Origin of the sequence: Microcoleus sp. CAWBG640 (genome assembly GCF_020883015.1) — a bacterium.
Classification (GTDB): domain Bacteria; phylum Cyanobacteriota; class Cyanobacteriia; order Cyanobacteriales; family Microcoleaceae; genus Microcoleus; species Microcoleus anatoxicus.
In genome coordinates, this window is sequence record NZ_JAHRFC010000002.1 from 57,672 (window position 1) to 115,342 (window position 57,671).

Below are 57,671 nucleotides of genomic sequence, written 5' to 3' on the forward strand. Positions count from 1 at the left end.
CTGCGGTAAGTATGATTCTTGAATGGATAGATACATTCAAAGAAGAAGAGTCAAGAAAACGTTTATCAGACAGTGGTATTTGGGAAGTGGATCTAATGACTGGAAAAGAGTTTGAGAATTTTCTAGCTATCCATTTTAGAAACTTTGGTTATAGTGTCACTTTAACTCAACACAGTCAAGATTATGGTGCTGATTTAATTTTGTATAAAGATGGGTCAAAAACCGTAGTGCAAGCAAAAAGAAGTAAAAATCCAGTAGGGATTAAAGCAGTTCAAGAAGTAGCAGGAGCCGTCAGACATTACAAGGCAAATAAAGCCAGAGTCATCACCAACAACAGATTTACAAAAAACGCTTACAACCTTGCTAAATCTAACAACGTAGAGTTATGGGATCGCAAAAAACTAATCGAGTTTATCCTGATAGCTAAGAATTCAGGAGTTATGCACTCCGACTAAAGAAACCGGGTTTTTACCGAATCTGCTGGCTGCAACCTGTGTATTTTGGTGAAAAACCCGGTTTCTCAACCCCCATGTGTAAGTCTTAGACTAAGCTAAATTATATATAAAAATCAATCATGCTACAAATTTCTAATACTGTGTTTATTCCCGATCGCGAAATTGAGATTAGTCCAATTCGCTCTCAAGGCGCAGGCGGCCAAAACGTAAATAAGGTGGCGAGTGCAATTCACCTGCGCTTTGATATCCCAGCATCGTCATTACCCGATCGCTACAAAGAGCGACTATTACAAATCAGCGACAACCGCATTACCTCTGAAGGTGTGATTGTGATTAAAGCACAGGAACACCGCAGCCAAGAACAAAACAAGGAAGAAGCCTTAAAACGACTGCAAGAATTGATTAAAAGTGCGATCGTCATACCCAAAAGGCGCAAACCCAGCAAAGCAACTCGTAGTTCCCAACGCAAGCGTCTCGACAGCAAAACCAAGCGAGGGGAGATTAAAGCAATGAGAGGGAAAGTCACGGATTGAGCGATAATATCAAATTTTAATTATCATATAATTGTAGGTAAGTATTGTTAGTTTGAGGAAAGAGCAATGACAACTACTGCAAGTAACGAGCCGACGCTAGCTGACGTTATTGAAAAGCTAGACAAGTTATTAACAGTCAGCGGAAATAAGCCGATCGCCCAAACTCACCAAACCCAACAAACCTACCAAACTCTAGCATATTCAGCGATCGCCTCACACTATACCAATTTCCCACACACCGCATCACCCGATCGGACAAAATTAAATAGCCCGATCGCAGATTGCAGAAACTGCATTCACCAAGGCACACTTTACTTATCGGTCATCGGTCGGTTATTTTTACTACAAACCCCACGGCTGGTGTGGGAGACTCCTCCGTCACACCAGCCAGGTTTTTTTATATTAGTTGTTAGTTGTTAGTTGTTATTGGTTATTTGTTATTGGTTATTTGCTATGTTATGATACAATTATCCCACAATATATTACATTTAGTCAACCAAACCATTAAGAACTACCCGTGAGCAATCCACCAAAAATTCTCGCATTTGCCGGAAGTACCCGGACAGCATCTTATAACAAAATGCTGGTCAAAGTAGCAGCGACTGGGGCTAGAAACGCAGGGGCAGAAGTCACCTATATAGATTTGCGAGATTTCCCAATGCCCCTATTTGATGAAGACTTAGAAGCAGCAGAAGGACTTCCTGACAATGTTCTGAAATTCAAAGAATTGATGATAGCACATCAAGGACTTTTGATTGCTTCCCCAGAATACAACAGTTCCATTACCGCAGTGCTCAAAAATGCGATCGATTGGGCATCTCGCCCGCAACCCTCAGAAGCAGGGCTGGCTGCTTTCAACAATAAAGTAGCAGCCATTATGAGCGCTTCTCCCGGAGGTTTAGGAGGTATGCGGGGATTGGCTAATTTGCGATCGCTTTTGGAGAATATTAACGTCATGGTGATTCCCGATCAAAAAGCAATTCCCCAAGCTTTTCAAGCATTTAATCCTGATGGTACCCTGAAAGATGCCAAACAACAGGAAGCCGTACAACATCTGGGTGGTAAACTTGCTGGAATATTGGGAAAACTCAGCGCCTAAAAGAGTATTTAATTTCCCAATTTTTTCTGCTTCCAAGCCTCCACAAACGGCAAAAATATCGACACCAACTCCTGCCGATTCATCACCAAAGTCGGATAAGAAACCCTAGCGTAATTTTTCCCCACTTCCAGGGGGAAAATTGCCTGGGAATCCAGCGGTAGCCAAACCGCACCCGCAGCTTTCACAATTACCCAACTCCCAGCAATATCCCAAATTTTGGGAGTAGCTTCCACACCTCCCAAAACCGCACCCGAAGCCACAGTCAAAAAATTATAAGTAGCCATTCCCAACATCCGTACTTTGCTGGGAAGATGAGGCCCAATTCCCACACTACGGGAACACAAATTAAACAAATGATTACCACTCATTTTATCCGCAGTGGGACGAATGGGCTTCCCATTTAAAAAAGCACCTTGTGGGATATCTGTCAAGAGATTTTTTTCGACAAAATCTCCGGCAAAAAAACCATGAAAAGTTTGACTCAATGGTGGCAAATGTACGCAGCCAAAAACCGGAGTTCCGCGATACAATAAACCCAGAGAAATCCCCCAAATTGGAATTCCCCTAGCAAAATTAGTGGTAGCATCTACAGGGTCAACAATCCAACACCATTCAGTATCAGGGAAAACGTGTTCTCCCTCCTCGCTCAAGATACCATGACTGGGAAAAGTAGAGGCGATCGCGCTTCTAATCTCCGCATCCGCCCAATTATCAGATTGCGTCACCAAACTCCCGTCGTCCTTCTCATCGGCTTGCGTCGTACCAAAATCTTGTAACAACTGCTGTCCAACGCGATCGACAGTATCTTGTGCAAAACTTAAAATAGAATCCCAAAAATCTTTCATTGCTTATTGGTTATTTGCGGTGCCCTGAGCGTAGTCGAAGGGTTATTGGTGATTTGTTATTGGTTATGGGTTATTTGTTACTACAGCCAACAGCCAACAGCCAACAGCCAAACCTTAGTCTAGTTCATTTTCGAGAATAGTGGCGATCGCACTTTTAGCATTATCCTGAAACTCCTGCACATCAACCCTTCCCAACAGCCAAACAGCCACCACCATACCCAGCGCCGGCACCATAAACACCAACCCATAAGCCAGCATCGGCACCCCAAACAAACTCCTGCCAAAATCCAAAATAGCACCACCGCTAACCGTCGCTACACCCCGCGCCATAGCCTGAGACAAACCCCAAGCCCCAATAAAAGTCCCCGCAGTTTCCGCCGCAGTCAAATCCAACATCAAACTCAAAGCCCCCGTCGTCGTAATACCCGAAGCCAGCCCAAACAACATTAAAGCCAACTTAAACAAAATCGGATTACCAGTAAATCCCGATAAAATAATTAAACCAAAACAAACCGCCACCGCCAAACAGCCCAACCTAATCGTATTTTGCTTACCAATTCGCGGCACAATCAAAAAACCCGTGGCGCTTAAACCAAACAGCACACCAGTACCATAAATAGCATTCAACCGCGTAGTTTCCGAAATCGGCATCTTAAAAATTTCCCCGCCATAAGGTTCCAAAACCGCATCCTGCATAAACAAACAAATTGTCATAATCAGCAGGAAAGTAAAAAATAAACCCGTTTGGCGACTAGCAGTCAAAATCCGCAACGCACTTCCCAGAGTAATCTTATCTTCTCGATTAACTGCCGACGATCGCAATCCATAGCGCGAATACTTTTTCTCAACCCCAAAAGTAGAAACCCCCACCAAAAACAAAACCAGCGCCGGCACCTTCACAAACAAACCATTAATCGAAGCCTGCAAAACCTCCCGTGGGACATCCCCATCAATTTGTTTAAGCAAACCGCTGCTAACAATCGCCCCAATAATAATACCAACCATCAACATCGACCACACAACACCAACCAACTTGGATCTATCTTCCTCATCCGAAACATCCACCAACAAAGCAGCAAAAGGAGTCGAACTCGAACAAATCGCAATACCATAAACTGCAAAAATCAAACCCAACAAACCCACCCAACCATAGGTAGGAGTAGTCCATCCCACAGCCTGCAAACTATCGCCTAAGCGCCACATCACCTGCACCGCCAAAAAAGCCGAAATCACAAACAAAAACCCACCCAGCCACACATAACCAGTGCGGTGATGGCCAAACAAAGGCTTAGCATCAGACATTTGTCCAAACCACACCCTAGCCGGGGCGACAAACTGGTGCATAGCCAGAGTAGTAGCCACCACAGTAGCCGGAATCGCCAACTCCTTAATCATCACCCGATTGAGCACCCCCAGGGTCAAAATCGACATCATACCCAACCCCATCTGAAACAAGCCCAGGCGGAACATAGTCAGCAGGTTAACCCTTTTGAACCCAACAGTGGCAGAATCTGTTAATCTTGAATCTGGTAAACCGTCGATCGACATAACTATTCAAATAAATACAACATTTGGATTTATCGTACCTGAGATATCGCAACTCGTCCCCATTCTTTCCCAGGCTAGAAGCTGAAATCGGATTATTCGTATAAATTCATATAAAAATAAAGAGAATCAATAACTGTGGATTTACCAACCGTGACAACCATTACCCTAGGACAAAACGGCCCCGCCGTCATTCCCCTCTGCGTCGGAACTTGGGCTTGGGGGGATAAGCTATTTTGGAATTATGGCAGCAACTACGGCCCGGCAGAAGTAGAAGCAGCATTCAAAACATCCCTAGATGCCGGAGTCAACTTTTTCGACACCGCCGAAGTTTACGGTAACGGCTTGTCTGAAGAATTACTAGGGCAGTTTATCAAAAAAACCAGCCAACCAGTACAAGTAGCCACAAAATTCGGTCCCGTACCTTGGCGCATCACCGGAAAATCAGTTTCCGAAGCCTTGAGTGCTAGCTTAAAACGCTTGCAAGTAGAACAAATAGCCCTCTACCAAGTACACTGGCCATTCTCATTTTTACTGAGTCAAGAAACCCTAATGAACGCCTTAGCGGATGAAGTGAAAAAAGGCAGAATCCAAGCAGTCGGAGTCAGTAACTACACCGTAGAACAGATGCGCGAAGCCCACAAAATATTAGCAAATAGAGGCGTTCCTTTAGCCACAAATCAAGTCCGTTACTCCTTGCTATCGCGACAAGTAGAAAAACAAGGAATTGTCAGCGCAGCCCGCGAATTAGGAGTCACAATTTTAGCTTATAGCCCCTTAGCCCAAGGATTGCTCACAGGCAAATATAGTGCAGAAGAACAACCTACAGGTGCTCGTAAATTTGACTCGCGCTTCAGCAAAACAGGCCTCAAAAATATCGAATTAGTCATGTCCACTCTGCGGAAAATGGGCAAAAAGCGCGATCGCACCCCAGCCCAAGTAGCCCTCAACTGGCTAATCGCTCAAAAGGGAGTCATCCCCATTCCCGGCGCAAAAACAGCAAAACAAGCCGCAGAAAATGCCGGTGCATTAGGCTGGACTTTGAGCCAAGATGAAGTCAACCAACTAGAATTAATGACTCGTCCTTGGCAAGAATCAATCAGTTGATTTTTGACTGATGACGGTTAACTGTTCACTGTAGGTTCGGTTTGAATTCCCTCTACCTAACCTACAGTTCATGGCAGCATCCCGATTTGGTAAGGGCGAAGCATTCCGGCTATAAATCTCTGGTTATCACTAATAAATTTTCTGCCGTCAGGCTTCGCCCCTAGGAATATATTTGAAAAACACAGATGCACCCCAGTTCATTTTTTTGACTCTTCCTTCTTACGCTGATATAAAATCCTCTATTCATCGTCCTGTATTAAACTCTCTCTTCTCTTCCTTCGCGTCCTTAGCGCCTTCGCGGTTAAATCATTCCAATACAACCGGAATTGATATCACTCATGACTGCTGACTACAGATTTATTTTTTATGAAAAAACCGTTAAAATTTAAATTACTGGCGATCGCACTATTGCTATGCTTATCACATACATTAACGGCTTGTAGTTTCCTCAAAAAACCCTTTGAACTGCCCCCATCGGCCACAAAAGAACCCTGGCCAGTTCAAACAGGCCTCCGAGTCAACATCCTTCGCGACAACATACCCATTGTTAACCGCATAGTTTTAGTACCAGACGAAGCCACATTCTTAGCAGCCATCCAAAAATGGAACCTCAAAGGACATTGGCCAATTCTGATCGAAGATAACAAATATACGCCCATGTTTCTCCATCGCTTCCAAGCCGATGAAATAGTCCGTTTACCCAGCATCAAACAGCAACTGCCAAAAACTCAAAAACTTCAACAATTGATGCTGAAAGCATCAGCAGCAGCCTGGAATTGCACAGATTCTCAAACTTTAAAAGCGAAATGGATGGAGTTGGGCTGGGAACCGCCAGGAGTAGTAATCACATCTGAAAACGATCCAGCAAGGACAGCAGCAGTCGCCTTAGCCGCCGCCCGCGGTCAACCTTTAGTATTTTTAGAAGGTAACTTCGGAAAGCCTAATGATACTCTCAATCAGCAACAGTGGCAAACTCTGCAAACCGCAGTTACCACAGCAGTCGAATCTACTGGATATGTTTATGCTCAACTCGGCGATGCGATCGACACTTTGACCATGGTACGCCAATTAGCAGTCAAATATCAATCCCCAGACCAACCAGACGAACAATTAGCCGTTACTGACGGTTTGGGGCGTCACCCCAACGGCGATCGCTGGGCTGTCGCCGGCTGGATTTACGGTGCCTCAGTGCGATCGATTTATCAAGTCATGTGTTCCATATTTCTCGATGCTCAAACAGCTATGCTTTATGATAGTTACCCCCAGGAAGGAAGTTGGGCAAAATATGAAATGAACTCAGCAGCTAGCGGATTAAAAACACTAGATTTGGAAGTAGAATTAGTGGAAAAACCCGAATCTAGCCTCAACACATGGCGAACTTTAGCATCAAAACCCTGGGAATTTGACTTGATTTTGATGAATTCCAAAGGCTATCCAAATTCATTCCAAGTTGGCAACGGCGATGCTTTAGTAAAAGACATCCCACAACTCAAATTTCCCGCAGTGGTGCACATGATACATAGTTGGTCTGCCGCAGCACCAGATGATAAAAACACCGTTGCTGGACGGTGGTTAGAAAATGGCGCTTATACCTATGTTGGTAGTGTTAATGAACCTTTGTTATCGGCATTTATTCCGCCGAAATTAATCGTAGACCGACTTTTGCGATCGGCTCCATTTTTAATCGCAGCGCGGCAACTACAATCTGCTCCCTGGAAAATTACAACTATGGGAGATCCCCTAATGTCGATCGGCAAACCGAAACCAAGAATTCCGCCTACTCAACAACCAATCTAAACAACACTCTAAATGCGTAAATATACTCAAGCCACCTTCTTGCCCAATTCCTGAAAGATTAAATGTAGTGAGGCATACAATCTCCCACTCAAATTAGGAGCTACTCTGTTAAGTGCCTTTCCCACCAAGTCACCACCACAAAAAATCCTCTTTAAAATCACTCTTAATTTAGTTGTCAATTCCCCTAAAATCACTCAAAATTAAAATAAGAAATAAAATGTAATATTTATCTAAATTCTTACAGAAGAATTAATCCCTAAATGAGACTCCTCCATCCTGTAGACTTGGAGCCGCCCGGCCCAACCGCACAAACTCCCGATGCTTCCCTGCTGAGCCCGATATTCAACCGCTTGCACCCCAGTCCCGAAACCCTCTTGCTCATCCTCTCCCTAGTCATCGGGGGAGTCACTGGTGCAGGTGTCATCACTTTTCACTATCTCATCCATCTGATCCACACCCTGATGCTGGAAGACTTCATGGGGGTAATTTCCTCTTCAGGGCCTTGGACACTAGCCTGCATTCCCACCCTTGGCGGAGTCGTCATCGGCTTAATGCGCTGGCGGTTTCGGGATTTTGGCCCCAATATGTCTTCCCTCATCGCAGCCACTCGCGGGTTGCAAGAACTATCCCCCCTCAAACCCATCACTAAAATGGTGGCCGCCTCCGTTTCCCTAGGCACCGGCGCTTCCCTGGGCCCAGAAGCCCCCAGCGTCGAAATCGGCGCCAACTTTGGAATGCTGCTGGCTCAAGTTTTGCAACTTTCCCCAGAAAGGCAGCGCTTGCTCCTGGGTGCTGGTGCCGCCGCCGGTTTATCTGCCGGTTTCAACGCTCCCATCGCTGGAGTATTCTTTGCCCTAGAAGTCGTCCTCGGCAGCACTTTCGCCACATCCTCAGTCAGTGTTGTTTTGCTAGCTGCGGTAGTTTCGGCGCTTTTAGCTCAAATTTGTTTGGGCGCTCAGCCTGCTTTTGCTTTGCCTGTCTATGATGTGCGTAGTCCCTTAGAATTGCCTTTTTATATGGGATTAGGGGTTTTGGCTAGTGGTGTCTCCCTAGCCTACACCGAGGCCATTCAATTGGCAGAACGTTGTTTTCACGGAAAAGTCCTGGGATTTGGTTGGCTGGGACGAGTGCCGAGGCCGATTCACCCAATTATCGGTGGTGCTTGCGTTGGTTTAGTAGCTTTGGTGTTACCTCAAGTTTTGGGGGTTGGTTACGAAACTGTTCAAGCCATGCTTCAAGATGTTGAGTTTTCTTTGCCTTTGTTGCTGCTGTTGTTGTTTGTGAAACTCGCGCTGACAGCAATTAGCCTGGGTAGCGGTTTGGTTGGTGGCATTTTTGCTCCGGCGATGTTTTTGGGTGCTTCCCTGGGTTCGGCCTATGGCATCTTTTTGACGATGGTGCCTGCCTTGGCCGATCGCGTTGCTGGACCTCCTGCCTATGCCATGGTGGGAATGGCTGCGGTGCTCGCCGGTAGTGCTAGAGCGCCTTTGACAGCCATTCTGTTGATGTTTGAATTGACTAGAGATTACCGGATTGTTTTGCCTTTGATGGCGGCAGTCGGATTGAGTGTTTGGCTGGTGGAGTGTGTTAATCGTCGATCGCAAGCCCACAGCCTCAACCTTCAGCAAATGGGCGTAGATGTTGCCGTGAATACACCGATTAAGGCAAGGGAACAGTTGCAGGATTGGGAAGATGCACTGGGCGATCGCATTGTCACCGAACTGATTTCTTGCCAAATTCCGATCGATGAGGAACACCACAGTGATGAGCCTGTGTTGGCCATGGCTAATGCACATTTGCCGGAAAATATCAAGCTATCACCTGAAACAAAATCAGCAGTTTGACAGAGATAAAATACTAATGTTACCTCTACCACCTAATTCAAACTATGATATTTATCAACCCAAAAACCGATTACGCCTTCAAAAAAATATTCGGTTCCTCCGAAAGCAAAGACATTCTGATTAGCTTTCTCAACGCCTTGATTTATGAAGGAAATTCCACCATTCAAGACTTAGAAATAATCAATCCAAATCTGCCCCCAAAAGTAGAAGGATTAAAAGATAGTTATCTGGATGTCAAAGCCAAGCTCAATAATGGCACTTTAGTAATTATTGAAATGCAAGTGCTCAACGTCCAGTCTTTTGGGAAGCGGGTTTTTTACAATGCAGCTAAGACTTATGCTTTCCAATTACAAGCAGCCCAAGGGTATCGACTGTTGAAGCCAGTGATTGCTTTAACAATTACTGACTTTGAAATGTTTCCTGAGAGTGAGGATTTTAGTTCTAGATTTGTGTTAAAAGAAGTAAATAAAAACTTTACTTATCCCGAAAACGACCTAGATTTAGTGTTTGTAGAGTTGCCGAAATTTACTAAAGAAGAAGGTCAACTGGAAACTCTGGCAGATAAATGGATTTATTTCATGAAAAATGCGAGAAGTTTGACATCAGTCCCAGAAACAATGGATAGTATACCGGAAATACATCAAGCTTTTGATATTGCAAATCAAGCCCGGTTGAGCCGCGAGGAATTGGAAGATTTGGACAGAAGAGAACAGTTTATTTATGACCAACAGGGGGCGATTATTAAAGCTGTTCAGGAAGGCATAGAACAAGGCATAGAACAAGGGATGCGAGAAAAGGCGATCGCGATCGCCCAACAGTTACTTTCACGGCTAGACGATCGAACCATCAGCCAAACTACAGGGCTTAGCGTTGAGGATGTACGCAATTTGCGATCGGGCGATTCCTAGCCCTTCCTGCCAGGATAAACTGATTTAATTATTAACCTACTACATTCCAATTATGATATTTATCAACCCAAAAACCGATTACGCTTTCAAAAAAATATTCGGTTCATCAGAAAGCAAAGATATTCTAATCAGCTTTCTCAACGCCTTGATTTATGAAGGAAATTCCACCATTCAAGACTTAGAAATAATCAACCCAAATCTGCCCCCAAAAGTAGAAGGATTAAAAGATAGTTATCTGGATGTCAAAGCCAAGCTCAATAATGGCACTTTAGTAATTATTGAAATGCAAGTGCTCAACGTCCAGTCTTTTGGGAAGCGGGTTTTTTACAATGCAGCTAAGACTTATGCTTTCCAATTACAAGCAGCCCAAGGTTATCGACTGTTGAAGCCAGTGATTGCTTTGACCATTACAGATTTTGCCATGTTTCCTAACAGCGAAGAATTGATTTCGAGATTTGTGTACAAAGAGGTAGATAAAAATTTTACTTATCCCGAAAACGACCTGGATTTAGTGTTTGTAGAGTTACCGAAATTTACTAAACAAGAAGACCAACTGGAAACTCTGGCAGATAAATGGATTTATTTCATGAAAAATGCGAGAAGTTTGACATCAGTCCCAGAAACAATGGATAGTATACCGGAAATACATCAAGCTTTTGATATTGCAAATCAAGCCAGATTAAGCCGCGAGGAATTGGAAGATTTGGACAGAAGAGAACAGTTTATTTATGACCAACAGGGGGCGATTATTAAAGCTGTTCAGGAAGGCATCGAACAAGGCATAGAACAAGGCAAGCGAGAAGAGAAGTTGGCGATCGCCAGACAATTACTTTCACAGCTAGATAATGCCACGATTAGCCAAGTTACCGGGCTTAGCGTGGAGGATATAGGGAATTTGCGGGGCGATTCATAGTTTAAAGTAATTGGGCAGAGCAACTGAAATATGCACAAAATATCCCCAGTGTGGAGTTTACCCGATCGCTCCGTGAGTCAGAAATATCAAACCCACCATCAACCCCTCGACATCACAAACAGTGGCGCAACCCTCAACTCTGGGCTAAAATAATCAAAAATTATCAACCACAAGCCCAGAGGCGCTCTCGGTGACTCCGAACGAGGCAAAAGCCAACAGCACAAGTCAGAAAATACCAGGAAAAGCCCCCTTGGGTTCTAGTTACTACGGCTTATTAGGGCTGCATCCTTCCGCATCCGCCATCGAAATTCGGCGATCGTACCGGGAACTGAGTAAACTCTACCATCCCGATACCACCGACTTGCCACCCACAGTCGCTACCGCCAAATTTCAGCAGCTTAACAACGCCTACGCCACCCTCAGCAACCCAGAACGCCGCCTCGCCTACGACCTCAAAATCGGCTATTCTCGCATGAACGTGATTCAGCAGCCCCCTGGCTTCGATACTCCCGTTTCCCAATCGCGGGCAAAAAATTTCAACTCGACTTACCTCGATCCCACGGATAGGCCCCTTTCTCCTGGAGAAATATTTGCCCTGTTTATCCTGGGGGCTACTTTAATCGGATGTTTGATGCTGGCGATCGCAATCGGGCTAATTCGTGGTAATTGACAACTAAAAGTTCTAAATTAAAAATTAACCACTGTTTTCCCAATTCCCTCCCTCATTCCCCCCTTGGGGCCAGGGCGGTTGCCCAATTCCCCATTCCCCATTCCCCATTCCCAATTCCCAATTCCCCATTCCCAATTCCCCATTCCCCATTCCCCATTCCCAATTCCCCATTCCCCATTCCCCATTCCTTATGACTCTTCCTTCGGCTGACACCCCTTTGTACAACCATCCACTCCCAGAAATCGAGCAGTGGCTAAAAAGCCGCGGCTGCGAGCAAAACCTGCGGGAGCTCCACTGCTGGAACATCGATCGACCTGCATGGAAAGCAGAACTCGCCCTGGAAATTGACCAACTCACCATCCGCTACATCAATGCCGGAAACGACGGCCAAGATATTCAGCGCTTCTTCAAATATTCCCTCTCGCGTCAGGACATTGAAGCAGCTGTTTTTTCTGGGCCCTGATTTGATTTTAGATTTTAGATTTTGGATTGAAGAATAGATTTTAAGGTGGGAAATACAGACAAAAATCTGCATTTATGCTGCATTTATTCTGTACATTCACCTTTCCAATAATGCTTGTGGAACAGGCATCTTGCCTGTTCAAAACTAGCTTTTTTGGAGATAGCTAATCAATCAATTAATCTAAAATCCAAAATCTAAAATCCAAAATCGTTAGACTTTCCCAAATCGGCGGCTGCGTTTCTGATAAGTAGACAAAGCGCGGTGAAACTCCGATCGATCAAAATCAGGCCATAGCGTCTCAGTAATATAAATTTCCGAATACGCCATTTGCCACAACAGAAAATTGCTCAATCGCATTTCCCCACTCGTCCGAATCAACAAATCCGGGTCGCAAACATCCGCAGTATACAGATAGCGTTTAAATAAAACCTCATCAATGTCAGAAGGCTGCAACTTACCCTCCTGCACCTGAGTCGCGATCGCCCTACAGGCCTGCACAATCTCTTGACGCCCCCCGTAATTCGTCGCCACCGTAAACCGAATTCCCTGATTATGTTGAGTTGCAGCCACCGAACGCTCAATTTCCGCCTGCAAAGACATGGGCAAAGCCTGCAAATTCCCCATAAATTGGATTTGCACGTCCTCGTCCACCATTTCCCGCAATTCTTGTCGCAACTTTCCCTCAAACAGACTCATTAAAAAATCCACCTCCCCGGCCGGCCGACCCCAATTTTCCGTGGAAAAAGCATAGGCCGTCAAAGCTGGAATTCCCCAATCTTTGCAACAGCGCAGCAATTCCTTAAGCACGCTAGCCCCTCGACGGTGGCCCGCAATCCTCGGCAACCCCTTATTCTTTGCCCAGCGACCGTTCCCGTCCATAATCACCGCTATGTGCTTAGGCAGCCGTTCTTGTTCCAGATCCTCCGGCAGTTCTTGCAAGCAAATTCCTTGACTCATTTTTTCTCCCGATTAGCCGATGACGAACGGCGCAGTATCTGCTTTAAAAGTGTCCATCCCTTCAATCCTATCTGGCGTCCGAGATGACCGATCGGAATTGGGGTGACAGTTCTTTCTCCCTCCGACGGAAACAACTTCGCCTCCAGCAACTCTTTCAATTTGTTGCTTGTCAAAGGTCGATTTAGAGTTCCCATAAAGGCTAAAGAAATAGAACCCGTTTCCTCAGACACCACCACGCACACGCAAGCTTGCACCCGTTCGGTGATTCCCATTGCCGCCCGGTGGCGGGTTCCCAACTGTCGCGACGCGCTGCGATCGGATAGGGGCAAAATTACCCCAGCCGACACGATCCGCGAAGCTCTAATCAAAACAGCCCCATCGTGGAGCAAAGTTTGTGGTTGAAAAATAGTCTGCAACAATTCCTTAGATACTTCAGCATTCAGCTTCACTCCCGGAACTGAAAAATCCCGATCGTCGATCGGAGCATCTGTTTCTACAATTAGTAAAGCGCCCGTGCGGTTTTGCGAAAGTTCTTTTACTGCGTCCACAATTTCATCTATTACGCTATCCGGTTCAGGAGTAGGTCGGCGATCGCGTCCAAACAATTGTCTAATTTCCCCCCGACCCAATTGTTCCAGAAATCGGCGAAATTCTGACTGCAATATTACCGCCATTGCCACAGCCGAACCTGTCACCAAGCTGTTGAGGGCAACGTGCAACAGTCTCAATCCAGCCCAGTTGCTCACCGCCGCCGCCAGCATCAAAATAATAAATCCCCGTACCATCCACAGCGTCCGGCGCTCCCCAACAATGACGAGCACCAAATACGCAAGAGCAAATACCAATCCAATATCGATCGCCTGAATCAATAAGGACTGAATAAGGCCAAAGTCATAGCCAGATTGTTGATTGTTCATGGTTCATCGAACCTTACCGCCTGTGAACCGCGAACTATGATGCACTCGAACCCGTGAACCATGAACAGTTGTTATTCCAATCGCGTGACTGAACAAGCAAAAAATCAAAATTTAAAAGACGATAGTCAAAAATTCCTTTTTAATTATCTTTCTTTTTACTTTTTACTTTTTACTTTTTACTTTTTAACACCGAGTCTTTCAGGAAGACGGTCAAACCTTAGCAAATCCTCGTCAGTTTCCCGCTGTACGATCGTGTTAACTTCCCCATTGTTCACCAAAACCGCCGCCGGTCTGGGGACTCGGTTGTAATTAGAAGCCATGCTGTAATTGTATGCTCCTGTAGCCGTGACCACAAGGATATCTCCGGGCTGACACTTTGGCAATTTAGCATCTTTAATCACAATATCGCCTGATTCGCAGTGTTTGCCAGCAACTGTCACTGTTTCCGTTAAGGGAGCAGACATTTTGTTGGCTGCGAGGACTCGATAAACTGATTGGTAGGTAATTGGACGTGGATTGTCCGACATACCGCCATCCACTGATAAATACGTCCGCACTCCCGGAATGACTTTTTCAGAGCCCACGGTATAAGCTGTGACGCAGGCTGTACCTACGAGCGATCGCCCTGGTTCGCAAAGCAATTTAGGTAATGGCAAGTGGTGTCGATCGCAGGCTGCTACCACTGCGGAGCAAATTGTCTGTGCCCAATCTTGAATGCTAGGAGGATCGTCCGTTTCAGTATAGCGAATGCCCAACCCGCCGCCAATATTAATTTCTGTCGCTGGCAAATCATAACTACGTGCTTTTGTCAAGGCCTCAATTATGACTTCGGCTAAATCATGATGAGGTTGCACTTCAAAAATCTGAGAGCCGATGTGAGCGTGTAGTCCCACGCACGATAACGACGGCTGCTCGCTGATAAATTTAAAAACTTCACCCAGAGAGTTGGGATCGAAGCCAAATTTACTGTCGATTTGACCAGTTTTAATGTAATCGTGAGTGTGACACTCAATTCCTGGGGTAAACCTAACCATAACTCGTGTCGGCTCACCTGCTTTGTGAGAGACACCCAATTTTCCCAACTCTGCTAGAGTCTTTAAATCCCACCAATTGTCTGCGACGATGGTGCAGCCACTGGTGACAGCTAGTTCGATTTCCGTGCGGGATTTATTATTCCCGTGAAAGTAGATTTTGTCGGGATTCACACCAGCTTGTAGTGCTGTCTTAATTTCTCCAGAAGATACCACATCTATGCCTAAACCTTCCGAAGCCGCGATCGCGCAAACTGCCAAACAACTCCAAGCTTTAGAAGCATAGAGCACTTGAGAAGAACCCGCATAGAATTTTTCAAAAGCCTGTTTGTACTGGCGGCTGGTCGCCCGCAGCGTTTCTTCATCTAAGATGTACAGTGGCGAGCCAAATTGCTCCACCAAAGCTGTCACCTCACAGCCTCCTATTTCTAAACGATCGCGAATGTTAACACTGGCTGTCAGTGGTAACAGTTCTTGATTGGGCGATCGACTTTCCCTGGGTTGTTGAGACTCGGACAGATACTGGAGTCCAGATTCTACCCCGATCGATTGAGTTAATACCATCGCGCCATAACTATCTTTACAGTCTTTCCCAGTGTACAATTGACCGCAAGCAATTGGGTCATCAGCGCCCAGATTAATGCTTTTGAGTAATTCTAAAATCTAAAATCCCCTGTGCGTTTTCTCGAAATTAAACCTCTGACCCCAGAACACCTGCCTAGTGCCGTAGAACTCGATCGCCTCTGTTTTGGAGGAATTTGGGCGATCGAAGGCTACAGGCGCGAGTTAGAGAGTCCTAATAGCGATTTATTAGGTTTATGGACCTGGGATGGGGCGGGCACGGGGACACCGCCCCTACAAAACCGGGCGGGCACGGGGACACCGCCCCTACAAAACCGGGCGGGCACGGGGACACCGCCCCTACAGGTTCCCCCAACTCTCATCGGTATCGGTTGTTTGTGGGCAATTTTAGAGGAAGCTCACATTATCATGTTGGCAATTCATCCTCAGTTTCAACGTCAGGGCTTGGGACAAGCTCTGCTTTTGGCTTTACTAAAATCGGCTTGTGACAGACAATTAGAACGGGCAACTTTAGAAGTGCGGGAATCGAATTTAGCCGCAGTTTCCCTGTACAAAAAGTTTGGTTTTAAAGAGGCTGGACGGCGGAAACGATACTACGAAGACACTGGAGAAGATGCTCTGGTAATGTGGCGCAGCGGTCTGGAAAAACCGGAATTTCAGCAATATTTGGCGGTTGAGAAAGTGCAGATGTGCGATCGACTGAATCAGAAAAAATGGCATTGGGCGATCGATAATTTTGAGTTATAGATGCGGGTGAGTGAAATAAATTGTGCCTCTAATTAATAATTTTTGTAAAAAAAAGACACCGCCCAGATTTGGTAGAGGCGGGTTTAGGAGATAATTGTAAATTTACAGCAAATTTCAGATCGATCGAGTACACCCCAGAAACCCGGTTTCGCATACCCACAAACTTGAAAATCCCTGTATAACTGAGCACTGTCAAAGACCATGTTGTCATGATATAGTGCCACATATCTTTAAATAATCTGAATTGAAGTTGTGAAACTTCAAGCTGAGAAAAGAATCTAAATCCTGTTTAAGGCTAAAGTGAATCATGAATACTAGGAACTTAGATGACCAGGTAGAAGAAAGTACCGAAAAAGGAGCGATCGCAGCAGCCGATACATTCCCGGATGCAGCCACAGAAACTTCTGCGAATTCACAAACAGAATTCAATGCAGAAGAACTAGGACGTGTTTACTTCATTCGTCACGGTGAAAGTACCAGTAACGAACGCAACATTTTTGCGGGAGTTCTGGATGTTGACCTCACCTCCTTTGGCCGGTTGCAGGCACGCCGTGCCGGTGTTGACCTCAAGAAAAAAGGTACAAAGTTTGATGCAGTATATGTCTCCCACATGAGACGGGCGCGGCAAACCTGTGAAATCGCCCTTGCTGAAAGTCAAGCCCTAAAGTCGCCCGATATCCCTGTTCAAATCGACCATCGAATTAGCGAAAAATCCTTTGGCATTTTTGCGGGTCGCAACCTAAATCTGCTGCGTCTAGCCCTGGGCTACGAAGGCTTCGAGGAAATGTTGCACTCACACAACGAAGCACCCCCAGCAGGCGAAAAGATTTCCCAAGTTTACTTTCGCGCTGCCCGTTTCTACGAAGACAAAATTGTACCGCACTTGGAACGGGGAGAAACTGTTCTCGTAGTGTGCCACCAATATGTATTGGAGCCTCTAGCACTTTATTTAAGTGGCTTACCACCGACAGCTTATAAACACCTGAAACTACCCAATGGTAAAGCTCTCAGTGGTGTGGAACTCGTCAAGTTTCGCGACAAGGAATCGGGTGGGACAGCAGCCCTGCGAAAAGAACTCAACGATCTTTCAATTATGTGGGCTATTTTGATCTATGCCACCGCCTTCTTGCTGGGAAGTTTGGTAGGGGCAATCACCGCCGCAGCAGGAGGGATTCCGTCAGCGCTATTTCGAGCAATAATTGTTGCGTGTCTGGCTGCCTCAACGTTTTATACCTACCTAGACATTGACTTTGCAGCGAGTAAACGTAAAGTAACTTCAACTGTGAAGTATCTAGTTTACGGGTGGATGGCAGTGCGATGGATAATTGGGCTGTTATTAATATTTTCGGGATTTTTGTATCAAAGCGAAGCCGATTTGTACAAAGTTTTGTGGGTGCTGTTTTGGATGGTTCCGCCAGCCTTGACTTCCCCAGTTTTATCCGTGCTTTGGGGCGGTAATCTTTATCCCTCAGCCCTGTTGTCAAGAACGCTATCAATCGTTGCGCCTCTGGCGCTGCTAGCGACATTAAAGGTTGCTAATTTACCCATTAATGTTGACAGCCTGATCTTTTTCGGTATCATTCTAATTTTAGGTCTGGCAATACCGGGTGCGATCGCCCAATTTTGGCGCGACAAATCTCCAGTAGAATCAAACCACCACAGTAAAAACTGGAAATTTATCGGTGTGCTGGCTGTTGCATTCATGGCCTTGGCAACCGGGTTTCAGTTTACTCCGGCAACATTCCTCAGCGATATATTTTCCTCAACAGATACAGCGCGATCCCTAGCTTGTCTGCAACAACTGGCAATTGCAACTTTGGTCTTTGTCTCGATGCGCGTAGCAGCTACATTAACCTCAGTATTGACAAAAGGCAAGCTAAGTAAGGCAGAATCTCAGGATGCTTATATCCTACTTGTGAACCCAAACTTTTTCCTTTGGGCCGCTCTTTTCATCGGAGTTAGTGCAACTACTTCGGATGTGAAATATGCAGTTTTTTGGGCATCGCTGGGCTTTTTCTGCATCCCACTCATCGAACAGATCCTGTTTATGACTTCCTTCAGCAATGACATACTCAGAGAAACACTGCGTTCTTCGAGAGTGGCAACAGAAGATGTTAAAAAGCTGTTCCTGCAATTGGATACGGATGGAAGTAAGTCGCTCGATCGAACTGAGATTATGGAGTTGTTAGGGCTAATCGAAGATATGACCACAGGCGAACGCAGCTCTGAAGAAGTTAGAAGCTACGTCACTGATTATCTTTTCAACATTCTTGACAGCGATAAAAATGGCACTGTCGATTTAGCAGAGTTAGAAGAGTATGTATCAACCTATGGGTTGGTTGCCAACCTGAACGTCGTCTCTGCTGCTGCATCACCAGTTGGAGCATAATTAAATTATAGCGATCCTAAATGAATTGTGTAATTGTTGTAAGGGCAAACCACCCGTGGCGTGTTTCCTGCACTGCCTTAAGTCAAGTGGCGTATCCTCTCGAAGAAAGCGATGTTTTTGTGAGAAAAAAATAAACTATCTACCCAAAACCTCAGACAGAATAAATGATATGGCGATCGCCCGTAGAAGGGAATCGTGGGCTCACGGAAAAACGTCATATTATCTTTACAACATTTTCTGAGGCGATGACCATTCCTGGTCTACATTTCTCATAAATTCTAGAGACGCGACACCCAAGCGTCTCTACAAAAAGCTGATATCATACCATCAATCTATCTATAGCAATCCTATATGATTTGTGAGAAGTTACCATAACTGTGAAGCTTGGGAAAATCAAATATCTGATAATGAGTAACTAACTTAAATATATATTTGACGGCAGCAAATGTCTTACACATATGATAGCACTCTCTAATCCATTTTTTAGCTTGTAACCAAATATCTTCAATTGGATTCTGAGTCGGATCGTTGGGTGCAAATCTCAAACAAGTGACTTTCCAATCAGATTCATCTAAACCATTATTCACCACTGATAAAAAGTCTTTCACCTCTGCTGAATAATGATATTTAGCACCATCCCAAATTAATGCTATCCGCTTGTCCTTATATTGGTCTATCAGATACTTTAAATATTCAATAGTATGTTCTCCATTTCCTTTTGGATATGCCTGAACCAGACATTGACCAGTCGCAATATTTACGGAGCCAAAGTAAGTCTGTCGCTCTTTCTCATTCACAATTGGGACTGACACTCTTTCATTTTTCTTGCCCCAAACATAGCCACAGATATCTCCCCAAAGCAGATGACATTCATCTTGAAACAAAACTACCAATTTACCTAATTCGATTTCTTGGCGATGAGCTTCTAGCCATTCGGTCAATTCTTTGGTTTTTTTTTGACCAGTTCAGGATCTGTTTTAGGGTTACGTTTTTGAGATTTTTTCCAGCTTACACCAGCTTGCTCAAAAATCTCATAGTAACTCTGCTGAGAACTAAAAACAATCTCATACCGCGACTCTATAGCAATCCTAAATGAGTCATAAATATTTTTACCCCACCCCAACCCTCCCCTTACTAAGGTCCGGGAGTAAGAAATTCACAAATGATTTAGGATTGCTATAGTTGTTGCCTAGTTTGATACTGTCCCCAAAGTGACAATCATAGCGATCGCGCATTAATTACGCTACCTCGCTGGTTTCTTTAACAGCAGATTGACTCGATTGAGCTACATAGATACCGCATAAAATCACGACAAACGCCACCAAGTCAATGAAACCTAAGCGTTCAGAGAAAATTACCCAAGCGAAGATTGAGGCAAGGACTGGCTCGAAAAGCAGCGTGACGGCGACGAACCCTGACGACAGTTGGCTGAGGCTGTAAGCCAAAAGTCCTTGACCCAACACTTGGCACAAGATGGCTTGCAAAATTACGAAAAACCACCCCATCCAGGAATGGGGAAACAATGTTTCTTCGGCGAGTGCGAGGACGGGAAACGCAAACATAGTCGTGAAGGCGCAGCGCCACAGCAATAAGGTTGCCGTGGTAAATCGTTCTCGTAGCAGTTCTAGCAGTATCAGATACGCAGCAAAACAAATCCCCGATAGCAAGGCGAGGGCATTACCTTGTACTTGGTCAGTAGCGAACTGCACGTCCTCCAATCCAATAGCGATCGCTCCCCCCAGTGCCATGATCATGCCAATAATGAATCTGCTGTTATAGCGCCGACCTAATAACAACCACCCCCCCAAACCGACAAACAGTGGGTTCAAACCACAAAATAACGTAACGTTGGCAACGTTGGTTTTAGTCAGCGACAAAGACCATAGGAGAAAGTAGGTCGCTCCGAAAGTTCCCAATGCTACCAATAGCCCCAATTCTCGTCTCGTAAAAGGCTTCTGTTCTACGGGTTGGTTATCAGATTTTTGGCGCTCCCAAGCCTCAAGTCCGCTCAACAACCCAAAGACGATGGCAGCGATCCAGCCACGATGGAATGCTACGGCATTTGAACCTATTTCTCGTTCGCACAATTTGACCAGGATTGGTGCTAAAGATAGGGGGATTAGGCTGGCAAATAATGAAGCTGTTGCGATCCAAGTTGGTGTTCTGGACAACGGTTGCTCTGCTAATTCCAGTTTGGCTGTCATACTTTTTAACAAATGTGTTGACATCTAGTTGTGTAGATTTTTTTTGAGCCAAGTCTTGTTCAGTTGCCGTTGAAACAAACAGTAATAGACATCTCCCAAAAAGCGAGTCTTGAACAGGCAGGCGGTGCCCTGAGCGAAGTCGAAGGGATGCCTGTTCCACAATAATTATGGGAGATGTCTAATGGTGACTACCCGCTCTCTAGCTGATGCAAGCCGGATATCGACAGCAGCTTGGCTAGATACGGCTAGGTATACACCGATGAGAACTAGGACAAAACCTACCCCATTCGAGAAACTTAACTTTTCCCCAAATATTGCCCAAGCCAAAATGCTGCTAAATACTGGCTCTAACAAATGTACTAAGGAGACAACCACTGAGGACAACTGGGCAACGCTATATGTTAAAAGTCCCTGACCTAAAACTTGGCAGACGAGGGCAAGAAAAATGACGAACAGCCACCCATTCACTGAAGAAGGAAAAAGCCGATCGCCAGTGAACACAAGTATGGGCAAGATGGAGAAAGTAGCGATCGCACAAACCCACAACTGAATTGTGATCGGGTCAAATTTGGTTCTCAGTTGTTCTATCACCAGCAGGTATGCACCCAAGAAAACCGCAGAGAGGATGGCTGCTATGCCTCCTGTGACTTCACCAGTGGCGATTTGGATCTGCTCGATTTCAATGGCGATCGCTCCCCCAATGGCGACGACCATCCCAATCAGAAATTGGCGGTTAAAGCCTTGACCGAATAACAACCACGCTCCTAAGCTGGTAAATATCGGGGCGAGATTATGCAGGATTGTCGAGATAGCGATGCTGGTCTGAGTCAGCGACCAAGCTACAAAGGATAAGGTGGCAGCAAAAAAAATCCCAGCACCCAGCAATAGCAAAAGCTCCTGACTGGTGTATGAGTGCTGTTGAACAGGTTTGTCACCAGAAAGTCTCTGACGTATCGCCTTGTATCCTTGCCACAGCCCGAAGACGACACTACCTAGCCAAAGGCGATTAAATATTGTAGCATTGGGGCTGAGTTCAGCTTCACTCCATCTAATGAAGATAGAGCCAAAAGATATGGCGACTACACCGACAAGTAATGAGGCGATCGCCATCGTCGTTTTATTGGATTCATTCATCAGACATCAGAGGTGAAACAAATATCAAACAGAAAAATTTATGATAGGCTGTGAAGCAGCTCTGCTTCGTGGTGGCTGTGAAGCAACTCTGCTTCGTGGCGATCGAGAAGTTTTCTCTAGCAAATCCAGCAGCTAAATGCTTGTTTTAGTTTTTTTATATTTCTATTTTTGAAAGATCATCCCTTTCATTAATTAGCACTTATATAAAACTATGTCAAGCACCATTTTTTACATACTATACGGATCTATGGAGCCGGTTTCCAAATGACGACGATCAGCAGTTCTACGTTTCTGTTAGCTATTTTGCCTGCTCCAGGATGGGATGCATTTTTGCTTAACTTCGGCATTCTTGGTGTTGTCGTTATTGTTCTCTACCTACTGTTTGGTATTTTGCGGAGGGTTTTCCGTCAATTGACCTCCGACCTACCGTTAGTTGCACTCAACGTCTCAGAAACGCCACTGATACTGATTGCGGTCGCGATCGGTTTGAGGCTGGCATTGCTGAAGCTATCTGTCACTCCTACAAGTTACATTACTTGGTTCCAACGAGGATTGACCGCTTTTCTGATCCTTGTCGTCGCCTTTTGGGTAGTTCAATTGATCGCCGAGGTTCTGACCTATGCTTTTAGGCAGTATTCCGAAGGCTCCGAGGCAATGTGGGATGATGTTCTCGCTCCCATCCTACAAAATGTTCTCCCTTTAATTGTTTACTTGGTGGGTGGACTACTGTTTCTCCAAGCGTTAGGTGTTGACATCCAAGGTTTGTTAGTTGCAATCGGAGGATTGAGTTTTATCTTGGGGTTTGCGCTAAAAGATATTCTGGCAAACTTCTTCAGTGGGTTAGTCTTGCTCATCGATACACCGTTTCGCTTTGGGGATGTGATTGAGCTAGCCAACGGTAAAAGAGGCGTGATTAAACACATTGGGCTGCGATTAACCGAACTGTATCTCATTGACACGCACTCACAAATTTACATCCCCAATGCCGCGTTTGAAGGGCAGAACATTATTAACCTCAGCCGTCCGACCAATCATTACTACTACACGATCTCCATCCCCATCAAAGCAGATGTTGCCCCGGCTCTAGCCATCTCCATGATTGAAAAAGTCGTGCTGGCGCACCCCGATACCATGGGCGAAATTCACCAGAAGTTAGAATTGATTGACCAGTTTTATGGTTACTCTATACCAGGGGTAAAAGCGCAACAGAAGCGAGAGGCGGGACTGCAACGCTTGTTAGCTGAGTCTGAGGTGAATACTATACTAGCTGAGATTGAAATGGGTTTGGCGCACCTAGCCGATATCATCTCCCAATTAGAAAGGGGCGGATTAGATATAGAGGAGCGGCGAACAGTGCAAGCATACTATCTGGAACTTTGTCAAAAGATTGGAATGGAATCAAAAAAGTCCGATCGACATGACCGTCGCAGACGCTCGATCGGTGAAGCTACGGGAACAGTATCCGATAGTACGTTGATTGGGCTGATACGCCGTTGGTATCAATACTGGTTGAAAGACCCTGACCTATTTCAAGAAGACCAGCAAATGTTGAAGCAAGAGTGGGAACAGAAGATTGATTTGTTGAAGATCAAAGTCAACAAGCTGTTTTGGGCAATCAGTAATCCCAAAGGGTTAGAAACGCGATTAGACGATCTGGTAGAAGGCTTTCGCGAATGGTTGCGAGAAAACTTCAAGAGTTCACGCAATGAATGGCAAGACCCCAAAATCTGGATCAATGACCTGAATGGAGATTACACGCGAGAGACGCTGGTGCGGTTCTATGTCGATGACATCAAGCTAGAACATTGTGAACGGGGACAGCGGATTCTCAGCGAAATGCGGCGTGAAATCGTCTGGCATTTACGTCAGTCGTATTTGTCTAAATGATTATCGGCGAATAAGCTGTTCTCCATTTAAACCAGTAACGAGGCTAGTAGGGTGCGTCAGCTAGAACCCTTACGCTGAAACGGAAAACCTGATAATACTGACGCACCCTACGCCCCTAAGTTTAAATGCCGAACAGCTTAGTAAAGGATAAACGTAATGAATTTCAGAACTTTTACCGATATGTCAAAGTGGGGAATCTTACTCAAAGTTCTTCCCCTAACAGCGCTATTTTGCTTAGCAAAATGGATCGCTCATCAGATGCAGTGGGAAATTGGTAAGTTCGATAGTCAGGTAGGTTCTCTGTTAGCGGCGGTAACGTTCATCTTGGCGTTTATGCTGAACGGGACGCTGAATGATTACCGTACCAGTGAAGATATGCCCGCGCAGATTGCGAATGCGGTTGAAACGATTCAAGATACGAATTTGTTCATTGCAGCCCGTAAGCCCGACTATGACCCAACCCTACTTACAGAAGGGTTAGCTGAGATCCTAAAATCAGTCCTACTCTGTTTGAAACAGGGTCAGCCATTCATCAGAGTGGAGAATGCCGTTACAAACCTCAATCAATTACTGGCTGAATTCTCCAAGTTTTGCGAAATTCCTTCGATAAGTCGCCTTCAAGGTGAACAGGCAAAGATTCGTCTTATGATCGATCGAATTCAAAGGATTCGTGATACCGACTTTCTGGCATCCGCCTATGGATTGCTGCATGTTCTGATAATTGCCTCAAGCAGTGCTTTGTTAATAACCCGTACCGACGATTTTAATACCAATTTGATTGTTTCATGTTTTCTTTTTACGTCATTCATGTATTTGTTGTTGCTGGTCTACGACATTGACAATCCTTTTGAGTACAACGGAACATCTAGTGCAGATATTGATTTGTCATCTCTAGAGCGATCGTACCATCAACTGCGTGAGGGGCTATTGAATGACGATGAGCCTAAAATACCTGTGTAACCAGTTTTCATGTCATTCACGCCCGCTACCACCCGATTTTTCGCAATATAGTTGAAAAATACGGTTACTTAGGATATGTTTTTGATCGATCCCGAAGGAACCGTTGTCTACACGGTTTTTAAAGAAACAGATTTTACCACAAACTTCACCAACGGCCCCTAAAACGAGAGTAACCTAGCATCCGCAGTCAAAGCCGCCCGACAGGCTAAGGGAACTGGGTATGTGAAAATAGTAGATTTTAAGCCCTACAGACGGCGCTTCAGGACACATTGGGTACTATCATGTCTGGGATTGCAAAGAAATCAAGCAAAAGTGAAATAAGACGGCCATAATATTCATTCTCAGGGTTCCCTTTCCCAGCCCAAAAATAAACTAGATCCAGCTCACGAACAGGATTATGCGATATCTCGGTCAACTCAATCGATTCAGTGTCCGTACCAAGCTAATAGCCATGCTGCTAGTAGTCAGTCTTGGCTCGATGTTTGCCAGTACCCTTATTTGCTCCAGAGCGGGGCAACAGCTCCTGGAGCAGCGAGTATTTAACCAGTTAACCAGTCTGCGGGGAATCAGAACCGATCAAGTCCAGCGATATTTTGAATTTATCATTAACCACACCCAAACCCTTAGCGATGCTGAAATGGTCATCAGTGCCATGAAAGGGTACAAGCAGGCTTTTGAGGAACTAAATGCGGTCAACATACCCAAGACCTATGATGACAAAATCGATGGATTCTACCGCAATGAGTTTGTGCCACGACTTAAGAAGACGATAGATGCTGCGCCCATCGCTGAAACCTTCAGGCCTAAAACCTCAGCAGCCCGTTATCTCCAATATCACTACCTAGCCAATAATCCCTATCCGATGGGTGAGAAGTACAAGCTAGATGACCCGAAAGACGGCAGTAATTATAGCCGCACCAACCTTCGGTTCAAGCCGAAATTTACCAAAATTGCGGAACGTTTCGGTTACTACGATATGTACCTAATTGATTTGCAGGGGAATGTGGTTTACCTGCTTTCTAATGAGGGTGACATCGGTACTAATCTACTTGAAGGACCTGTTGCTGATAGCAACCTTGTCCAGGCCTTTAAAGATGCTCGTCGCTCCAATAGCACGGCTTATGTAAAAATTGTTGACTTCCAACCTTACATTTATTCTTACAATCAGCCATCGGCTTTTGTCGCTTCTGCCATTTTTGATGGAGCGGAGATGATTGGTGTCTTGGCGTTTCAGCTTCCTGCGGAGCGGCTCAGCGACATTGTCAACGGTCACGGTAAATGGAAGGAGAACGGATTGGGCAATACTGGGGAAACTTATCTGGTGGGACAAGATGGACTGATGCGATCGAAATCGCGATTCTTGATTGAAGACGGACAAAAGTTTACAGAATCACTCAGGGAGAGCGGGCTGCCTGAATCGACAGTCAAAAAAATCCGCGAACTTGATACGACCATTCTGCTGTTACCTGTGGATGTTGACGGCGTGAAACAGGCATTATTTGGCAAATCCGTACTGATTCGCAACAAGGATTATCGGGGCAGTGAAGTCTTGGGTGCCTATGAGCCTTTAGAAATTGATGGCTTGCGATGGGCGATCGGTGCTGAAATAGATATTAGTGAAGCCTTTGCTCCCATTAGCACATTTCAACGGGAGGTAGTCATTTCCGCGGCTCTGATCGTAGTTCTTGTCACCTTAGTGGCGATGTGGTTAGCGAGGCTGTTTGTCAAGCCGATCGATCGCTTAATCACCACCACGCAAAATGTGGAGTCTGGTAACGGGAAGATGATGGTGGAATCGGGAACGCGAGATGAATTTGCCGATTTGGCGAGGTCTTTCAACGACAAGCTGTACGGACTGCGAAGCCACATCCGACAAGTTGAACAACAAAACACTGAGAACCAAGGTCTGATTGACCTGCTGCTGCCACCTAAGATTGCCACACGCATCAAACAGGGAGAGGGTGTCATCGCTGACCCTGTTTCCAATGTCAGCATCTTGTTTACGGATTTGCACCGCTTTAGCAACCTCTTTGGAGCCTTGAGCGCGAAAGATGTGGTTTTTCTACTGGATGAGTTGGTTGATGCCTTCGATGACTTGGCAGATAAACATGGTTTGGAGAAAATTAAAACCATTGGTGATGGATATATGGCAGTCTGCGGCCTCTCGGTTTCTCGTCTGGATAACGACAAGCGGGCGATCGACTGTGCCTTAGAAATGCTGGCCCACGTGCGTCGCTTTAACTACGAACGCAACTTGAATCTGGATCTGCGAATTGGGATCAATACCGGGGATTTGATTTCAGGTATTGTGGGCAAAAGTCGCTACATATATGACGTTTGGGGGGAAACTGTCAATATTGCTCATCGCCTGAAGTCGGCTTCTCCGCCCGGTAGTATTTTGGTTTCGGAATATGTTCGCGATCGCTTGTCAGACCTCTACGAGTTCGAGAGGGTGGAGATCCTGGAGGAAAGAGACAAGAAATCCTTTTCTGCTTGGCAACTCAAATACAACCGCCATCAGGAACAGGAGCATCGGAATCATTAAATAATTCTCAGGTTGCTCAAAACCTGACTTAGGATTTTCTAAACAATAGCTTGACTCCAGGAGTCTAGTAAACAGTGTGTAGTTGGAGATGTTTTCAAATGGGTAACTTGAACTGGCAAGAACCTTGGTTAAGGTGGGCATTGGTTTTAGGCGTTGGGTTTCCACTGCTAGTGATGATATTGGGAGAAATTATTCAGCGATTAAAGCGGCAAAAAAATCCTATAGCATCTACTTTGCAGACAGTAAAAAACCTCGTATTACCATCATTTGCGGTCATGGTTTTTGTTCGAGATGTCTTCAAGTTCGAGCCGCAAGGGAATCTGGTTAAGGTTCTCGAAACACTGTTTTGGATATGTGTCATCAATGCTCTACTCTCCCTAATTAACGCACTGTTGTTCGAGCAGGCAGAAGAGGAATCTTGGCGGGGACGGATGCCCAAACTACTGGTTGACCTTTGCCGGGTGATTTCTATTCTGGTAGGGGGAGCGATCGTCCTTTCGCAAGTTTGGGGAGCTGACTTGGCTGGACTAGCTACGGCATTGGGCGTTACCTCCATCGTCATTGGGTTAGCACTGCAAGACCCCTTGGGCAGTGTCTTGACCGGAATTATGCTGTTATTTGAGCGCCCTTTTGGGATGGGGGATTGGCTGAAAATTGGGGAATTTGAAGGTCAGGTGATTGACATGAACTGGCGGGCTGTTCGTTTGCTGACGGCAGATCGTCAAGTATATATCGTGCCGCATCAGTTGTTGGGAAAAGAAGTGATTTGTAATTACACCGCACCGGATAGTATTCATTATGGAAATATTAAAATTGGTTTCTCCTACGACAATCCTCCTAATGTTGTGAGGCAAGTTCTATTCAATACTGCTTTATCTGTTCCGGGAATTTTGGCAGACCCGAAACCGGATTGTCAAACGATATCTTACGATGATTTTGTAATTACTTATAAAGTGGCATTCTTCGTCAAAGATTTTCTACAGCTTGAGTCAGCGCAAAACGAATTTATGACAAGGATTTGGTATGCTGCACGGAGGAACAATCTCACACTCTATCACTACAAATACGAATGTGCAGTGGAGTCGAACGCTAGCCAGACAGATATTACCACCAGCAAGCTGAGTCAAGGATTTTCTTCGATTCCAGCTTTGATCCCTGTTACTAGGGATCAAAGTAGTTTAGATGAATTGACCAAGGGAACAAGATTACAGCATTTTGGCACTGGAGAAACTGCGATCGAACAAGGTACTCTCGTTTTTTCTATGTACATTATTATTTCCGGTGAGGCGGTAATGACTGTTGGGAACGATGGCAGCGCAGAACTGGAGGTGGTAACGCTTTCACGGGGGGACTTCTTTGGAGTAATGGCACTATTCAGTCGGGAACCCAGCCCGGTATCGGTTAGGGCCCTAATTGATCTGGAGGTGATGGCGATCAACTCAGATAAAGTTAATGAGATGATGGAACGTCAACCGAGGTTATCCCGTGAAATTGCTCAGGTGATAGAGATGCGAAGACACGCGATTGATGTAGCGCAACGGACTAGCCATAAGGAGAAACTTCTCAACCAAAATCAGGATGTGGTCGATGAGGTGCGATCGCACCTCAGCTAACAGTTTTCAACCAACAACACTTAACCAAATCAACACTACCAACTTTCAGTCCTGCACGCATTCCGACTAAAGAAACCGGGTTTTTCACTAAATTTGTGCGCTACAGCTAAGTATTTTCGTGAAAAAACCCGGTTTCTGGGCCTCATGCGATCGTCCTAATTTTTTTTAAGTTCGTATATCGATCGCAGATCTAACCAATAACTTTTGTAAAAAAACTGCCCTACACTTCGGTAACTACCACTTTTTTACCTGCATGACAGCCCAAAAGATTGTGCTAGAATCCTCAATACATAAATCTTCTTGCAGTCTAGGGGGAGGTTGTAGGTCAGCCACCATTTGGGTCTTCCCAGTTGAAAGCCACCCTGCAACAGCAACCTAGAATCTGCAACCGCTTTGACCGTGCGGCAGAGCAGTCGGGAATGTCACGCTAGAATAAGCAGTACGAGTTAACACTCGACTAAAAACGCCCGCTCAAGCGAGCGTGACCTCGAAACGGGCACATAGCAGGTGATGGGAATAAATCATGTTTGAACGCTTCACAGAAAAAGCAATAAAAGTAATCATGCTGGCCCAGGAAGAAGCTCGTCGCCTGGGTCACAACTTCGTAGGGACAGAACAGATCCTCCTGGGTCTGATCGGAGAAGGAACCGGAGTTGCAGCCAAAGTCCTCAAATCAATGGGGGTCAACCTCAAAGATGCTCGGATTGAGGTCGAAAAAATCATCGGGCGCGGTTCGGGCTTCGTAGCAGTCGAAATTCCGTTCACGCCACGCGCCAAGCGGGTTCTAGAACTGTCCCTCGAAGAAGCTCGCCAACTCGGACACAATTACATAGGTACTGAACACCTGCTGCTGGGTCTGATCCGCGAAGGTGAAGGAGTAGCGGCCAGAGTCCTGGAAAACCTGGGAGTAGACTTATCTAAAGTCCGCACCCAAGTGATTCGGATGCTGGGCGAAACCGCAGAAGTCGCAGCCACTGGCGGCGGTGCTCGCACCAAAACCCCAACCCTCGATGAGTTCGGATCTAACCTGACTCAAATGGCGGTCGATGGCAAACTTGACCCCGTAGTCGGACGCCAAAAAGAAATCGAACGGGTAATCCAAATCCTCGGTCGCCGTACCAAAAATAATCCGGTGCTCATCGGTGAACCGGGAGTCGGCAAAACCGCGATCGCCGAAGGCCTGGCCCAGCGCATCGCTAACAACGACATCCCAGACATCCTCGAAGAAAAGCGCGTCGTCACCCTCGACATCGGCTTGCTGGTCGCCGGTACGAAATACCGGGGCGAATTTGAAGAACGCCTCAAAAAAATCATGGACGAAATCCGCACGGCGGGTAATGTGATTTTAGTGATTGACGAAGTGCACACTTTGATCGGTGCTGGTGCGGCGGAAGGGGCGATCGATGCAGCCAACATTCTCAAGCCAGCTTTGGCTAGAGGTGAACTCCAGTGTATCGGCGCTACCACCCTAGATGAGTATCGCAAGCACATCGAGCGCGACGCAGCCCTCGAAAGGCGCTTCCAGCCAGTCATGGTCGGCGAACCTACCGTAGATGAGACGATCGAGATTCTCTTTGGTCTGCGGGAACGCTACGAACAGCACCACAAGCTGAAAATCTTGGACACGGCCCTGGAAGCCGCAGCCAAACTCTCGCACCGATATATCTCCGATCGCTTCCTACCAGACAAAGCCATTGACCTCGTAGACGAAGCAGGTTCCAGAGTCCGCCTGATTAACTCTCAACTTCCTCCAGCAGCCAAGGAACTTGACAAAGAACTGCGCCAAGTCCTCAAGGATAAAGACGAAGCAGTGCGTTCTCAAGACTTTGATAAGGCCGGAGAATTGCGCGATCGCGAAATGACGATCAAAGCCGAAATTCGCGCTATTTCCCAAGCCAAAAAAACCGACTCGGCGGCCCGCGGCGACACCGACCCATCGCCAGTAGTTACCGAAGAAGACATCGCCCAAATCGTGGCAAGCTGGACGGGAGTCCCGGTCAACAAACTGACCGAATCCGAGTCCGAAAAGCTGCTACACATGGAAGATACCCTGCACCAGCGTTTGATTGGTCAAGAAGAAGCTGTCAAAGCTGTTTCTAAGGCCATTCGTCGCGCCCGTGTTGGCTTGAAAAACCCCAATCGCCCGATCGCCAGTTTCATCTTCTCCGGGCCCACAGGCGTCGGTAAAACCGAACTCACCAAAGCCCTGGCCGGCTACTTCTTCGGTTCCGAAGACGCAATGATTCGGTTGGATATGTCCGAGTACATGGAACGTCACACCGTCTCCAAACTCATCGGTTCCCCTCCTGGTTATGTCGGCTACAACGAAGGCGGACAACTGACAGAAGCAGTCCGTCGTCGTCCTTACACCGTGGTGCTGTTCGACGAAATCGAAAAAGCCCACCCCGATGTCTTCAATATGCTTTTGCAAATATTGGAAGACGGCCGCTTAACTGATGCTAAAGGTCGCACCGTAGACTTCAAAAATACGCTGCTGATTATGACATCTAACATCGGTTCTAAGGTGATTGAAAAAGGTGGCGGTGGCCTCGGTTTCGAGTTCAGCGATAACCAAGCCGATGCTACTTACAACCGCATTCGTTCTTTGGTTAATGAAGAACTGAAAAACTATTTCCGCCCAGAATTCCTCAACCGACTTGACGAAATTATCGTCTTCCGTCAGTTGAACCGAGAGGAAGTCAAGGAAATCGCTGTCATCATGCTGAAAGAAGTTTTCGGCCGTTTGACAGAACAGGGTATCACTCTGGAAGTTACCGAAAAGTTCAAGGAACGTCTGGTGGAAGAGGGCTACAACCCCAGTTACGGAGCCAGGCCTCTGCGCCGCGCGATCATGCGGTTGTTGGAAGATAGTTTGGCTGAGGAAATCCTTTCTGGCCGCATCAAAGACGGCGATATCGCTGTTGTGGATGTGGGTGAGGATGGAATTGTCAAGGTGTTGCAAGGCCAGAAGCGGGAATTGCTACCCCAAGGTGCTGAGTAAGTTCGATCGCGAGTACAATTTTGAATCAATTGTGCGATCGTAAATAACTCGAAATCAGCATATAAAAAAGGTGGAGAATTAAGATTCTCTGCCTTTTTTATAGGATAAAACAATAAAATTATCGGAGAACTAAATGACATCTGAAAAAAATAATTTGAATACAGAAGTAGCAGAAAATAAGCCTGACACTTCGTGGCAAAAAGCCTGGAATTCGCAGCGAGAAAATCTTCAGATAGTGATTATTGCCTTGGGTTTAGCAATATTGATTCGAGCATTTATCGCCGAACCGCGCTTCATACCCTCGGATTCTATGTTACCAACTTTGCATATAGGCGATCGGGTCGTAGTCGAAAAAATATCCTACTATCTTGAACCTCCCAAAACTGGCGACATTGTAGTCTTTTCCCCACCGGAGCAGTTGCAAGAACAAGGATTTACCGAAGATCAAGCATTTATCAAGCGGATCATTGGCTTACCGGGTCAAACTATCACCGTTAAAAAAGGTTTAGTCTTCCTCAACGACAAAGCCCTGGTAGAAAAATATATTGCCGAACCTCCTAAATACCAGTGGGGGCCTTATCAGGTTCCCGAAAATCAATACTTTGTCATGGGAGACAACCGCAACAACAGCAACGACTCCAGCCGCTGGGGATTTTTACCGAAGCAAAACATCATCGGCCGCGCTGTAGTCAGGTTTTGGCCGCTAGAACGCATCGGGAAGGTTTGAAGAAGTCAGTAGTCAGTAGTCAGTAGTCATTAGTCAGTAGTCAGTAGTCAGTAGTCATTAGTCAGTAGTTGGCCGTTGGCCGTTGGCCGTTGGCCGTGGTTAGTAGTCAACAGTCAGCAGTCAACAGTCAGCAGTCAGAATGCTATAAAGGCCCAATGACCAATGCCCAATGACCAATGCCCGATGCCCCATCCCCATCCTGTACGGACATTGCTACTAATCTTTACGCTTTGAAGGGTAGGGGCAGCCTCCGCCAACTGATAACATAGTTGAATAAGCAGGGGGACTTACTGCCTAGATCAAAATTTGTTCGATATAAAAAAATTAGGTAAAGCTATGGGATTTTTTGATTCAGAAATTGTTCAGCAAGAAGCCAAACTGTTATTTGACGACTATCAATCCCTCGTCAAACTAGGCAGCAGTTATGGTAAGTTCGATCGCGAAGGCAAGAAAATGTTCATCGCTCAGATGGAAGCAATGATGGATCGTTATCGTATTTTTATGAAGCGTTTCGAGCTGTCTGAGGACTTCATGGCTCAGATGACGGTAGAACAGTTAAAAACCCAACTCAATCAATTTGGGATTACGCCCCAGCAGATGTTTGAGCAAATGAACTCAACCCTGGAGCGCATGAAATCTGAACTGGAAAAGCAATCGTGAACGAACCTGACGGTCAACTGAGTACAGTTAGACCGCAGGCTTCTTTTTCCTTTTTTTAAAAGGCTTTTTTGAGTGACGGAGTTCCACCGCCACTTTCGTAACTCAGACCAATTTTTCTTATGAGTTTGGCTGAATTTTCATCTCGATCCAAAGATTCTCCACATTGACAAGAATGCCACCGTTGGGACAACTCTTTCGGGACTTTGTTGAGGCAGTTCCAACAGTGCTGGGAAGTTCCTTTGGGGTCAACAAATAAAACACTTTTACCTAGTTTCCATGCGACATATTTCAGAACGTTGGCGAATTGCCCGTGAGCAGCATCAAGCATGGATTTATTCAAGCCACTCTTAGCTGACTGACTGTTAGGCAAATAAACCAAATTACCATTCTCAATATCAGTCTTGGGCTTGGCACGTCTAGTTAGATTTTTGACGCTCAAATCTTCAACAACTAAAACCTCACACTTGCTAAGTAGCTCCTGTGCAGTTTTAAATTGAAAATCTAATCTAGCTCTAGCTACGAACTGATGGCATCTGGAAATCTTGTTCTTGATTATCTTCCAAGGTTGAGAACCCTTGACTCTATTAGCTAGCTTTGCTTGAAGCCTTGCTAATTTCTCGGCAGATTTCCTCAAGAATCTAGGATTTTCAACTTGAGCGCCATTAGAAAGATAGACGTAATTAGTAATTCCCAAGTCAATGCCAAGAGTATTTTCGACCGTCGGCTGAATTTCTGCAACCGTTACGGGAACCGTCTTATCTTCTAGCGTCAGGGAAATATACCACCCATCCGCTTCTCTAATAACACTCCCCGTCTTGACTTTGAATCCTGTTGGTATTGGACGATGGAACACCATCGGCACTTGGCCTATTTTAGCAAGGCTAATACAAATCCTGTTTTGTTCATCTTTAACAATATCTAAGTTGTCTAATTGAGGGTAAGTGAAGGATTTGTAGTAGTGAAACCCCTTGAACTTGGGCTTGCCTCTACGATTGCCGTTTTTGTCGGGCGTGGTGAAGTTTGAAAAGGAAGTTTCCACTCGGTTGACGACATCTTGCAAAACCTGGGAATCTAACACTTTATAATCAGGGAATAATTTTTTAGTGTTTTTCATGTCAGCTAATTGTATCGTCTGCCACTGTACATATCCGCCTTCAATGTTTGAGAAAACATCACCTTTCCTGGTAACAGGGTTGCCTGACTCATCCTTTTTTCTGCCATCCCTAGTTTGAACTCTAGTTAAAGGAATATTTTGGTAAATCTCCTCAATCGGAACTATCGAAACAATCAATGGGCAGGCGTTGATAGGCGTTCTCGTGGTTTCCCACCACCTAAATCTTTCGTCGAGTCGGTAGTTGTACTGCCGACGGCAGAGTTCTAAATGAGCCACAATAGTTGCTAGTTGGGGCTTGGTTGGTTTGAGGCGGTATTTGTAAGTGAGTTGCATTTTTAGCTTCTTTTTTCGACCTACCTTAACATACCATTTCTTTTGTTTTAATATCTAGGAAGTACATCAAAGTTAAAGGTCCTCGCAATGTCTAATTGTCGGTTTACTTACCTACACCCGACGAGCCTTTCATCCCAAGGAGTAATTTATTCGGGGTACTTCGCGCAGCGCTCAGATTAATCCCCTCTAAATATACCCTTAGACTTCCCGGCTGGTAGTTAATTTCAGAAGGAAGAAGGAAGAAGGAAGAGGATCGATGTGAAGAAGGCCCTTCGACTCCGCTGGCTGAACCGCTTCAGGAAGAAGGAAGAAGGAAGAAGGAAGAAGGAAGAAGGAAGAAGGAAGAGGGAAGAAGGAAGAGGATCGATGTGAAGAATTACGAATTATTCACTCGTAATTAGGAATTAGGAATTAGTAATTCCCTACTCGTAATTAGGAATTCGTAATTCGTAATTCCCTACTCGTAGCCCAATGCCCAATGCCCAATTCCCAAGAGCCAATTCCCAAGGCCCAATTCCCAAGAATTAAGGGTGTTCAAAAGCTGAAGCAGGTTTGAAACCTTCTTCTGGAACTCCCTGCAAAGCTTGGCTCATAAAATCTCGCCAAATCGGGGCGACAATAGTACCGCCAGTAGCACCGTAGCTCATCGGTGTGTAGTCGTCGTTGCCAACCCAAACAGCCACGGACAACTGGGGGACGTAACCGACAAACCAAATATCCCGTTCTGACGAAGTAGTACCGGTTTTTCCAGCAGCCGGCCGCCCAAGTTGGGCCGCCCTTGCAGTACCGTTGTTAACTACGCCTTGCAGGGCGCTGTTGACAGAAGCCGCAGCCCAGGAATTGAGTACCAATTTGGGTTTGGGCGTGTTGTCGAGCAAGACATTGCCACTGCTGTCAGTGACTTGCACGATAAACGTGGTGTCAGAATGCCAGCCATTGTTGGCAAAGGTAGCAAAAGCTCCAGCCATCTCCAAAGGAGTGAGGTCAACTGCACCCAAGGGTAAGGAAACCACCGGTTCCATGGGACTTCTGATGCCCAATACCCGGCAAATTTCAATCACTTTGTTTAATCCAACTTCTTGTCCAAGCTTGACAGCCGGAATATTTAGCGATACTTCCAAGGCTCGGCGAATGCTGACGGCACCGGAGAAGCCACCACCATAGTTTTGAGGGTAGTAGTAGCCGTCGCCGTCGCGATAGCCGACAGGAGAGTCGTAGACTATAGAATCAGGACTGTATTTACCACTAGCAAAAGCAGCGTAGTAGACAAAAGGCTTAAAAGAAGACCCTGGCTGTCTCCGGGCTTGAATTGCACGGTTGAATTGACTTTTTTCGTAATCGACACCCCCAACCATTGCTTTGACGAAGTGGGTGCGGGGATCGACGGCTGCTAGGGCAATTTGACCTTGGTCGCGATCGTAAAAAATGCCTTGAGAATATAGCCGATCGTGCCATGCTTTGACTGTTTCTTCAGCCGTGCGCTGCATTTTGAGGTCGATGGTAGTTTGAACGCGCATTCCTCCCTTAACTACAGCATCTCGCCCAAAACGCCTAGTCAACTCTTGGATTACGGCTTGTGTCACGTAAGGAACTTGAGAGCCACCAAAAGAGGTAATTTTACCAAGCTTAATCTTTTGTGTGCGAGCTGCTGCTTCTTCAGTCGGGGTAATCCATTTCAACTCCTTCATCCGGGTTAAAACGATTTCCTGTCGCTCTTTTGACAACTTGTAATTGACGAAAGGACTGTATTCTTCGGGGGCCGAAATTAACCCAGCTAACATGGCGGCTTCGGCCAAAGTCAAACTATCTGCTGACTTGTTGAAATAGCTGCGAGATGCCGTTTCTACGCCGTACAAGTTGTGACCCAGATAAATTTGATTCAGGTAAAGTTGCAGAATCTGGTCTTTATTGAGGATTTGCTCCAAGCGGATAGACATTACCGCTTCAGCTACTTTGCGACTGAGTTTTGATTGGGGAGATAGAAACAGGTTCTTGACTAATTGCATTGTCATAGTCGAGCCTCCTTCAACGGTTCTACCTTTTTCGAGGTTAGCCATGAAGGCTCTGGCTATCCCGCCTGGGTTGATGCCTTTGTGGGTGAAAAAGTTGCTATCTTCGATCGCTAAAGCAGCACGTTTCAGGTTCGGGGAGATTTTGTCTAGCGGTACGACATCTCGATTGGCTTCGTCGTGGATGCTGGCGAGGGGCCGGCCGTTGATGTCGTAAATGTGGGTAGTTTCCGTCGGAGAGTAGGTTTGCAAGATGCGAACATCCGGCAAATTGCGGAAGCTGATCGCTAAGCCAACCAGTCCGCCAGCTACTACGGAACTGGCAAGCATTGTGATGCTGAGTATAGTTCCAGCGGTCACTTTACTGACGGACTGAACGAACTCGAATACGGGGGCTGAGTTTTCCGTATTTTTACGGACTGCGTTGGTTGACACGTGGATTTCACTTCCTGAGTCGATTGGGGGTTGGAGACTTTGAATTTAAAAAGGGGGCTCGAACAACTGCCATCAAAAATTTTGGTAGGTAAGCTTTGGGATTATGCTAGCTTGATGGTTGTGTTTTTATATGTCAATCAGTGAGTTTAACTAATTCCGCTGCACTTTGGCAAAATATTATGGTTTTCGATCGCTCCCCTATGATTTCTCCTAACTTTTCTGGAATTTACCGCGGTGTCAGTGAGATTTTTCCCGATCGACCCGATTCTAACAACCCTGACGAAAATTTGGTCGAATTGCTGACCAAAGCCGATCGGCCTTTGCGGATAAAGTTGGGAATTGACCCCACAGGGACTGACATCCACCTAGGCCACAGCATTTGCGTGCGCAAACTCCGAGCTTTTCAGGATGCGGGCCACACGGCGGTACTGGTCATCGGAGATTTTACCGCAAGAATTGGCGATCCGACAGGGAAATCTGAGACACGCACTCAGTTAACTCCCGAACAAGTAGCAGAAAATGCCCGGACTTATTTAGACCAGGTTCGTCCTATTTTAGACTTTGACACCCCCGGCAGGCTAGAAATTCGCTACAACTCGGAGTGGTTGTCTGGTTTGGACTTGGCGAAGATTTTGGAGCTGCTAGGCACGATGACGGTGCAGCAGATGCTGGCTAAGGAAGGGTTTGACAATCGCATGGAACAGGAAAATGCGATTTTTTTGCACGAGTTTCTGTATCCGCTGATGCAGGGTTACGATTCCGTGGCCTTAGAAGCTGATGTGGAGTTGGGGGGAACTGACCAAAAGTTTAATATTGCGGTGGGACGAGATTTGCAACGACATTTTGGGATGAAACCGCAGTTTGGTTTGCTGATGCCGATTTTGATCGGGACTGATGGAGTGCAGAAGATGTCGAAGTCTTTGCATAATTATGTCGGTTTGTCTGAGGACCCGCTGACAATGTATTCTAAGTTGGAGAAAATTGCTGATAGTTCGATCGCCCAATATTTTGAACTATTGACAGATTTGCCTCTGGATGCGTTGCCGGAAAATCCGCGAGAAAAACAGAAGCTTTTGGCTGTGAATGTTGTCAGCCAGTATTATGGTTCGGAAGCAGGCGATCGGGCACAACTCGATGCAATGGCGCTGGTTAAAGGTGCTGCGGGTGAAGCTGATGCAGTGCCGGAGTTTTCTTTGGCAAGCGTGCAGTTTCCTGCTAAGTTGTTTTATATTCTGAGTGCTAGCGGACTTTGCAAAAGCAGCGGTGATGCGCGGAAGTTGATGCAGGGTGGTGGGGTGAAGTTGGAGGGCGATAAAGTTTCTGATGTTAATCTCACTTTTGAATCTCCTGCTGAATTATGCGGTAAGGTTTTGCAGGTTGGGAAAAATAAGTTTGTGCGTTTGGTGTCTTGAATCTCTTTTTTAACCGCAGATGAATACTGAAGATGAACGCTGATGAACGCTGATAATCGAATTATTGTGGCTTTGGATGTTGCGAGTCAAGAAGAGGCGATCGCCCTGATTGACAAACTCCCCGATGTATCTTTTTGGAAAGTAGGTTTAGAGCTATTTGTGAGCTCCGGGCCGGGGATTTTGGAAATTTTAAAACAGCGGGGAAAGCGGATTTTTCTGGATTTGAAATTTCACGACATCCCGAATACTGTGGCTGGCGCTTGTCGGGCTGCTGCTAAGTATAATGTGGATTTATTGACTATCCATTCTACCTGTGGTAAAGATGCTCTGAAAGCGGCGTTGGTTGCTTTGGAAGAAGGGGCGGCGGCTGTGGATAAACCGAGTCCTAAATTGATTGCAATTACTCTGTTAACCAGTTTGAATTCCCGACAGTTAGCTTTTGAGTTGAAAGTACCTTTAGAGTTGCCAGAGTATGCTTTGCACATGGCATTGTTGGCGAAGGAAACGGGTTTAGCTGGCGCTGTTTGTTCTCCGCAGGAAGTGGAACAGTTGCGGATGAGTTGCGGCGATGATTTTCTGTTGGTTTGTCCCGGTGTGCGTCCAAAATGGGCCGATGGAGGCGATCAAAGGCGATCGATGACTCCCAAGGCCGCTATTAATGCTGGTGCGGATTATCTGGTGATTGGGCGGCCGATTACTGCTTCGGATGATCCAGTGGCGGCTTTTGCGCGGATTTGTGAAGAGTTAGGTTGACAATTTGAATGTTTTTTTAACCGGAGATGAACGCAGATGGAATTTTATCTGCGTTCATCTGTGTTTTTTCTCGTTACTGGGCTCTGCCTAGTAACGCAGATCCAGAGGCTCTGCCTCGCTGATTGGTGTCGTAATATATGAGATTTTAGCAGATGACAATTGCTTTGACAATTGTCATGATACCCAAGGCATATTGACAAACAGCATAGCCCTAAAATGTAATTAGCATCAACGCTACACTGCACTTTTTTCTTCTTGATACAAAGATTCAGCAAATTCACGAACTTGGGCAAGCGCTTCTTCGGACAAGTTTTCTAGCAAAGAATTTATCTGCTTTTTATTACCATTTTCGGGGAGGCTAGTAACGAAAGATTGTTTTGGGATAGGAGAAGATTCGCGCTGTAAAAAATCTTCAAATAGCTCAAAAAATATATCAAGCGCTTGGGATTCATCTTCTGAATCAAAAAGGATGATTCGCGCCCAAGACTTGGTAGATTGTCGGTTAAATTGCTTTTCTATCCAGTGTTGAAATTCGGCAAATTCTTGTTCCTGTTCAGTAACAGGAATTCCGAGTTGGCGACAGGCACAAGTGTAACCATCTAAAAAAGCTTGCAGACTAAAGATAGAACGCTTGCCAAGATAAAGGGCGGGTCTAGTTTTGATTTTATCTAAAAGCTGATAAAAATTGTTGTCTGCTATGATTGGGGATGTAGCTTGAGGATTTTTCCAGGCATATTCTTTGAGGAAGGGGGGTTCTGAGGGTTTTTCTCCTTGGTTAAATTCTGCCAGAAGTTCAAAAAAGTAATTGAATGCTTCTCTGTCATTGATGCAGAAAAGTTGAATGATGTTTGCCCAAGAGTTAACGGTTTTGATTTTTAATTTTTGCTGAATCCAAGGTTGAAAGTCTCGATAAAACTCCTGTTCCTCTGAAGTGATGGTAATGCCTAAATCTCGCCTTGCTATTTTGTAACCATTTAAAAATATGAACAGGTGAGGCAGGGAAGTTTGCCTTAAATATTGGGTTGGTTGGTTTTTGATTTGTGCTAGAATGTCATAGAGTTGAGTCATTTGATTGACCTTCATTTTGGTTAAAAGTTGTACTATCAAATTCTGTAATAATGAATTCTCCGCTAATGGATTGAAAGTCGTTTAGCCAATCTTCGCGGGTTATTCCTGTAACTGATAAATTATCGAAAACTAACCCTTGAACTTCGATGCCATAATGCTGCCCATTAAGAGTGATTGATTCTGTTATGCCTTGACTTTCTAAACGCTGACTTAGGATATAGTCTTCTTCGTCATATTTAGTTTTAATTCTCAGGATTGTTCCTTTCATATCTCCAGTTTCTAACCATTCTACAACAGCTTGAACGGCTTCGTCGCACTGGTAGAGGCGAAATTGACTGACAATTTTGCTCACTTCTCGATAAATGTCTTCATTTGTTAGGCTTTCGAGGGGTTCGCTGTTTTCTGAACCCATTTAAAATAATCTCCTTGAATGGCAATATAATTATCTAAAGAATCAATTATACCAACAGGACGGAATATATGGATAACTAATGACTCAACTCAAAGTTCAACAACAGATGTAAGAAAAGTAAGATGTTAAACTTTACAAGTCTCGACGCGAGATGAGGATTCTAACATTGATGCGTCTGGAGTCTCACCTTGACTAACTGCAATCTCTGTCTTTAATCCTAAAGCCTTCAGCAAACCAATAAATCGGTAAATCTCTTCTCCCCCTGATGCTTTTAGCAATTCCTGAAGTTTCTCCCAATTCTGTTGTTCGCCTTCCGTCATTATAGAGATTTTATGTTGAGATTTAACTACGTCTTTGAGGACTGTCAATAAAAGTTCAGATTCCGGTTCGTTTTCTTCTAAAATTGCTTGAAGATAAGCGGCAGATTCTTCAATTTCTTGGAGGGATTTAATCAGATAGTCATGGTAACTATGAGTTTTAGGCATCGTTTCTACTCCTAAATTCTATCCAGTATTCTTTGGCTTTGCGAATATCTCGATCTTGGGTACTTTTATCTCCACCGCAGAGAAGCAGTACAATAGTTGAGTCTCTTTCTCCAAAATAAACCCGGTAGCCTGGGCCGTAGTCAATTTTTAACTCAAAAACTCCCTCTCCTACTGATTTACAGTCTCCTAAATTACCAAGAGCAACTCGCTGAAGTCTACCTTTTATTTTAGCTTTCCTTTCGCGATCGCGCAAAGAATCAAGCCAGTCTTCAAAAGGGATTTTTCCCTCTAAGGTTTCATAGGTTTGAATTTCTCTCGGTTGGACTTCCATGATTTCATTTAATACAAACCTTAGTATCAATCGATAAAATTTTAGCTCATTCCGGTCAGTGCCAGGTATCGGAAACGTAGACAGCGCAAGGTTTCGTGGTTTTAGCCTCTGTTATAAATCTTAACGAAACTCTGAAACGCTTAGATGTTAAAGTCCACAGGTCTCGACGCGAGAGAAGAAATCACATTTACTCCACAGCCAACAGAAACAACAAAAAGAAGGGAGGTGAGCTTCTGGTGCTTTCTCTGAAAAAGTAAAGCAGCTGTATAATAGACCCTGCCATTTATTATTTCGCCTCCAACCGACGCAATCACCAAACCTCTCCCAAACTTCGTTATCACATTCACTGGTTCCCCTCAAACTTTGATAGATACGTTTTTGCACGCTAAAGCCAAAGCGACCATTAGAATATTTTACCCAAAGTTGGTCAATGGTAGACAAGTCCTCGCAGGGAAATTTTTCAAGAAGTTTCAAACTGTTACTCAAGTCATTTATGATAATATTTCCTAGACTTTTATACACCCATCCTTTTTGCTCAATACTCACCACATTCACAATCACTGTCCCCGTTTCCTCATTCGCTTCTTCCCACTTTCCGGCGACCAATAAATCCCGCAATTTCCTATAATCGACACCCACCACAGAAACTAATTGCACCTCATTATTCGCCTGTTTAGGCATCACTAAATCCAACCATTTCTGCACCGACTGGGGGCGATTTTGCGGTTCCAATTCCATCCCTTTTATAATCGCTGCATTCACCCTATCGCTAATTTTATTATTATGCTGTTTCGGCGGAGTTAACGGAATATTTTCCTTCCTGACTTGCGACGGAAACGGCAACTTACCCGTCAGCATCACATACAGCGTCGCCGCCAAAGAATAAACATCAGTATAAGCACCAAATTCTGCTCGTTTTTCCAACAACTCCAGAGGTGCAAAACACTCAGTCCCCGAATTACTATTAGTCCTTAACTTTCCCGGTACCGTCGCCTGTCGCGCCAAACCAAAATCAATCAAAACCGCCTCAAAACCCCGCTGTGTCAGCATGATATTTTGGGGTTTAACATCCTGATGAGTAAATCCTTGCTTATGAATAAAACTCAAAGCATTTCCCACTTGTTGAATAATTGGCAAAGCTTTATCTTCCGACAAAATGCCGTTATCTTCGAGATATTCAGCTAAATTAGTGCCGTCAAGTAACTCCATCACCATACACCATAAATCACCCTCCTGAAACACCTCATAAACTTCAACAACATGAGGATGATGGCATTTTGCCAAACACAGCGCCTCATTCATAAACTTACCTTGGCGCTTAACAAAATCTGGCTTTCCTTGTTGGATAGCATTCAGCGTTTTAATCGCAACTAATTTACCTTCTTTGCGATTTTGAGCGCGGTAAGTGACACCGAAACTGCCGCCGCCGAGGATTTCTTCGATTAAATATTTGCCTTCGTGCAGTTGTTGTCCCTTTTTCCAGTGCTGCATATTGTTGTGTGATGGTGTGTAGCATAGGTGTCAACTTAAGGTCAAACCCAGTCAGAGACTGTTGGCAAGACTATTAAATCTAGATCCCCCTAGCCCCCCTTAAGAAGGGGGGGACAGGAGTCCGATCAAAGTCCCCCTTCTTAAGGGGGATTTAGGGGGATCTAGACTCAGGTAAAAACCAGATTTCTCAGGGATTTCAGGCTTAAGTTGACACCAATGGATGTGTAGATACAGGAAATTGTAGCAGATGAGCGTTGCTTTGGCAATTGAATTATACCGCCGTGGTTAACCAAGATTGATGAATTTTTGGGTTGGGGCGGGGCGGGTTTTTGAGATTGTGGGTGGGAATTGGAGATTGTTGGTGAAACCCGCCCCTACAAATAACGAACAAAAATATTATAATTGCTCTTTGAATTCATCCAATTTAGCCTTGATTACTTGCATATCTTGCCACATAAACCATTTCGGAGTTTCGGGTTCACGGGAAGGGTTTCGCAACAAGTACGATGGGTGAAAAATCGGCATACATAAGCGATTTTCCCATTCAATCAATTGACCTCTAATTTTACTAATTGGTCGCTTGTCGCTAAGCAAACCTTTGAGGGCTGTTGCACCGGTTAATAAAATAATTTTGGGGTCTAAGATGCGGATTTGTTCGAGTAAGTATGGTTTGCAAGCTTCGATTTCTTTTGCTGTCGGAGGGCGATTGTTGGGGGGGCGACATTTGATGACGTTGGCAATGAATACGTCGGTTTCTGTGTTGAGTCCTACTGATTCTAAAATCTTATCTAAAAGTTGGCCCGATCGCCCAACGAATGGCAATCCGGTTTCATCTTCATTTTGTCCGGGCGCTTCTCCGACAATCAAGATTTTTGCTTGAGGATTCCCGCGCCCGATGACGGCGTGAGTGCGACTGTTGCCTAATTCGCAGCGGTGACAGCGGTTGCAGTGTTCGGTTATTTGCTGGATATTTTGATAGGTGCCCGGAGGAATGGGAATTTTGACATTTGTCGGTATTGAGTCTGTCTGGAAAGAGGCACTTTGACTGCTGTCAAAAAGGCTGAGTTGCAAGTCGCTTGACATATATTTAAAGATCAGGGAGATTTTTGGGAAGCTAGAGTTTATAGTTTAGATCGCGTTTGCTCCTACAGGTAGGAATATGTTCTCTAGCCCGTTGTTTGATAATCGCGCTGATGCTGGTGAAAAACTGGCGGCGGCAGTTTTCGCAGAGCTCGAAAAATTGAATTTAACCTCGCCAGAGGTTGTGAAACCGATTGTTTATGCTTTGCCGCGCGGTGGTTTGCCCATCGCAGTACCTATTGCCCGTTTGTTGGGTTGTCCTTTGGATGTGGTGGTGGCGAAGAAAATTACTCGTCCTGATAATTTAGAATACGCGATCGGGGCTGCCACTGCTGATGGGGAAGTGGTGTGGCAACAAAAGCCACGCAATTTGTCTTTTCAAACTTTAGCACTCCAGCAGGCTCTCGATCGCGCCCAATCTCTACTGGCAGATTTGTCTCCGGGACGTCCAAATGTTAGCGCTGCGGGGGCTTTGGCGATTTTGGTGGATGATGGGGTTGCGACGGGGATGACGATGGCTGTGGCGGCGCAGGCTTTGCGGATTCAGCAGCCGATGGCTTTGTGGATTTGTGTGCCGGTTGCACCGCAGGATTTGCTAGAATTTTTGGAGGAAATGTGCGATCGCCACATCGTCCTAGAAACCCCAGACCCTTTTTATAGCGTCAGTCGCTTTTACGCGGAATTTCCGCAAGTGGAGACGGAAGTTGCCTTAGCGTGTTTAATGCAACAAAGTGAATGGCGATCGTCTGTTAACCTAGAAGGTTAAATCTAAAAGTGCGATCACTAATAAATGAGACCTTGGCAATATTGGTTGGATACTTTGATTCTATCTAGTCAGCACAATCCTCCTCGCTTTGTTGAGTTGGTGATGTTGACTTTAGCGATGATTTTGTTGGGGTTATGGACTTTCACAGGGCAATGGCCCTATTTAGCCTTGTCTCTAAGTTATATAATTGGTTCGTCTTTTTCAATTTTAGTGCGAGAATCCCTGGGCCCGCGGCCTCAATTTCAGCTAACTCATATCACAGCGCTATTATTGTTAATTATCAGTTTTTATAGTTTTGCTGAATTGATTAGATAGTTAAGGCAGTTTTGAGTTAACGAACCGCGAAGACGCGAAGGACGCGAAGGAAGAGAAGAGAAGATCGAGAGTTCGCAAATCATTAGCTATCATCCTACATTGTCATGGGATTGATGTAAAATTAGGCGATTGCCGGCGGGATCGAAGGCGTAGATTTCTAAACCGTGACTAGCTTTAATAATTTCTCCGGGGGGCGGACATCCTAGGGCCCAAATTCGGGCAATCGCCATTTCGATGTCGCTGACTTCCAAACATAAACTCATGCCTGCTTTTCCGATACCTAAAAATTCTGCTTTGTGGGAATTTTTGGGTTTGAATATGCCTAATCTTAAACCCGGTAGTTGAAATTCAGCATAAGTATTAGGAATGTAAGGATTCGGCTCGATGTCGAGAAATTTTGTGTAAAATTTAACGAGAACTTCCTTGTCGATATCTGCTAAAGTTACTAGGGCGGCGCTGTAGAGGAAACTCATATTATGATTGATGGCGATCGGTGGTTTTGCATATTATTATACTTAAAATCCTTCTATTGAGTTTGTGCGTTGGTTGCGGTGTCAGAATTTGCAGGTACGGTAAGGGAGGCGATCGCTCTGAATATATTATACACCGCTCTTACCTGTCGTCTTGATGAAAGCTAACACAAATCTCAAACAAAAGCCTTCAAGCCAAGGACGGGCCTTTAAACCCATTTCTTTGGTAATTTCGGCCAGCCCTTGTTGCAAAAATTCAAATATATCTTATCATATTGCAATACGACAAATATTGTTCAATGGAAACCACCAATTTTATTGCTCTGTCTATCATCATTGTTGCCGTCCTGGGGATTGGCCTAGGAACAATGACTTGGGCTTACTTCGGTAAGGGTAGCGTTTCTGTACTGTTTCAAGAACCCATTTTAAGTTTACCAGAATTTCCGGCTACGGATGCTGGCCGCAAGGCCTCTGTTTATTACCAAGAAGGGATTGAGGCCTATAAATCTGGAAATTATCGAAAAGCTCAAGACAAATTTACCAGCGCCTTACAACTTGTTTCTACTTTGGCAGAAGCTTACCACAATCGGGGTTTGGCTGTTGCTAATTTGCGTTCTGATGATGCTGCTGTGCAGAATTTAATTACTGCCAGTGAATTTTACCAACAGCAGGGGAATGGAATTGCGATCGACTCGATCAAGCAAAATCTGGAAGCATTGAAACAACGCAAGTTGGAGCGGGAAAAACTGAAAGTCCAAGGAACCTAGATTGCATACAGATTAGATTTTTCTGGTAGCTTCGATGCGATCGATTTGAGCAATTAAAATGGCTCGGCTAGGTGCAACGATGCGATAATTAGTAATCGGATCGAAAGCTTCCCATTCTTTGGTCACTTCGCTATCTTGCCACACAAACCATTCTTTGTAAAGTTCGCCTTCATCAATATCGCCACATATCGCCAGCCAATCATCTCCTCCTAAACTACTGTAGTCTCCTCCTACTAAGTCTACCCAAGCAGCGGCTATACAATATTCTAGGTTGCTATTGGAATCAACTGTATTACGATGGGCATTAACTTGGTTAGACTTAAGAGAAGTTTCGGGGAGGCAAAGAGTAGAAATCATAAGTAGTTCCTGAATGTCATGTTGTTACTTTAGAAAAAATCCCTGTGTGTTAGTGACAGCAAAATGACACTATCCCAACCATCACAGTTTTTCGCTCGATCGACTCTGACACTCGATTGCACTCTATGCCTTGTGGGCTAGGGCTTGAGACTGTTTGCGAAGTACAAGCAGCCGCCGCTGAATTTAGCCAATTTGCCAACTGGCACAAGGATTAAGCTGCGATGTATGCAGTAAGGAAGAAGGAAGAAGCAGCAATACCAATGCTTTGAGCAATTAAAAACGTCCTCAACGTTTTGGGAGTTGCTGAGGGCTGGGGAGTCGAGAATAAAGCTATACTTGATAAGTTGGGCAGTTTCCGTAAAGTTCGCGAAAATTCTTCGTTAATCAGGTCAATATGCTAGAACTCCACTGTCACACAACTTTTTCGGATGGTACTCTCACCCCTGGGGAACTCGTCGCGGCGGCTGCTGCGTCAGGGGTTCGCGCTTTGGCTATCACAGATCACGATACTATGTCTGGTTGGGATGAAGCTTTTGTGGCGGCCCTTTTGTACAATCTAGAAATAGTCCCCGGAGTAGAACTTAGTACAGTCCACAACGATCGCTCTTTGCACATTTTAGGTTTTTATCCCGATGCAAATAAGCTGCGCGTTCCTTTGAACGATCGCCTAGAAGGACGGTTTAGGCGATCGCAAGAAATGGTGGACAAATTAGCAGCCATGGGATACCCGATCGCATTACCAAAAACGTCCCCAGGTATGGCACCAGGAAGACCTCATATTGCGTCTGCATTGGTAGCAGCAGGTTATGCCAAATCATCGCGGGAAGCCTTCGATCGGTGGTTGGGAGATGGTGGGCCAGCTTACGTTCGTTACGAAAAATTCTCCATCGTCGAGGGTATTGATTTATTGCGGAGTAGTGGCGCAGTACCAGTGTGGGCTCACCCTTATTTATTTCGGGGCGGAGTGGTTGAAGAAGTATTAAAAGAATTAGTAGATGCGGGTTTAATGGGAGTGGAAGTATACCATCCCAGCCACAGTTCCAGTCAGATTCAAAAATTGCAAGATTTGTGCTTGCACTACGGTTTGTTGATGACAGGTGGTAGCGACTATCACGGCCCCGATCCTGAAAGAAAAAACACTGATAGCACTACTTTAAATATGTTGCATTTACCGTTAGAATTGCTGGAACCAGTTAAAGTTGCGGCGGCCAGTTTGAAGTAGTTTTTTAGGGTGAATTTGGCGGATAAATTTATATAAATAAATGTGAATTTCAAGTCAAGGACTTGGTAAATAGTAGTAACATAGTAAAAACCTTAAATTGCTTAGCGGAGTGTGCTATGAGTACAGAAGATAGAGCAAAGGCGATCGGCAAAAATGTAGAAGGTAAAGTTCAAGAAGTTTTCGGCAATATCACAGGCAACAAAAAAGACCAGGTTGAAGGTAAGGCAAAACAAGCTGAAGCTGCCGCCCGCCATGCAGCAGAAGATCTGAAAAATGCCGTGAAAAATGTGACAGACAAGGCGAAAAAGGCGATCGACAAGTTGTAGAAAATACAGTTTGGGCGCAACTGGTTCCTAGGCTCTGCCTGGGAACCAATATCCAGAGGCTCTGCCTCGCTTGGGGAGGAAAACGGGAGGCAGAGCCTTCAAATATGCGTTCCCAGGCAGAGCCTAGGAACGAGAATAAAGCCACATTTATTGTGGGTTTCAGTCTTAAGTTTTCACCAATGCCCAATGCCCAATGCCCTTGATTTAATTTCTTTGAGCGCTTCTGGGATCGAGAGCATCCCGCAACCCATCACCCAATAAATTAAACGCCAAAACCGTGAGAATAATTAAGATAGCTGGGGGCCAAACTAACCAAGGTTGCAATACTAAAACTGAAGCATTAGTAGACAGGGAGAGCAAATTTCCCCAAGAAGGATCGGGCTGTTGAATTCCCAGCCCAATCAAACTCAAAACTGACTCCGCCACAATAAAACTCGGCACGGATAAAGTAGCAGAAATAATCACGTAAGTGGCAGTTTGGGGCAATACATGACGGACAATAATATAAAGTGGATTTGCACCCATTGCCCTCGCTGCTTGGACGAATTCTAGTTGTTTAATGGAGAGCACTTGACCGCGAATTACCCGCGCTAAACCAGTCCAACTGATGAATGAAGTAATAATGACAATCAGGATAAATCGCTGAGCGCTTGTCAATCCCGGTGGTAGAACTGCTGCTAATGCTACTAATAAATAAAGACCGGGAATTGTCATCAATACTTCCACAAAGCGCATTAAAACACTATCAATCCAACTCCCAAAATAACCTGAAATTCCTCCGATTAACAATCCCAAAGGAAAAGAAATTGCTATTCCTACTAAACCGATGCTGAGGCTAATGCGGCTGCCGTGTACTAAGCGACTAAATTGGTCACGAGCTTGTTCGTCCGTGCCTAAAAGGTTAATTCTGGCTTCTCCCGTAGCACCAAATAGGTGTCGATCGCCTGAAATAATTCCGAACAACTTATAGGGATAACCTTTGGTAAAGAAAACCAAAGAGGAGGGTTTGCGGGTGTCTACAATTACTTTGCGATCGCCTGTATTTACATCCACAGAACCTTGGGTAGTGGGATAAATATGGGGACCAATAAATTGCCCATCTGGTGCGATGAAATGAATCTGCGTCGGCGGCAACAAAGAAGTGTTTAATAGAGATTCGTAGGGGTCGTAAGGTGCTACAAAATCAGCTAAAATTGCTACGGTGTAAAAAATCAAGAGCAACACTGCTCCCAACTTAGCTAGAGGATTATGTTTCAGGTTTTGCCACCATTTCATAGTTTTTTTAATTGTTGAAGGTTAACTTTTGTTATTGGTTATTGGTTATTTGTTGTTTGTTATTGGTTATTGGTTATTTGTTATTTGTTGTTTGTTATTTGTTATTTGTTAGTTTAGTCATGACTAATGACTAATGACTACTGACTACTGACTACTGACTACTGACTACTGACTAATGACTAATGACTAATGACTAATGACTAATGACTACTGACTAATGACTACTGACTAATGACTACTGAATATCATTTTGCTGTAATTCTTCGTCCCGAAAGGGATTGTAGAAAAAGGAGCCTGTTTGCGGTGGTAATTTGGGGTTGAGTACAATTTCTACTATACTTTTTACTACCCCAGTTAACGGAATTGCCAGGATAACTCCCAATAATCCTCCCACTTTACCTCCTAGCAACAAGGCTGTGAAAATAACTACCGGGCTTAATCCTGTGAGATTTCCCATGATGCGAGGAGCTACTAAGTTATCTTTGATTTGCTGAAGGGAGATCGCCACTGCTAAGACTTGCAGGGCTTGCCACCAATCAATAAATGCTACAATGATACTAACTGCTCCAATTCCCAAAGTTGCACCGATAAAGGGAATTATTTCTGTTAATCCTATAAATACCGCAAATAACAGGAAAAATGGGACTCGCAACCACCAAAAAGCCAGAGTCAGTGCTGTGGCCATAAATAGTCCCAGCAGCAACTGTCCCGATACAAAGCGCTGGAGATTTCGCTGCAAAGTGTCAGTTAAAACATAGCGAATATCTGGGGAAAAAATACTTGTCAAGCCACCCCAGACTCTTTGTCCGTCTAGGAGCATATAAAAGGAAATTACCAGAATTAGAATTAAATCCAAAAACCAGTTAACCGTACCGACAACTAACCCTAAACCAGTACCCGCGATCGCCTGTACTTGTTCTTGCACTTTAGCAGATAGTTGCTGCTCCAAAATTTCCACGTTAAAAGGCAAATTGCGATCGGCACTCCAAGTTTGGAATTCACCTAGCTGCTGTCGCCCAGACTCCAACAATTCCGGGAGTCTCACCCCCAACTGTCTGGCTTGGCTAAACACCGGTGGTACAATAGTTAAACCAATTACTACTAATAACAAACCAGCAGTTAAATAGACCAGGGCCGCAGCTACTCCCCGTGGCAAAAATACTTGCAGTCTTACTACTGCATAATTCAATAAAAAGGCAATTAGTCCCGCCGTTACCAAAATGCTGACCAGTTCTCCCACATAATTAATAGCAGCTAGGGTAAACCATCCTGTCACTAGCACTAGCAGCCAAGTGATTAGAAACTGTTGAGCCGGAGAAAAGAGGCTATTCATCAGAAAAATGGGTTGGAAACCCCGTCCTTCTAGGACGGCTTTACAATTTAATTTGCAATGCGCCACGAGTTGTAGGACAAAAATTTACAATCTGCGGGCGATGCGTTTTGAGTTAGACGCTTGCCAGTTTTTAAATCGTGCAAGCTAATTGTTTTTCGGTACGGGTCTTTCTTTGTTGGAGATTCTTGCCAACCGCCAACGTAACAAAATCCGTATTTAGGGTGTTTAACAATTGAACCGCGCTTAAACCCGATACTAATTGTGCCACCATAACGAAGGCGAATATGACCTGTGGAATGTTGCAAGCGATGGAGCTGTCTGCGATGAAACTCAAGGGGAATTACTTCTATTAGCTTGGTCTTGTCGGGTTGGATGTGTCCTCCCGCGTACCAATTAGCTAACACCCAAGAATCCACGCAGTGAGCCTCAAACTTGTTTGATAGTTTCTGTTTGGACTTGAGAAGTCCTAAATTTTGACGCAGTTCGTAAGTATCGTTTCCCGATCTAATCTCAAGATGGGCAATCTTTCTAACCTCAGAGTAAAACCAGTGTTTGCCTACTTCCAAAGGGCTAAACGATACATTCCACTTGCGTCCGTTTTTTCGGGTTCTTGCTTTGATATCTTCCACAACAATTGTCGATATTGGAAACATCAACGTTAGCCAGTTAACTATCCTTAACTTCCACTGCCATCTTGCCTTAGTAGATGGAGGGAGCCGATTTTTGTTAACCAACCTGTTAGCTCGGTTTTGACGGCACGGTGTGTTCCGAAACCGCCGAGCACGTCGCATATTTCGCCTTACTTCAACATGGTCTTTTACCCAATCAATTGCATGGGTCTGGATGTTTAAGTAGGTATGCGATTTGGATTTAACGGTAAATCCTTCGCGTTTGCTACCTGGATCGATGCCAACCGCTATGGGTTGATAGTTGTGGTTTGAAGGCTCTGCATTCAACCTGACACAAAATACTCCTTTTTTCCAGAAGGGTGTTGCCTTGCCCGATCCTATCCAACGCTTGGCGCGGGCATTGGTAGTCGGCATTAACGGTCTATTTTCACTGTTTACAACGGGTACAAACATTTATGGTAAGTCCTATTTCTAGGTATATATTTCCCTTCGCCACTGACTGCCAAAGTGGTTAAGAACTAGGGAGGCATTCTTAACGTTTTGTGAGATACCACTCTCAGGCAGTTCAGTTGGTCTTTTAAAGACGCAGGCTAGACACTGTTTTGGTCTTGAATTTGGAGGGTGGTGAGCCTTCCTCTTTCAAGCCCCATGCCTTCAGGCTGGGGTTTATGACTGGGATTTTTGTCAATTAAACGGGCACAATTTTTGGGGTATATGTGCCATATTCTACACTAAACATCTGGAATATAAACTAACAATAATCAGTTCCCGATGAGACTTACTGACAAGCTTATTGATGAGTTGGTGAGAGCCAAACGGCTCCTGGAAACAGAAGTAAAACCCATCGACTCCTTCTGACAATCCAGAATCCACCTACAAGCTTCCCATCCGTGCAGTCATTTTCTCCAAGGTGGCAACCCAAAATTAGGCCGCAGTCATCCAAAGGGAGGACGCGGTACTGTTGACCACCTCCGTTACAATGAAATAGATATTAAGAACGCAATCTTTCTTTACAATATAAAAAACCAAAGGCTGATACCGGCGGGAGGAACTACTGTGACCCATCCAATTATTTCAGAAGCGGAAGAAACGCAACCCCTTCATCACCTACACCCCAATCGCGATAGCAACGAAGCGGCGATCGTGTACGAAGATAGCATCAAAGACGAGTCTCGCCGGAAATTCGCCTCTGAGGAAGATGAACGCGAAATTTCTCTTTTAGTTCCAGAAATGGATAGCGAGGAATCAGCAGTTTGGGAAGGGGAAGAAACAGCATCTGCGCCCAGCAAAGGCATCAAGTGGCCAGGGGTGTTGGCAGGGGTAGGCATTGGGGTAGCTGCTACACTAGCGACAGTACACATGATCCAACGCCCCAGTGCACCTCCGACTGCTCCCGCAAAAGCGGCAACTCAAGCACCGATTGCTCAGACTGTGACAGTGGCACCGGTAGAATCGGCCCAGGTGACTCAAACTCTAGAAGCAACGGGCACTGTAGCCCCCTACGATTTACTGCCGGTACTCCCACAAGCTAATGGCTTGCAAATCAAGCAGGTGTTGGTGGCGGAAGGAGATAGGGTAGAAAAGGGTCAGGTGATGGCGGTTTTGGATGACTCGGTGTTGCGATCGCAAATTTCCGAAGCTGTTGCTAAAGTACAATCTGCCACTTCTACCGTAGAACAAGCCCAAGCTCAGGTGGAGCAAGCCCAGTCTACCCAAGAAGAAGCCGAAGCCGGCGTGGCTCAAGCTCAGGCTGGCGTGGAAAAAGCCATCGCTGACGCAGAGCAAGCCAAAACAGGTGTCGGCCAAGCTCAAGCTGGTGTCGGCCAAGCTCAAGCTGGTGTTAATCAAGCTAGAGCGGGCATTGCTTCTGCTCAGGCTAAATTAGAACAGGCCCAAAGAGAGGTAAATCGTACCCAAGATTTGGCATCTCAGGGAGTAATTAGTCAGCAAGAATTAGAAAGACGTAAAACAGAGCAGCAAACTGCTGTTCAAGATTTGAACAAAACTAAAGCTGATTTAAATCGAGCTTTGGAAGAACAAAATAAAGCAGCCGAAGAAGTGCGATCGGCTCTTGCTAAAGTAGCAAATGCGATGGCTAATATCAATACAGCTAAGGCAGCCCTCAGCAGTGCTCGTGCGAAAGTGAATACGGCTGGTTCAAGTGTCAGCAGCGCTAGAGCCAATGTCGGAAACAATGCTGCTACTGTTCGGAGCAATGATGCGCGAGTCAAACAGTTACAAACTCAATTAGAACAAACTGTAGTTCGCGCACCGGATAGCGGCACTGTGGCGGAAAGAATTGGTAGAGTTGGGGATGTTTCTTCCGGGAGCCAAAAACTGTTTTCGATTATTCGGGGAAACAAGCTGGAATTGCAATTAAAAGTGCCGGAAACTCAACTTTCCCAGGTACGCCCTGGCACTGCTGTCAATATTACTTCTGATTCTGACAAGCGGATTAAATTAGCAGGAACTGTGCGAGATATTTCGCCTCTGGTTGACCCTCAAAATCGCCAAGCTACAGTGAAAATAGATTTGCCTGAAAGTGATTTTTTGCGATCGGGAATGTTTTTGCGGGCTGCGATTGCTACAGCAACGGCTCAAGGTTTGAAGGTTTCGGCTAAGGCTATTTTACCGCAAGCTGATGGTGGTGCTGTGGTTTATAAATTGGTTGGTGAGGATAAGGTGCAGGCTCAATCTGTGGAGGTTGGGGCAATTTCTGGGGGGGCTGTTGGTGATTTGACTAATGCTAAGGTGGAGATTAAAAAGGGTTTGAAGGTTGGCGATCGCGTGGTGGTTGCTGGGGCTGGTTATCTCAAGGATGGCGATCGGGTTAAGGTTGTTAAATAGTCAGTAGTCAGTAGTCAGTAGTCAGTAGTCAGTCGTCAGTCGTCAGTCGTCAGTCGTCAGTAGTCAGTAGTCATTAGTCAGTAGTCAGTAGTCAGTCGTCAGTCGTCAGTCGTCAGTCGTCAGTCGTCAGTAGTCATTAGTCAGTAGTCAGTAGTCATTAGTTAGTAGCGGTGCCCTGAGCGTAGTCGAAGGGTCATTAGTCAGTAGTTAGTAAGTGTAAGGTGCGGACTTCGCACCCTACAGTATTACTTTTTTTGAACGAACCGCGAAGGCGCGAAGGACGCAAAGGAAGAGAAGAAAGAAGAGAGAAAGCGGAAGAAAGCAGGAACTCTATTACCAATGCTCTTCGGCCCAATGCCCAATGCCCCATTCCCCATTCCCCATTATGTCTTTTAATATTTCAGCTTGGTCGATCAAACAACCAGTTCCTACTATTGTCTTATTCTTAATTTTGACAATAGGTGGTTTATTATCTTTTCCGGTTTTGGGCATTGATGATTCCCCGAATATCGATGTTCCTTCGGTGTCGATATCTGTTAGCCAACCGGGGGCAGATCCAGCGGAACTGGAATCTCAAGTTACGAAAAAAGTAGAAGATGCTGTTGCTGGTTTGGGCAATATTGACCACATTATCTCCACCGTTAATGATGGTGCTTCTAATACTACGGTTAACTTTTTGTTGGGAACTAATAGCGATCGCGCTACCAATGATGTCCGCAATGCGATCGCCCAAATTCGCCAAAGTCTGCCCCAAGATATTAACGATCCTGTAGTCAAGCGGGTTGAGTTTGCCGGCAGTTCCATTATGTCCTATGCTGTGGTTTCCCAGCGTCAATCTGTAGAACAGTTAAGCGATTTAATCGACCAAAACATCAGCCGCGTCCTCCTCTCGGTAAAAGGTGTGGCTCAAGTGCAGCGGATTGGAGGTAGAGACAGGGATATTCGAGTAGATTTGAACCCGGAACAACTCAAAAGTCTTGGGATTACAGCTACCCAAGTAAATGACCAAATTCGCAATTTTAATATCAATTTACCAGGTGGGCGCACGGAAATTGGTAACTCAGAGCAAACTATTCGCACCCTCGGTAGTGCCAAAACTCTGGATGAACTCAAAACCTATAAAATTACTTTACCTAAAGGTGATTTTGTGCCTCTCACCAGTTTAGGAGAAGTGACTGAGGGCTATGCAGAGGCGCGTCAGGCGGCGCGACTTAATGGCAAACCTGTAGTGGCTTTTTCCATCCTCCGCAGTACCGGCAGCACTCTGGTAACTGTAGAAGAAGCAGTGCGGGAAACAGTGAAAAAATTGGAAAAGACTTTGCCGCCTGATGTCAAGTTGGAGCTTATTTATACCCTAGCAGACCACATACGCGATTCCTATGAAGCTTCTGTTGATGCTTTGGTTTTGGGGGCTGGTTTAGCAATAGTAACTATTTTAATTTTTCTGCGGGACTGGCGAGCTACTTTGATTGCTGCTGTGGCGCTACCGCTGTCGGCAATTCCTACTTTTGCGGTGCTGAGACTTTTGGGCTATACCCTTAACGGGATGACTTTGTTGGCCTTGGCGCTGGTGGTGGGAGTATTGGTAGATGATGCGATCGTGGAAATTGAAAATATCGAACGCCATGTCGGGATGGGGAAAACTCCCTATCAAGCTTCTTTGGATGCTTCTGCTGAAATTGGTTTGGCTGTTGTTGCTACTACGATGACGATTGTCGCGGTATTTGCACCGGTGGCTTTTATGCCGGGAATTCCGGGTCAGTTTTTTCGACCTTTTGGGGTGACGGTTTCCGCTTCGGTTTTGTTTTCGCTGCTGGTAGCCCGCACCGTGACTCCGATGATGGCGGCTTATTTGTTTAAGGATAAAGGCCACCATCAACAACAGTTAAAAAAAGACCAATTATCCTATCAGTATCGCCGGCTTTTAACTTGGTCGCTGAAACATCGGGCGATCGTCCTAATTTTAGGTTTAGCTTTGTTTTTTGGCAGCGTTCAGTTAATACCTTACATTCCCACTGGGTTTATCGATCGCGATGATACTGGACTTTCTACTGTCTCTATTGAACTTCCTCCCGGTTCTACTTTACAGCAGACGGATGTAGCAGTAGAACAGGCAACTAAACTGTTACTCACCCATCCTGCGGTGGAAAGTGTTTTAGAGACAGAAGGTTCTCCCACCGTTTCTGGTGGTGCCGGCGGGGGTACTGCCCGTGCTAGTGGTGTGAATACAGGGACTCTTTATGTCAAACTCAAACCTGCGAACAAACGGATTAAGCAACAGCAGTTTGAAGAGGAAATGCGGCCGAAACTGACGGATGTTCCCGGTGTGCGGCTCAGTTTTTCCCAAGGGCGAGTGGGGGGGAGGAAGCAAATGTCGATCGTCCTTAAAAGCGAAAATGCTCCTGCTTTGACGAAAACAGCCCTCGATCTTACTCAACAAATGAGTCGGTTGCCGGGATTGATTGAGGTGCAATCTACCGCGAGTTTGGTGAAGCCAGAAATCTTGGTGAAACCTGACCCAAATCGGGCAGCGGATCAGGGTGTATCTGTACAACAAATTGCTCGTACTGCATCTTTGGCAACCATTGGAGATATTGACTCGAATTTGGCTAAGTTCGATTTGCCAGATAGACAAATTCCGATTCATGTGATGTTAGCACCACAGTTTCGCAGCGATGTTGAAACAATTAAGAGTCTCCAAGTACCGGGTAAAAATAATACTTTGGTGCCTTTGAGGGCAGTGGCTGATATTGCTTTGGGTAGCGGGCCTTCTCAGATCGATCGCTATGACAGAGCTCGCCAAGTTTCTGTAGAGGGCAATTTGTTGCCCGGTACTACTTTAGGAGAAGCTTTGGCTGCGGTGAAAAAACTGCCTGCAATGAATCCTCTGCCGCCTGGGGTGGAACAG

At 45.3% G+C, this 57,671-nt stretch carries 51 protein-coding genes (2 of these 51 cut by a window edge); 29 read left to right on the plus strand and 22 right to left on the minus strand.

The window, feature by feature from the left end; genetic code table 11:
* From AAFP11_RS01625 to AAFP11_RS01640, 4 genes are all read left to right on the plus strand, one after another.
* Positions 1-455, plus strand: partial view of a restriction endonuclease gene (locus AAFP11_RS01625; protein ID WP_341735444.1) — the 3' portion only. Its footprint begins 37 nt before the window's first position; only the last 455 of its 492 coding nucleotides appear in the window; its start codon lies beyond the left edge, outside the window; its stop codon occupies positions 453-455.
* Between the two features lie 119 nt (positions 456-574).
* On the plus strand, positions 575-988 hold the full coding sequence (gene arfB, locus AAFP11_RS01630; RefSeq protein ID WP_341735445.1) for an alternative ribosome rescue aminoacyl-tRNA hydrolase ArfB: 414 nt from the start codon (positions 575-577) through the stop codon (positions 986-988).
* 66 nt (positions 989-1,054) lie between these two features.
* Positions 1,055-1,408: a hypothetical protein gene (locus AAFP11_RS01635; protein WP_341735446.1), complete on the plus strand. Its 354-nt coding sequence runs from the start codon at positions 1,055-1,057 to the stop codon at positions 1,406-1,408.
* 97 nt (positions 1,409-1,505) lie between these two features.
* Positions 1,506-2,087 carry an NAD(P)H-dependent oxidoreductase gene (locus AAFP11_RS01640; protein WP_341735447.1) on the plus strand — a complete coding sequence of 194 codons (582 nt, stop codon included), beginning with the start codon at positions 1,506-1,508 and terminating at the stop codon, positions 2,085-2,087.
* 8 nt (positions 2,088-2,095) lie between these two features.
* Here the strand turns inward: AAFP11_RS01640 and AAFP11_RS01645 are convergent, their stop codons facing one another.
* Positions 2,096-2,932 carry an inositol monophosphatase family protein gene (locus AAFP11_RS01645; RefSeq protein ID WP_341735448.1) on the minus strand — a complete coding sequence of 279 codons (837 nt, stop codon included), beginning with the start codon at positions 2,930-2,932 and terminating at the stop codon, positions 2,096-2,098.
* Between the two features lie 114 nt (positions 2,933-3,046).
* The gene (locus AAFP11_RS01650; RefSeq protein WP_341735449.1) at positions 3,047-4,480 is read right to left on the minus strand and encodes a BCD family MFS transporter; all 1,434 of its coding nucleotides are present in this window, start codon (positions 4,478-4,480) and stop codon (positions 3,047-3,049) included.
* A 150-nt stretch (positions 4,481-4,630) separates the two neighbouring features.
* Between AAFP11_RS01650 and AAFP11_RS01655 the strand changes: the two genes are divergently transcribed.
* The 7 genes from AAFP11_RS01655 (at position 4,631) to AAFP11_RS01685 (ending at position 11,716) form a co-directional block, all read left to right on the plus strand.
* Positions 4,631-5,584, plus strand: a complete 954-nt coding sequence (locus AAFP11_RS01655; protein WP_341735588.1) for an aldo/keto reductase — start codon at positions 4,631-4,633, stop codon at positions 5,582-5,584.
* A gap of 366 nt (positions 5,585-5,950) precedes the next feature.
* Positions 5,951-7,381, plus strand: a complete 1,431-nt coding sequence (locus AAFP11_RS01660) for a hypothetical protein (protein ID WP_341735450.1) — start codon at positions 5,951-5,953, stop codon at positions 7,379-7,381.
* A gap of 260 nt (positions 7,382-7,641) precedes the next feature.
* Entirely contained in the window at positions 7,642-9,225 is a 1,584-nt protein-coding gene (locus tag AAFP11_RS01665; RefSeq protein WP_341735451.1) for a chloride channel protein, read from the plus strand.
* Between the two features lie 44 nt (positions 9,226-9,269).
* The gene (locus tag AAFP11_RS01670; RefSeq protein WP_341735452.1) at positions 9,270-10,133 is read left to right on the plus strand and encodes an Rpn family recombination-promoting nuclease/putative transposase; all 864 of its coding nucleotides are present in this window, start codon (positions 9,270-9,272) and stop codon (positions 10,131-10,133) included.
* A gap of 52 nt (positions 10,134-10,185) precedes the next feature.
* Entirely contained in the window at positions 10,186-11,046 is an 861-nt protein-coding gene (locus tag AAFP11_RS01675; RefSeq protein WP_341735453.1) for an Rpn family recombination-promoting nuclease/putative transposase, read from the plus strand.
* 30 nt (positions 11,047-11,076) lie between these two features.
* Positions 11,077-11,199, plus strand: coding sequence for a hypothetical protein (locus AAFP11_RS01680; protein ID WP_341735454.1), 123 nt, complete (start codon positions 11,077-11,079; stop codon positions 11,197-11,199).
* Between the two features lie 37 nt (positions 11,200-11,236).
* A complete protein-coding gene (locus tag AAFP11_RS01685; protein ID WP_341735455.1) occupies positions 11,237-11,716 on the plus strand; it encodes a J domain-containing protein in 480 nt (159 codons plus the stop codon).
* 24 nt (positions 11,717-11,740) lie between these two features.
* On the opposite strand, the gene AAFP11_RS01690 is transcribed toward AAFP11_RS01685, so the two are convergent.
* Positions 11,741-11,887: a hypothetical protein gene (locus tag AAFP11_RS01690; RefSeq protein WP_341735456.1), complete on the minus strand. Its 147-nt coding sequence runs from the start codon at positions 11,885-11,887 to the stop codon at positions 11,741-11,743.
* Between the two features lie 19 nt (positions 11,888-11,906).
* On the opposite strand from AAFP11_RS01690, the gene AAFP11_RS01695 reads away from it, so the two are divergent.
* Positions 11,907-12,179 (plus strand): DUF3143 domain-containing protein, encoded by a 273-nt coding sequence (locus AAFP11_RS01695; RefSeq protein WP_341735457.1) that lies wholly within the window; start codon positions 11,907-11,909, stop codon positions 12,177-12,179.
* Positions 12,180-12,389: 210 nt separating this feature from the next.
* On the opposite strand, the gene AAFP11_RS01700 is transcribed toward AAFP11_RS01695, so the two are convergent.
* The 3 genes from AAFP11_RS01700 to lysA form a co-directional block, all read right to left on the minus strand.
* Positions 12,390-13,136 carry an isoprenyl transferase gene (locus AAFP11_RS01700; protein WP_341735458.1) on the minus strand — a complete coding sequence of 249 codons (747 nt, stop codon included), beginning with the start codon at positions 13,134-13,136 and terminating at the stop codon, positions 12,390-12,392.
* Positions 13,133-14,053, minus strand: coding sequence for a diadenylate cyclase CdaA (cdaA, locus tag AAFP11_RS01705; RefSeq protein ID WP_341735459.1), 921 nt, complete (start codon positions 14,051-14,053; stop codon positions 13,133-13,135). The genes AAFP11_RS01700 and cdaA overlap by 4 nt, the downstream gene beginning before the upstream one ends.
* Positions 14,054-14,229: 176 nt before the next feature.
* A complete protein-coding gene (lysA, locus tag AAFP11_RS01710; RefSeq protein ID WP_341735460.1) occupies positions 14,230-15,648 on the minus strand; it encodes a diaminopimelate decarboxylase in 1,419 nt (472 codons plus the stop codon).
* 111 nt (positions 15,649-15,759) lie between these two features.
* On the opposite strand from lysA, the gene rimI reads away from it, so the two are divergent.
* Positions 15,760-16,413: a ribosomal protein S18-alanine N-acetyltransferase gene (gene rimI / locus AAFP11_RS01715; RefSeq protein ID WP_341735461.1), complete on the plus strand. Its 654-nt coding sequence runs from the start codon at positions 15,760-15,762 to the stop codon at positions 16,411-16,413.
* Positions 16,414-16,720: 307 nt separating this feature from the next.
* Positions 16,721-18,802, plus strand: coding sequence for a histidine phosphatase family protein (locus tag AAFP11_RS01720; RefSeq protein ID WP_341735462.1), 2,082 nt, complete (start codon positions 16,721-16,723; stop codon positions 18,800-18,802).
* 347 nt (positions 18,803-19,149) lie between these two features.
* Here the strand turns inward: AAFP11_RS01720 and AAFP11_RS01725 are convergent, their stop codons facing one another.
* The 3 genes from AAFP11_RS01725 to AAFP11_RS01735 all read right to left on the minus strand — a co-directional run bounded on the left by AAFP11_RS01725 (position 19,150) and on the right by AAFP11_RS01735 (position 22,140).
* Positions 19,150-19,743, minus strand: coding sequence for a transposase (locus tag AAFP11_RS01725; protein WP_341735463.1), 594 nt, complete (start codon positions 19,741-19,743; stop codon positions 19,150-19,152).
* Positions 19,744-20,040: 297 nt separating this feature from the next.
* The gene (locus tag AAFP11_RS01730) at positions 20,041-21,006 is read right to left on the minus strand and encodes a DMT family transporter (protein WP_341735464.1); all 966 of its coding nucleotides are present in this window, start codon (positions 21,004-21,006) and stop codon (positions 20,041-20,043) included.
* Positions 21,007-21,171: 165 nt separating this feature from the next.
* Complete coding sequence (locus tag AAFP11_RS01735) at positions 21,172-22,140, minus strand: DMT family transporter (protein ID WP_341735465.1); 969 nt, start codon at positions 22,138-22,140, stop codon at positions 21,172-21,174.
* A gap of 264 nt (positions 22,141-22,404) precedes the next feature.
* On the opposite strand from AAFP11_RS01735, the gene AAFP11_RS01740 reads away from it, so the two are divergent.
* From AAFP11_RS01740 to AAFP11_RS01770, 7 genes are all read left to right on the plus strand, one after another.
* The gene (locus AAFP11_RS01740) at positions 22,405-24,027 is read left to right on the plus strand and encodes a mechanosensitive ion channel family protein (RefSeq protein WP_341735466.1); all 1,623 of its coding nucleotides are present in this window, start codon (positions 22,405-22,407) and stop codon (positions 24,025-24,027) included.
* 156 nt (positions 24,028-24,183) lie between these two features.
* Positions 24,184-24,987 (plus strand): hypothetical protein, encoded by an 804-nt coding sequence (locus tag AAFP11_RS01745; protein WP_341735467.1) that lies wholly within the window; start codon positions 24,184-24,186, stop codon positions 24,985-24,987.
* A 397-nt stretch (positions 24,988-25,384) separates the two neighbouring features.
* On the plus strand, positions 25,385-27,532 hold the full coding sequence (locus AAFP11_RS01750; RefSeq protein WP_341735468.1) for an adenylate/guanylate cyclase domain-containing protein: 2,148 nt from the start codon (positions 25,385-25,387) through the stop codon (positions 27,530-27,532).
* A 98-nt stretch (positions 27,533-27,630) separates the two neighbouring features.
* Complete coding sequence (locus AAFP11_RS01755; RefSeq protein WP_341735469.1) at positions 27,631-29,145, plus strand: mechanosensitive ion channel family protein; 1,515 nt, start codon at positions 27,631-27,633, stop codon at positions 29,143-29,145.
* A gap of 523 nt (positions 29,146-29,668) precedes the next feature.
* Positions 29,669-32,146 carry an ATP-dependent Clp protease ATP-binding subunit gene (locus tag AAFP11_RS01760; RefSeq protein ID WP_340522748.1) on the plus strand — a complete coding sequence of 826 codons (2,478 nt, stop codon included), beginning with the start codon at positions 29,669-29,671 and terminating at the stop codon, positions 32,144-32,146.
* 133 nt (positions 32,147-32,279) lie between these two features.
* Complete coding sequence (gene lepB, locus AAFP11_RS01765) at positions 32,280-32,873, plus strand: signal peptidase I (protein WP_341735470.1); 594 nt, start codon at positions 32,280-32,282, stop codon at positions 32,871-32,873.
* 336 nt (positions 32,874-33,209) lie between these two features.
* The gene (locus tag AAFP11_RS01770) at positions 33,210-33,533 is read left to right on the plus strand and encodes a DUF1825 family protein (RefSeq protein ID WP_340522752.1); all 324 of its coding nucleotides are present in this window, start codon (positions 33,210-33,212) and stop codon (positions 33,531-33,533) included.
* 55 nt (positions 33,534-33,588) lie between these two features.
* Here the strand turns inward: AAFP11_RS01770 and AAFP11_RS01775 are convergent, their stop codons facing one another.
* Positions 33,589-34,980 carry a transposase gene (locus tag AAFP11_RS01775; protein WP_341735471.1) on the minus strand — a complete coding sequence of 464 codons (1,392 nt, stop codon included), beginning with the start codon at positions 34,978-34,980 and terminating at the stop codon, positions 33,589-33,591.
* 524 nt (positions 34,981-35,504) lie between these two features.
* The gene (locus AAFP11_RS01780; RefSeq protein WP_341735472.1) at positions 35,505-37,424 is read right to left on the minus strand and encodes a transglycosylase domain-containing protein; all 1,920 of its coding nucleotides are present in this window, start codon (positions 37,422-37,424) and stop codon (positions 35,505-35,507) included.
* A gap of 179 nt (positions 37,425-37,603) precedes the next feature.
* Here AAFP11_RS01780 and tyrS point away from each other — a divergent pair, with 179 nt between their 5' ends.
* Both tyrS and pyrF read left to right on the plus strand, forming a co-directional pair.
* Entirely contained in the window at positions 37,604-38,836 is a 1,233-nt protein-coding gene (tyrS, locus tag AAFP11_RS01785) for a tyrosine--tRNA ligase (RefSeq protein ID WP_341735589.1), read from the plus strand.
* Positions 38,837-38,878: 42 nt separating this feature from the next.
* Entirely contained in the window at positions 38,879-39,589 is a 711-nt protein-coding gene (pyrF, locus tag AAFP11_RS01790; RefSeq protein ID WP_341735473.1) for an orotidine-5'-phosphate decarboxylase, read from the plus strand.
* 234 nt (positions 39,590-39,823) lie between these two features.
* On the opposite strand, the gene AAFP11_RS01795 is transcribed toward pyrF, so the two are convergent.
* The 6 genes from AAFP11_RS01795 to AAFP11_RS01820 all read right to left on the minus strand — a co-directional run bounded on the left by AAFP11_RS01795 (position 39,824) and on the right by AAFP11_RS01820 (position 44,459).
* The gene (locus AAFP11_RS01795; protein ID WP_341735474.1) at positions 39,824-40,657 is read right to left on the minus strand and encodes a hypothetical protein; all 834 of its coding nucleotides are present in this window, start codon (positions 40,655-40,657) and stop codon (positions 39,824-39,826) included.
* Positions 40,641-41,069, minus strand: coding sequence for a papain fold toxin domain-containing protein (locus tag AAFP11_RS01800; protein ID WP_341735475.1), 429 nt, complete (start codon positions 41,067-41,069; stop codon positions 40,641-40,643). The genes AAFP11_RS01795 and AAFP11_RS01800 overlap by 17 nt, the downstream gene beginning before the upstream one ends.
* Before the next feature lie 125 nt (positions 41,070-41,194).
* Positions 41,195-41,554 carry a transcriptional regulator gene (locus AAFP11_RS01805; protein WP_341735476.1) on the minus strand — a complete coding sequence of 120 codons (360 nt, stop codon included), beginning with the start codon at positions 41,552-41,554 and terminating at the stop codon, positions 41,195-41,197.
* Positions 41,547-41,885, minus strand: coding sequence for a type II toxin-antitoxin system RelE/ParE family toxin (locus tag AAFP11_RS01810; RefSeq protein ID WP_341735477.1), 339 nt, complete (start codon positions 41,883-41,885; stop codon positions 41,547-41,549). Before AAFP11_RS01810 ends, AAFP11_RS01805 begins: the two co-directional genes overlap by 8 nt.
* Positions 41,886-42,032: 147 nt before the next feature.
* Complete coding sequence (locus tag AAFP11_RS01815) at positions 42,033-43,376, minus strand: serine/threonine-protein kinase (protein ID WP_341735478.1); 1,344 nt, start codon at positions 43,374-43,376, stop codon at positions 42,033-42,035.
* A gap of 396 nt (positions 43,377-43,772) precedes the next feature.
* On the minus strand, positions 43,773-44,459 hold the full coding sequence (locus AAFP11_RS01820) for a uracil-DNA glycosylase (protein WP_341735479.1): 687 nt from the start codon (positions 44,457-44,459) through the stop codon (positions 43,773-43,775).
* Between the two features lie 76 nt (positions 44,460-44,535).
* Here AAFP11_RS01820 and AAFP11_RS01825 point away from each other — a divergent pair, with 76 nt between their 5' ends.
* Positions 44,536-45,222, plus strand: coding sequence for a phosphoribosyltransferase family protein (locus AAFP11_RS01825; RefSeq protein ID WP_341735480.1), 687 nt, complete (start codon positions 44,536-44,538; stop codon positions 45,220-45,222).
* A gap of 404 nt (positions 45,223-45,626) precedes the next feature.
* Here the strand turns inward: AAFP11_RS01825 and AAFP11_RS01830 are convergent, their stop codons facing one another.
* On the minus strand, positions 45,627-46,010 hold the full coding sequence (locus AAFP11_RS01830) for a VOC family protein (protein ID WP_341735481.1): 384 nt from the start codon (positions 46,008-46,010) through the stop codon (positions 45,627-45,629).
* A gap of 296 nt (positions 46,011-46,306) precedes the next feature.
* Between AAFP11_RS01830 and AAFP11_RS01835 the strand changes: the two genes are divergently transcribed.
* Positions 46,307-46,774: a hypothetical protein gene (locus AAFP11_RS01835; protein ID WP_341735482.1), complete on the plus strand. Its 468-nt coding sequence runs from the start codon at positions 46,307-46,309 to the stop codon at positions 46,772-46,774.
* Positions 46,775-46,786: 12 nt separating this feature from the next.
* Here AAFP11_RS01835 and AAFP11_RS01840 read toward each other — a convergent pair whose 3' ends face one another.
* On the minus strand, positions 46,787-47,131 hold the full coding sequence (locus AAFP11_RS01840) for a hypothetical protein (protein WP_341735483.1): 345 nt from the start codon (positions 47,129-47,131) through the stop codon (positions 46,787-46,789).
* A 394-nt stretch (positions 47,132-47,525) separates the two neighbouring features.
* Here AAFP11_RS01840 and AAFP11_RS01845 point away from each other — a divergent pair, with 394 nt between their 5' ends.
* Positions 47,526-48,353, plus strand: coding sequence for a PHP domain-containing protein (locus tag AAFP11_RS01845; RefSeq protein WP_341735484.1), 828 nt, complete (start codon positions 47,526-47,528; stop codon positions 48,351-48,353).
* A 116-nt stretch (positions 48,354-48,469) separates the two neighbouring features.
* Positions 48,470-48,679 carry a CsbD family protein gene (locus tag AAFP11_RS01850; RefSeq protein ID WP_341735485.1) on the plus strand — a complete coding sequence of 70 codons (210 nt, stop codon included), beginning with the start codon at positions 48,470-48,472 and terminating at the stop codon, positions 48,677-48,679.
* A 204-nt stretch (positions 48,680-48,883) separates the two neighbouring features.
* Here AAFP11_RS01850 and AAFP11_RS01855 read toward each other — a convergent pair whose 3' ends face one another.
* The 3 genes from AAFP11_RS01855 to AAFP11_RS01865 form a co-directional block, all read right to left on the minus strand.
* A complete protein-coding gene (locus tag AAFP11_RS01855; RefSeq protein WP_341735486.1) occupies positions 48,884-49,954 on the minus strand; it encodes an ABC transporter permease in 1,071 nt (356 codons plus the stop codon).
* 235 nt (positions 49,955-50,189) lie between these two features.
* Positions 50,190-51,287 carry an AI-2E family transporter gene (locus tag AAFP11_RS01860; protein WP_341735487.1) on the minus strand — a complete coding sequence of 366 codons (1,098 nt, stop codon included), beginning with the start codon at positions 51,285-51,287 and terminating at the stop codon, positions 50,190-50,192.
* Positions 51,288-51,334: 47 nt separating this feature from the next.
* Positions 51,335-52,369 carry an RRXRR domain-containing protein gene (locus AAFP11_RS01865; protein ID WP_340520936.1) on the minus strand — a complete coding sequence of 345 codons (1,035 nt, stop codon included), beginning with the start codon at positions 52,367-52,369 and terminating at the stop codon, positions 51,335-51,337.
* Between the two features lie 603 nt (positions 52,370-52,972).
* On the opposite strand from AAFP11_RS01865, the gene AAFP11_RS01870 reads away from it, so the two are divergent.
* Both AAFP11_RS01870 and AAFP11_RS01875 read left to right on the plus strand, forming a co-directional pair.
* Positions 52,973-54,763 (plus strand): efflux RND transporter periplasmic adaptor subunit, encoded by a 1,791-nt coding sequence (locus AAFP11_RS01870; RefSeq protein ID WP_341735488.1) that lies wholly within the window; start codon positions 52,973-52,975, stop codon positions 54,761-54,763.
* 385 nt (positions 54,764-55,148) lie between these two features.
* Positions 55,149-57,671 carry the 5' portion of an efflux RND transporter permease subunit gene (locus tag AAFP11_RS01875; protein WP_341735489.1) on the plus strand. 597 nt of this gene lie beyond the right edge of the window, so only the first 2,523 of its 3,120 coding nucleotides appear in the window; the start codon lies at positions 55,149-55,151; the stop codon falls past the right edge of the window.

Coding starts and splice junctions, on each gene's coding strand:
- AAFP11_RS01815 (WP_341735478.1), bottom strand. CDS start 43,376: ATGCAGCACTGGAAAAAGGGACAACAACTGCACGAAGGCAAATATTTA.
- AAFP11_RS01675 (WP_341735453.1), top strand. CDS start 10,186: ATGATATTTATCAACCCAAAAACCGATTACGCTTTCAAAAAAATATTC.
- AAFP11_RS01690 (WP_341735456.1), bottom strand. CDS start 11,887: ATGGGGAATTGGGAATGGGGAATGGGGAATGGGGAATTGGGAATGGGG.
- pyrF (WP_341735473.1), top strand. CDS start 38,879: ATGAACGCTGATAATCGAATTATTGTGGCTTTGGATGTTGCGAGTCAA.
- AAFP11_RS01735 (WP_341735465.1), bottom strand. CDS start 22,140: ATGAATGAATCCAATAAAACGACGATGGCGATCGCCTCATTACTTGTC.
- AAFP11_RS01860 (WP_341735487.1), bottom strand. CDS start 51,287: ATGAATAGCCTCTTTTCTCCGGCTCAACAGTTTCTAATCACTTGGCTG.
- cdaA (WP_341735459.1), bottom strand. CDS start 14,053: ATGAACAATCAACAATCTGGCTATGACTTTGGCCTTATTCAGTCCTTA.
- AAFP11_RS01755 (WP_341735469.1), top strand. CDS start 27,631: ATGGGTAACTTGAACTGGCAAGAACCTTGGTTAAGGTGGGCATTGGTT.
- AAFP11_RS01660 (WP_341735450.1), top strand. CDS start 5,951: ATGAAAAAACCGTTAAAATTTAAATTACTGGCGATCGCACTATTGCTA.
- lepB (WP_341735470.1), top strand. CDS start 32,280: ATGACATCTGAAAAAAATAATTTGAATACAGAAGTAGCAGAAAATAAG.
- AAFP11_RS01740 (WP_341735466.1), top strand. CDS start 22,405: ATGACGACGATCAGCAGTTCTACGTTTCTGTTAGCTATTTTGCCTGCT.
- AAFP11_RS01770 (WP_340522752.1), top strand. CDS start 33,210: ATGGGATTTTTTGATTCAGAAATTGTTCAGCAAGAAGCCAAACTGTTA.
- tyrS (WP_341735589.1), top strand. CDS start 37,604: ATGGTTTTCGATCGCTCCCCTATGATTTCTCCTAACTTTTCTGGAATT.
- AAFP11_RS01645 (WP_341735448.1), bottom strand. CDS start 2,932: ATGAAAGATTTTTGGGATTCTATTTTAAGTTTTGCACAAGATACTGTC.
- AAFP11_RS01840 (WP_341735483.1), bottom strand. CDS start 47,131: ATGATTTCTACTCTTTGCCTCCCCGAAACTTCTCTTAAGTCTAACCAA.
- AAFP11_RS01650 (WP_341735449.1), bottom strand. CDS start 4,480: ATGTCGATCGACGGTTTACCAGATTCAAGATTAACAGATTCTGCCACT.
- AAFP11_RS01855 (WP_341735486.1), bottom strand. CDS start 49,954: ATGAAATGGTGGCAAAACCTGAAACATAATCCTCTAGCTAAGTTGGGA.
- AAFP11_RS01825 (WP_341735480.1), top strand. CDS start 44,536: ATGTTCTCTAGCCCGTTGTTTGATAATCGCGCTGATGCTGGTGAAAAA.
- AAFP11_RS01850 (WP_341735485.1), top strand. CDS start 48,470: ATGAGTACAGAAGATAGAGCAAAGGCGATCGGCAAAAATGTAGAAGGT.
- lysA (WP_341735460.1), bottom strand. CDS start 15,648: ATGGTATTAACTCAATCGATCGGGGTAGAATCTGGACTCCAGTATCTG.
- AAFP11_RS01830 (WP_341735481.1), bottom strand. CDS start 46,010: ATGAGTTTCCTCTACAGCGCCGCCCTAGTAACTTTAGCAGATATCGAC.
- AAFP11_RS01730 (WP_341735464.1), bottom strand. CDS start 21,006: ATGACAGCCAAACTGGAATTAGCAGAGCAACCGTTGTCCAGAACACCA.
- AAFP11_RS01720 (WP_341735462.1), top strand. CDS start 16,721: ATGAATACTAGGAACTTAGATGACCAGGTAGAAGAAAGTACCGAAAAA.
- AAFP11_RS01670 (WP_341735452.1), top strand. CDS start 9,270: ATGATATTTATCAACCCAAAAACCGATTACGCCTTCAAAAAAATATTC.
- AAFP11_RS01795 (WP_341735474.1), bottom strand. CDS start 40,657: ATGACTCAACTCTATGACATTCTAGCACAAATCAAAAACCAACCAACC.
- AAFP11_RS01745 (WP_341735467.1), top strand. CDS start 24,184: ATGAATTTCAGAACTTTTACCGATATGTCAAAGTGGGGAATCTTACTC.
- AAFP11_RS01695 (WP_341735457.1), top strand. CDS start 11,907: ATGACTCTTCCTTCGGCTGACACCCCTTTGTACAACCATCCACTCCCA.
- AAFP11_RS01750 (WP_341735468.1), top strand. CDS start 25,385: ATGCGATATCTCGGTCAACTCAATCGATTCAGTGTCCGTACCAAGCTA.
- AAFP11_RS01700 (WP_341735458.1), bottom strand. CDS start 13,136: ATGAGTCAAGGAATTTGCTTGCAAGAACTGCCGGAGGATCTGGAACAA.
- AAFP11_RS01805 (WP_341735476.1), bottom strand. CDS start 41,554: ATGCCTAAAACTCATAGTTACCATGACTATCTGATTAAATCCCTCCAA.
- AAFP11_RS01835 (WP_341735482.1), top strand. CDS start 46,307: ATGGAAACCACCAATTTTATTGCTCTGTCTATCATCATTGTTGCCGTC.
- AAFP11_RS01845 (WP_341735484.1), top strand. CDS start 47,526: ATGCTAGAACTCCACTGTCACACAACTTTTTCGGATGGTACTCTCACC.
- AAFP11_RS01760 (WP_340522748.1), top strand. CDS start 29,669: ATGTTTGAACGCTTCACAGAAAAAGCAATAAAAGTAATCATGCTGGCC.
- AAFP11_RS01775 (WP_341735471.1), bottom strand. CDS start 34,980: ATGCAACTCACTTACAAATACCGCCTCAAACCAACCAAGCCCCAACTA.
- AAFP11_RS01865 (WP_340520936.1), bottom strand. CDS start 52,369: ATGTTTGTACCCGTTGTAAACAGTGAAAATAGACCGTTAATGCCGACT.
- arfB (WP_341735445.1), top strand. CDS start 575: ATGCTACAAATTTCTAATACTGTGTTTATTCCCGATCGCGAAATTGAG.
- AAFP11_RS01800 (WP_341735475.1), bottom strand. CDS start 41,069: ATGGGTTCAGAAAACAGCGAACCCCTCGAAAGCCTAACAAATGAAGAC.
- AAFP11_RS01680 (WP_341735454.1), top strand. CDS start 11,077: ATGCACAAAATATCCCCAGTGTGGAGTTTACCCGATCGCTCCGTGAGT.
- AAFP11_RS01635 (WP_341735446.1), top strand. CDS start 1,055: ATGACAACTACTGCAAGTAACGAGCCGACGCTAGCTGACGTTATTGAA.
- AAFP11_RS01665 (WP_341735451.1), top strand. CDS start 7,642: ATGAGACTCCTCCATCCTGTAGACTTGGAGCCGCCCGGCCCAACCGCA.
- AAFP11_RS01820 (WP_341735479.1), bottom strand. CDS start 44,459: ATGTCAAGCGACTTGCAACTCAGCCTTTTTGACAGCAGTCAAAGTGCC.
- AAFP11_RS01810 (WP_341735477.1), bottom strand. CDS start 41,885: ATGGAAGTCCAACCGAGAGAAATTCAAACCTATGAAACCTTAGAGGGA.